The organism is Rhodococcus aerolatus (assembly GCF_054783215.1).
The window spans coordinates 1-56912 of sequence record NZ_BAAGQZ010000004.1 but is presented as its reverse complement, the minus strand read 5'-3'; the positions used below and the strand labels follow the sequence as shown (position 1 = coordinate 56912).

At 76.7% G+C, this 56912-nt stretch carries 55 protein-coding genes and 1 pseudogene (1 of these 56 running past the window's edge); 29 read left to right on the top strand and 27 right to left on the bottom strand.

The genetic code is table 11. The features are described from left to right. The 3 genes from ACYVOF_RS01880 to ACYVOF_RS01870 all read right to left on the bottom strand — a co-directional run. Window positions 1-975 carry the 5' portion of a cytochrome c oxidase assembly protein gene (locus ACYVOF_RS01880; RefSeq protein WP_460864085.1) on the bottom strand. The gene continues 27 nt to the left of window position 1, outside the view, so only the first 975 of its 1002 coding nucleotides appear in the window; its start codon is at window positions 973-975; the stop codon falls past the left edge of the window. A 69-nt stretch (window positions 976-1044) separates the two neighbouring features. Next, complete coding sequence (locus ACYVOF_RS01875) at window positions 1045-1407, bottom strand: nuclear transport factor 2 family protein (protein WP_460863759.1); 363 nt, start codon at window positions 1405-1407, stop codon at window positions 1045-1047. 7 nt (window positions 1408-1414) lie between these two features. Next, entirely contained in the window at window positions 1415-2221 is an 807-nt protein-coding gene (locus ACYVOF_RS01870; RefSeq protein ID WP_460863758.1) for a crotonase/enoyl-CoA hydratase family protein, read from the bottom strand. A gap of 96 nt (window positions 2222-2317) precedes the next feature. Between ACYVOF_RS01870 and ACYVOF_RS01865 the strand changes: the two genes are divergently transcribed. Further along, on the top strand, window positions 2318-4393 hold the full coding sequence (locus ACYVOF_RS01865) for an ABC transporter ATP-binding protein (protein WP_460863755.1): 2076 nt from the start codon (window positions 2318-2320) through the stop codon (window positions 4391-4393). Next, window positions 4390-5157 carry an energy-coupling factor transporter transmembrane component T family protein gene (locus tag ACYVOF_RS01860; protein ID WP_460863753.1) on the top strand — a complete coding sequence of 256 codons (768 nt, stop codon included), beginning with the start codon at window positions 4390-4392 and terminating at the stop codon, window positions 5155-5157. The genes ACYVOF_RS01865 and ACYVOF_RS01860 overlap by 4 nt, the downstream gene beginning before the upstream one ends. On the opposite strand, the gene ACYVOF_RS01855 is transcribed toward ACYVOF_RS01860, so the two are convergent. Genes ACYVOF_RS01855 through ACYVOF_RS01845 form a run of 3 tightly spaced genes read right to left on the bottom strand, consistent with a single transcriptional unit; the run spans window position 5154 to window position 8576 of the window. Further along, window positions 5154-5954, bottom strand: a complete 801-nt coding sequence (locus ACYVOF_RS01855; RefSeq protein WP_460863751.1) for an enoyl-CoA hydratase — start codon at window positions 5952-5954, stop codon at window positions 5154-5156. The two genes, ACYVOF_RS01860 and ACYVOF_RS01855, sit on opposite strands and share 4 nt — an antisense overlap. Further along, entirely contained in the window at window positions 5951-6961 is a 1011-nt protein-coding gene (locus ACYVOF_RS01850; protein ID WP_460863749.1) for a YihY/virulence factor BrkB family protein, read from the bottom strand. Before ACYVOF_RS01850 ends, ACYVOF_RS01855 begins: the two co-directional genes overlap by 4 nt. Window positions 6962-6983: 22 nt before the next feature. Beyond that, window positions 6984-8576, bottom strand: coding sequence for a GGDEF domain-containing protein (locus ACYVOF_RS01845; protein ID WP_460863747.1), 1593 nt, complete (start codon window positions 8574-8576; stop codon window positions 6984-6986). 98 nt (window positions 8577-8674) lie between these two features. Here ACYVOF_RS01845 and ACYVOF_RS01840 point away from each other — a divergent pair, with 98 nt between their 5' ends. The 3 genes from ACYVOF_RS01840 to ACYVOF_RS01830 are packed head-to-tail and all read left to right on the top strand — an operon-like array spanning window position 8675 to window position 11720. Further along, window positions 8675-9487, top strand: a complete 813-nt coding sequence (locus tag ACYVOF_RS01840) for an acyl-CoA thioesterase (RefSeq protein WP_460863746.1) — start codon at window positions 8675-8677, stop codon at window positions 9485-9487. After that, window positions 9484-10713 carry a glycoside hydrolase family 3 N-terminal domain-containing protein gene (locus tag ACYVOF_RS01835; RefSeq protein ID WP_460863744.1) on the top strand — a complete coding sequence of 410 codons (1230 nt, stop codon included), beginning with the start codon at window positions 9484-9486 and terminating at the stop codon, window positions 10711-10713. The genes ACYVOF_RS01840 and ACYVOF_RS01835 overlap by 4 nt, the downstream gene beginning before the upstream one ends. Window positions 10714-10760: 47 nt before the next feature. Beyond that, the gene (locus tag ACYVOF_RS01830; RefSeq protein WP_460863742.1) at window positions 10761-11720 is read left to right on the top strand and encodes an ROK family protein; all 960 of its coding nucleotides are present in this window, start codon (window positions 10761-10763) and stop codon (window positions 11718-11720) included. 22 nt (window positions 11721-11742) lie between these two features. Here ACYVOF_RS01830 and ACYVOF_RS01825 read toward each other — a convergent pair whose 3' ends face one another. Continuing rightward, window positions 11743-13443 (bottom strand): ABC transporter ATP-binding protein, encoded by a 1701-nt coding sequence (locus tag ACYVOF_RS01825; RefSeq protein WP_460864084.1) that lies wholly within the window; start codon window positions 13441-13443, stop codon window positions 11743-11745. Window positions 13444-13661: 218 nt separating this feature from the next. On the opposite strand from ACYVOF_RS01825, the gene ACYVOF_RS01820 reads away from it, so the two are divergent. Next, window positions 13662-14126: a MarR family winged helix-turn-helix transcriptional regulator gene (locus ACYVOF_RS01820; RefSeq protein ID WP_460863740.1), complete on the top strand. Its 465-nt coding sequence runs from the start codon at window positions 13662-13664 to the stop codon at window positions 14124-14126. 21 nt (window positions 14127-14147) lie between these two features. Here the strand turns inward: ACYVOF_RS01820 and ACYVOF_RS01815 are convergent, their stop codons facing one another. Then, window positions 14148-15635: an MFS transporter gene (locus ACYVOF_RS01815; protein WP_460863739.1), complete on the bottom strand. Its 1488-nt coding sequence runs from the start codon at window positions 15633-15635 to the stop codon at window positions 14148-14150. A 110-nt stretch (window positions 15636-15745) separates the two neighbouring features. On the opposite strand from ACYVOF_RS01815, the gene ACYVOF_RS01810 reads away from it, so the two are divergent. The 6 genes from ACYVOF_RS01810 to ACYVOF_RS01785 all read left to right on the top strand — a co-directional run bounded on the left by ACYVOF_RS01810 (window position 15746) and on the right by ACYVOF_RS01785 (window position 20724). Beyond that, window positions 15746-16369 carry a type II toxin-antitoxin system prevent-host-death family antitoxin gene (locus ACYVOF_RS01810; protein ID WP_460863737.1) on the top strand — a complete coding sequence of 208 codons (624 nt, stop codon included), beginning with the start codon at window positions 15746-15748 and terminating at the stop codon, window positions 16367-16369. Continuing rightward, window positions 16366-17469, top strand: coding sequence for a YihY/virulence factor BrkB family protein (locus ACYVOF_RS01805; RefSeq protein WP_460863735.1), 1104 nt, complete (start codon window positions 16366-16368; stop codon window positions 17467-17469). Before ACYVOF_RS01810 ends, ACYVOF_RS01805 begins: the two co-directional genes overlap by 4 nt. Next, window positions 17466-18545, top strand: coding sequence for an NADH:flavin oxidoreductase/NADH oxidase (locus ACYVOF_RS01800; RefSeq protein ID WP_460863733.1), 1080 nt, complete (start codon window positions 17466-17468; stop codon window positions 18543-18545). The genes ACYVOF_RS01805 and ACYVOF_RS01800 overlap by 4 nt, the downstream gene beginning before the upstream one ends. A gap of 173 nt (window positions 18546-18718) precedes the next feature. Then, window positions 18719-19657, top strand: a complete 939-nt coding sequence (locus ACYVOF_RS01795) for a lytic transglycosylase domain-containing protein (RefSeq protein ID WP_460863731.1) — start codon at window positions 18719-18721, stop codon at window positions 19655-19657. 46 nt (window positions 19658-19703) lie between these two features. After that, the gene (locus tag ACYVOF_RS01790) at window positions 19704-20066 is read left to right on the top strand and encodes a DUF6153 family protein (RefSeq protein ID WP_460863730.1); all 363 of its coding nucleotides are present in this window, start codon (window positions 19704-19706) and stop codon (window positions 20064-20066) included. 73 nt (window positions 20067-20139) lie between these two features. Then, window positions 20140-20724, top strand: coding sequence for a DUF305 domain-containing protein (locus ACYVOF_RS01785; RefSeq protein WP_460863728.1), 585 nt, complete (start codon window positions 20140-20142; stop codon window positions 20722-20724). Here the strand turns inward: ACYVOF_RS01785 and ACYVOF_RS01780 are convergent. Then, window positions 20709-21167, bottom strand: coding sequence for a DUF5313 family protein (locus tag ACYVOF_RS01780; protein ID WP_460864083.1), 459 nt, complete (start codon window positions 21165-21167; stop codon window positions 20709-20711). The two genes, ACYVOF_RS01785 and ACYVOF_RS01780, sit on opposite strands and share 16 nt — an antisense overlap. A 20-nt stretch (window positions 21168-21187) precedes the next feature. Next, window positions 21188-22678, bottom strand: coding sequence for a peptide MFS transporter (locus tag ACYVOF_RS01775; protein ID WP_460863726.1), 1491 nt, complete (start codon window positions 22676-22678; stop codon window positions 21188-21190). 78 nt (window positions 22679-22756) lie between these two features. On the opposite strand from ACYVOF_RS01775, the gene ACYVOF_RS01770 reads away from it, so the two are divergent. Beyond that, window positions 22757-23926, top strand: coding sequence for a hypothetical protein (locus ACYVOF_RS01770; RefSeq protein WP_460863724.1), 1170 nt, complete (start codon window positions 22757-22759; stop codon window positions 23924-23926). 25 nt (window positions 23927-23951) lie between these two features. Here ACYVOF_RS01770 and ACYVOF_RS01765 read toward each other — a convergent pair whose 3' ends face one another. After that, window positions 23952-24734 carry a DUF427 domain-containing protein gene (locus ACYVOF_RS01765; protein ID WP_460863722.1) on the bottom strand — a complete coding sequence of 261 codons (783 nt, stop codon included), beginning with the start codon at window positions 24732-24734 and terminating at the stop codon, window positions 23952-23954. Between the two features lie 18 nt (window positions 24735-24752). Between ACYVOF_RS01765 and ACYVOF_RS01760 the strand changes: the two genes are divergently transcribed. Next, the gene (locus ACYVOF_RS01760) at window positions 24753-25505 is read left to right on the top strand and encodes a TSUP family transporter (RefSeq protein WP_460863721.1); all 753 of its coding nucleotides are present in this window, start codon (window positions 24753-24755) and stop codon (window positions 25503-25505) included. Here the strand turns inward: ACYVOF_RS01760 and ACYVOF_RS01755 are convergent. The 3 genes from ACYVOF_RS01755 to ACYVOF_RS01745 form a co-directional block, all read right to left on the bottom strand. After that, window positions 25498-25965 (bottom strand): DUF3054 domain-containing protein, encoded by a 468-nt coding sequence (locus ACYVOF_RS01755; RefSeq protein ID WP_460863719.1) that lies wholly within the window; start codon window positions 25963-25965, stop codon window positions 25498-25500. The genes ACYVOF_RS01760 and ACYVOF_RS01755 overlap by 8 nt on opposite strands. A gap of 44 nt (window positions 25966-26009) precedes the next feature. Next, complete coding sequence (locus ACYVOF_RS01750) at window positions 26010-26564, bottom strand: YceI family protein (RefSeq protein WP_460863717.1); 555 nt, start codon at window positions 26562-26564, stop codon at window positions 26010-26012. A gap of 122 nt (window positions 26565-26686) precedes the next feature. After that, window positions 26687-26926 (bottom strand): LuxR C-terminal-related transcriptional regulator, encoded by a 240-nt coding sequence (locus ACYVOF_RS01745; protein WP_460863715.1) that lies wholly within the window; start codon window positions 26924-26926, stop codon window positions 26687-26689. Between ACYVOF_RS01745 and ACYVOF_RS01740 the strand changes: the two are divergent. Together ACYVOF_RS01740 and ACYVOF_RS01735 are read left to right on the top strand one after the other, a co-directional pair. Then, a pseudogene (locus tag ACYVOF_RS01740) lies at window positions 26823-28554 on the top strand (nSTAND1 domain-containing NTPase); the annotation flags it as partial. The gene ACYVOF_RS01745 and the pseudogene ACYVOF_RS01740 overlap by 104 nt on opposite strands. A 522-nt stretch (window positions 28555-29076) precedes the next feature. Beyond that, on the top strand, window positions 29077-31023 hold the full coding sequence (locus ACYVOF_RS01735; protein ID WP_460864082.1) for a hypothetical protein: 1947 nt from the start codon (window positions 29077-29079) through the stop codon (window positions 31021-31023). Window positions 31024-31026: 3 nt separating this feature from the next. Here ACYVOF_RS01735 and ACYVOF_RS01730 read toward each other — a convergent pair whose 3' ends face one another. From ACYVOF_RS01730 to ACYVOF_RS01710, 5 genes are all read right to left on the bottom strand, one after another. Next, a complete protein-coding gene (locus ACYVOF_RS01730; RefSeq protein WP_460863714.1) occupies window positions 31027-31608 on the bottom strand; it encodes a TerD family protein in 582 nt (193 codons plus the stop codon). An 89-nt stretch (window positions 31609-31697) separates the two neighbouring features. Further along, entirely contained in the window at window positions 31698-32237 is a 540-nt protein-coding gene (locus ACYVOF_RS01725) for a hypothetical protein (protein WP_460863712.1), read from the bottom strand. 88 nt (window positions 32238-32325) lie between these two features. After that, window positions 32326-33048: a dienelactone hydrolase family protein gene (locus ACYVOF_RS01720; RefSeq protein ID WP_460863710.1), complete on the bottom strand. Its 723-nt coding sequence runs from the start codon at window positions 33046-33048 to the stop codon at window positions 32326-32328. Continuing rightward, on the bottom strand, window positions 33048-34166 hold the full coding sequence (locus tag ACYVOF_RS01715) for a lysylphosphatidylglycerol synthase transmembrane domain-containing protein (protein ID WP_460863708.1): 1119 nt from the start codon (window positions 34164-34166) through the stop codon (window positions 33048-33050). Before ACYVOF_RS01715 ends, ACYVOF_RS01720 begins: the two co-directional genes overlap by 1 nt. 40 nt (window positions 34167-34206) lie before the next feature. Then, a complete protein-coding gene (locus ACYVOF_RS01710; protein WP_460863707.1) occupies window positions 34207-34407 on the bottom strand; it encodes a hypothetical protein in 201 nt (66 codons plus the stop codon). 110 nt (window positions 34408-34517) lie between these two features. Here ACYVOF_RS01710 and ACYVOF_RS01705 point away from each other — a divergent pair, with 110 nt between their 5' ends. Continuing rightward, entirely contained in the window at window positions 34518-35546 is a 1029-nt protein-coding gene (locus ACYVOF_RS01705) for an NAD-dependent epimerase/dehydratase family protein (protein WP_460863706.1), read from the top strand. A 4-nt stretch (window positions 35547-35550) separates the two neighbouring features. Here the strand turns inward: ACYVOF_RS01705 and ACYVOF_RS01700 are convergent, their stop codons facing one another. The 3 genes from ACYVOF_RS01700 to ACYVOF_RS01690 all read right to left on the bottom strand — a co-directional run bounded on the left by ACYVOF_RS01700 (window position 35551) and on the right by ACYVOF_RS01690 (window position 39203). Further along, window positions 35551-35976: a PPOX class F420-dependent oxidoreductase gene (locus tag ACYVOF_RS01700; RefSeq protein WP_460863704.1), complete on the bottom strand. Its 426-nt coding sequence runs from the start codon at window positions 35974-35976 to the stop codon at window positions 35551-35553. Window positions 35977-36005: 29 nt separating this feature from the next. Then, a complete protein-coding gene (locus ACYVOF_RS01695) occupies window positions 36006-37451 on the bottom strand; it encodes an HNH endonuclease signature motif containing protein (protein ID WP_460863702.1) in 1446 nt (481 codons plus the stop codon). Between the two features lie 258 nt (window positions 37452-37709). Continuing rightward, entirely contained in the window at window positions 37710-39203 is a 1494-nt protein-coding gene (locus tag ACYVOF_RS01690; RefSeq protein ID WP_460864081.1) for an adenylate/guanylate cyclase domain-containing protein, read from the bottom strand. A 53-nt stretch (window positions 39204-39256) separates the two neighbouring features. On the opposite strand from ACYVOF_RS01690, the gene ACYVOF_RS01685 reads away from it, so the two are divergent. Continuing rightward, entirely contained in the window at window positions 39257-40300 is a 1044-nt protein-coding gene (locus tag ACYVOF_RS01685) for an NAD-dependent epimerase/dehydratase family protein (RefSeq protein WP_460863701.1), read from the top strand. A 19-nt stretch (window positions 40301-40319) separates the two neighbouring features. Here ACYVOF_RS01685 and ACYVOF_RS01680 read toward each other — a convergent pair whose 3' ends face one another. Then, window positions 40320-41678 (bottom strand): hypothetical protein, encoded by a 1359-nt coding sequence (locus tag ACYVOF_RS01680; RefSeq protein ID WP_460863699.1) that lies wholly within the window; start codon window positions 41676-41678, stop codon window positions 40320-40322. Between the two features lie 134 nt (window positions 41679-41812). On the opposite strand from ACYVOF_RS01680, the gene ACYVOF_RS01675 reads away from it, so the two are divergent. The 7 genes from ACYVOF_RS01675 to ACYVOF_RS01645 all read left to right on the top strand — a co-directional run bounded on the left by ACYVOF_RS01675 (window position 41813) and on the right by ACYVOF_RS01645 (window position 48193). Next, window positions 41813-42475, top strand: a complete 663-nt coding sequence (locus ACYVOF_RS01675) for a glycosyltransferase family 2 protein (protein WP_460863697.1) — start codon at window positions 41813-41815, stop codon at window positions 42473-42475. Then, window positions 42472-43176 carry a TIGR04282 family arsenosugar biosynthesis glycosyltransferase gene (locus ACYVOF_RS01670; protein WP_460863695.1) on the top strand — a complete coding sequence of 235 codons (705 nt, stop codon included), beginning with the start codon at window positions 42472-42474 and terminating at the stop codon, window positions 43174-43176. The genes ACYVOF_RS01675 and ACYVOF_RS01670 overlap by 4 nt, the downstream gene beginning before the upstream one ends. After that, complete coding sequence (locus ACYVOF_RS01665; protein ID WP_460863694.1) at window positions 43173-43823, top strand: methyltransferase domain-containing protein; 651 nt, start codon at window positions 43173-43175, stop codon at window positions 43821-43823. The genes ACYVOF_RS01670 and ACYVOF_RS01665 overlap by 4 nt, the downstream gene beginning before the upstream one ends. A 169-nt stretch (window positions 43824-43992) precedes the next feature. Continuing rightward, complete coding sequence (locus ACYVOF_RS01660) at window positions 43993-44148, top strand: hypothetical protein (protein WP_460863692.1); 156 nt, start codon at window positions 43993-43995, stop codon at window positions 44146-44148. 268 nt (window positions 44149-44416) lie between these two features. Beyond that, window positions 44417-45598 (top strand): lytic transglycosylase domain-containing protein, encoded by a 1182-nt coding sequence (locus ACYVOF_RS01655; RefSeq protein ID WP_460863690.1) that lies wholly within the window; start codon window positions 44417-44419, stop codon window positions 45596-45598. An 82-nt stretch (window positions 45599-45680) separates the two neighbouring features. Then, complete coding sequence (locus ACYVOF_RS01650; RefSeq protein ID WP_460863689.1) at window positions 45681-46907, top strand: sensor domain-containing phosphodiesterase; 1227 nt, start codon at window positions 45681-45683, stop codon at window positions 46905-46907. A gap of 56 nt (window positions 46908-46963) precedes the next feature. Continuing rightward, window positions 46964-48193 carry an AI-2E family transporter gene (locus tag ACYVOF_RS01645; protein WP_460863687.1) on the top strand — a complete coding sequence of 410 codons (1230 nt, stop codon included), beginning with the start codon at window positions 46964-46966 and terminating at the stop codon, window positions 48191-48193. A 4-nt stretch (window positions 48194-48197) separates the two neighbouring features. Here the strand turns inward: ACYVOF_RS01645 and ACYVOF_RS01640 are convergent, their stop codons facing one another. Further along, complete coding sequence (locus ACYVOF_RS01640) at window positions 48198-48965, bottom strand: SDR family NAD(P)-dependent oxidoreductase (RefSeq protein ID WP_460863686.1); 768 nt, start codon at window positions 48963-48965, stop codon at window positions 48198-48200. A 36-nt stretch (window positions 48966-49001) separates the two neighbouring features. Here ACYVOF_RS01640 and macS point away from each other — a divergent pair, with 36 nt between their 5' ends. Together macS and ACYVOF_RS01630 are read left to right on the top strand one after the other, a co-directional pair. Further along, complete coding sequence (macS, locus tag ACYVOF_RS01635; protein ID WP_460863684.1) at window positions 49002-50198, top strand: MacS family sensor histidine kinase; 1197 nt, start codon at window positions 49002-49004, stop codon at window positions 50196-50198. Window positions 50199-50220: 22 nt separating this feature from the next. Then, complete coding sequence (locus tag ACYVOF_RS01630) at window positions 50221-50859, top strand: response regulator (protein WP_460864080.1); 639 nt, start codon at window positions 50221-50223, stop codon at window positions 50857-50859. A 10-nt stretch (window positions 50860-50869) separates the two neighbouring features. Here ACYVOF_RS01630 and ACYVOF_RS01625 read toward each other — a convergent pair whose 3' ends face one another. Together ACYVOF_RS01625 and ACYVOF_RS01620 are read right to left on the bottom strand one after the other, a co-directional pair. Beyond that, window positions 50870-51052, bottom strand: a complete 183-nt coding sequence (locus ACYVOF_RS01625; protein ID WP_460863682.1) for a hypothetical protein — start codon at window positions 51050-51052, stop codon at window positions 50870-50872. Between the two features lie 2 nt (window positions 51053-51054). Continuing rightward, the gene (locus ACYVOF_RS01620; RefSeq protein ID WP_460863681.1) at window positions 51055-53154 is read right to left on the bottom strand and encodes a prolyl oligopeptidase family serine peptidase; all 2100 of its coding nucleotides are present in this window, start codon (window positions 53152-53154) and stop codon (window positions 51055-51057) included. A 39-nt stretch (window positions 53155-53193) separates the two neighbouring features. On the opposite strand from ACYVOF_RS01620, the gene ACYVOF_RS01615 reads away from it, so the two are divergent. Together ACYVOF_RS01615 and ACYVOF_RS01610 are read left to right on the top strand one after the other, a co-directional pair. Further along, on the top strand, window positions 53194-54732 hold the full coding sequence (locus ACYVOF_RS01615) for a fatty acyl-CoA synthetase (RefSeq protein ID WP_460863679.1): 1539 nt from the start codon (window positions 53194-53196) through the stop codon (window positions 54730-54732). A gap of 61 nt (window positions 54733-54793) precedes the next feature. Continuing rightward, a complete protein-coding gene (locus ACYVOF_RS01610) occupies window positions 54794-56656 on the top strand; it encodes a DUF2339 domain-containing protein (protein WP_460863677.1) in 1863 nt (620 codons plus the stop codon). Window positions 56657-56684: 28 nt separating this feature from the next. On the opposite strand, the gene ACYVOF_RS01605 is transcribed toward ACYVOF_RS01610, so the two are convergent. After that, window positions 56685-56912 (bottom strand): hypothetical protein (locus ACYVOF_RS01605; protein WP_460863676.1); only part of this gene is annotated, 228 nt, incomplete at its 5' end.

The window sequence follows — 56912 nt, the reverse complement described above, 5'->3', positions numbered from 1 at the left end:
CAGCGCGGCCAGCCGGGCGTTGTACGCGGCCAGCGCGCGGTCCTCGTCGTCGTCGGCGTCCACGTCGATGCCGCCGTCACCGCCGGCCTCCCAGTCGCTGCCCATCAGCTGCTGGCTGCGGATGCCGTCGAGCCAGCGGCCCAGGCCCTGCTCGCCCGGTGCGGCCGCGGCCCACTGCCCGGCGACGACGAGCATGAGCACCATCATCAGGCCGTCCCCGGCGAACCACATCACCGAGCCCGCCGCACCCTGGTCGGCCAGCGCGGTGGGCCCCCAGCCCCCGGCCCGGGCCGCGGCGTAACCGGGGGCGATCGCCGTCGGGGTCAGCATGAGCACCACACCGACGAGGGTGTCCGCCCCCATCGACACGGCCAGCACGACGAACTTCAGCGGGTGCGAGAGGTGCTGGCGCAGCAGCGGGGAGCCGACCACGGACGCGAACGTCAGGTAGCCGACGACGAGGTAGAGCAGCGTCTCGAGGTCCATCACCAGGTCGCTGCCCAGCATCACCTGCTGGAAGCCCGTGAGGTGGGTCAGCACCAGGGTGGCGGTGTAGACGGGCACGGCGATCAGCGGGTTGGTGGCCACGGCGACGGCGCGGGAGCCGGTGACGGCCTCGACGCGGGCGCGGAGCCGGGGGCCGGCGACGTCGTGCAGCAGCTGCACCGGCCGCGCCCACAGCACGAGCACGGGCACGACCATGATGAGCAGCAGGTGCACGAGCATGTGCGCCCAGAACAGGGCCATCGCGTAGACGGCCAGGGCACTGTTCAGCGACACCACCAGCAGCACGACCGCGGCCACCCCCGCCGCGGTGCGCCGCACGGGCCAGTGCCCGCCGCCGGCGCGCAGCCGGCGGACCCCCACCAGGTAGGCCACCGCCGCCAGCGCCAGCAGCAGGTCCGCCACCGGGCTCGCCGTCCACTGACCGAGCAGCGAGCCCGCGGTCGGGGCCGGCACCGCACCCATGTCCATGTCCACCCGGCCAGTGTGCGCCGGGCACCCGGGCCCCGCCGCCCGCCCGCGGACCGCCGGGCTGTGACGTCAGCGACGCGGCGGGTCGACGACCTCCTCCGCCCAGACCTCGAGAAGCTCGGTGACGAGGCCGCCGTGGACGGTGGCGAACGAGGCGACGGCGTGCGACTCCCCGCCCCGGCCGTCGTGCACCCGGGCGCGGGCGACCACCCGCTCCCCGTCCACCACCAGCTCGGCCACGTCGGCGCGCCAGCGGCCGGGGTAGTCGCGGTTGAACGCCACCCACCCGGGCCCGTCGAAGACCTCGCCCGAGTGGGCGAAGCGGACGACCGCGTCGGACGCCAGGAGCCGGGCCAGCCCGTCCCAGTCAGCCGCGTCGAGGCGGTCCCAGAGCGCCGTGACGACCCGCGCCGGGGTCAGGTCCTGGTCCACGGGCCCGCTACTCGCCGGTGAAGCGGGGCTCGCGCTTGTCCAGCATCGCGGCGACGGCCTCGTGGTGGTCGGCGGTGTGGTGGGCCACGGCCTGCATGGCCGCGGAGAGCTCGAGCAGGCTCTCCAGCGACTGGTGCTGGCCCTCGCGCAGCAGCCGCTTGGTCATCCGCAGGGCGTGCGGCGGGTTGACGACCACCCGCGCGGCCAGCGCCCGCGCCGCGTCCAGCAGCGCCTCGGGCTCGACGACCTGCGAGACCAGGCCCCACTCCAGCGCCGTCGCGGCGTCGACCGGCTCGCCGGTGAAGGCCATCTCCGCGGCGCGCGCCTGCCCCACGGCCCGCGGCAGCAGCCACGCCCCGCCGTCGCCCGGGATGATGCCGACCTTGGCGAAGCTCTCCGCGAACACCGCCCGGCTCGAGGCGACCCGCAGGTCGCACATCAGGGCCAGGTCGCAGCCCGCGCCGATGGCGGGGCCGTTCACCGCGGCGATGGTGGGCACCTCGCACTGGTAGAGCGCGCGGGGGATGCGCTGGATGCCGTGCCGGTAGCCCTGCCGCAGCTCGGCCGGGGTGCCGCCGAACATGCCCACCCCGTCACGCATGTGCTTGACGTTGCCGCCGGAGGAGAACGCGCTGCCCGCGCCGGTGAGGATGACCGCCCGCACCTCCTGGTCGAGGTTGACCTCGGCCACCGCCGCGACGATGGCGTCGACGACGTCGGGCTCCGAGATCGGGTTCCGGGTGTCGGGCCGGTTCAGCGTCCACGTCTCGACGTGGCCGTCGCGGTCGCGGAGGAGGGCGTCGGTGCCGCTCACGGGCTGCTCCTGGGGTGGGGGGTGGTGGACGGGGGGTGCGCGGGGGCCAGTCAACACTCCCGGCCGCCCCCGCGGTCCGCTGGCAGACTGGGTGCGGTGAGCCGCGCCCGCACCGACCCCGCCGCCGCGCCGCGGGTGAGAGGGCCGCTGCGGCCCGTCGAGCTGGCCACCGCCGCCGTGATGGGGGCCGCCACCGTGGTGCTGGCCGTCCTCGGCTCCGTCGTCCCGATCGCCGCCGCGCTGCAGGTGCTCGCCGTGGTGCCGCTCGGCGTGGTGGCCCAGCGCCACCGGCCCCGCGCCCTGCTCACCGCCGCCGTCGCCGCGGGCAGCGTCGGCTTCCTCGTCGCGGGCACCGCGCCCCTGGTCTCGGTCGGGCTGGCCGCGCTGCTCGGCGGCATCGTCGGGGAGACCAAGCGCCGCGGCCGCGGTGCGGGCACGGCCGCGCTCGGCTTCGCCCTGGCCGGTCCCGGCGTGGCGCTGCTGACCATCGGGCTGCTGCTCGTCTTCTCGAACCTGCGCGAGCTGACCCTGCTGGCGCTGCGGAACACCGTCCGCGGGATGACGGGCACCCTCGGGCAGCTGCCCGGGCTGGGCGGCGGCGCCGACCGAGTGCAGGCCGTCACCGACACCCTCGTCGCGAACTGGTGGTGGCCGGTCGGGATCTCCGTCGCGTTCTCCACCGTGCTCACCGGGACGGTGGCGTGGTTCGTGCTCGGCCGCGTGCTCGACCGGCTCGACGCGCTGCCCGTCGAGGACCGCCTCGACGGCGCGCTGGCCGGCGACGGTGCCCCCGCCCCGCTGCCCGTCGCCCTCGAGCACGTCGCCTACCGCTACCCCGGCGCCGAGCGCGACGCGCTGCGCGGGGTGGACCTCGAGCTGTGGGGCCCGGAGCTGGTGGCCGTGGTGGGGGACAACGGCTCCGGCAAGTCCACCGTGGTCCGCGTCCTCGCCGGCCGCGCCCCCACCGGCGGGACCGTGCACCGCGCCGGCCCGCCGGGGCTGGGCCTTGTCGGCGGCACCGCGCTGGTCTCGCAGCGCCCGGAGAGCCAGGTGCTCGGCGTCCTCGTCCGCGACGACGTGGTGTGGGGCCTGCCCGCGGGCGCCGGGCCGCGCACCCCGGCCGAGGTGGAGGCGCTGCTCGCCGAGGTCGGCCTGGCCGGGTACGGCGCGCGCTCTACCACCACGCTCTCCGGCGGCGAGCTGCAGCGGCTGGCGGTGGCGGCCTCGCTGGCCCGCAGCCCCCGGCTGCTGCTCTCCGACGAGTCCACCGCGATGCTCGACCCCGCCGGCCGTGCGGCGCTGGTGGGCGTGCTGGAGCGGCTGCCCGCCCGCGGCGTCGCCGTCGTCCACGTCACCCACCGCCCCGAGGACACCACCCGGGCCGACCGGGTGGTCACCGTCGAGGCCGGCCGCGTCCGGTCCGTCACCGCTCCCGGGCCGGCCGCCGAGCCCCGGGACGACCCCGCCCCGCGCCGGGCGGCCCGCGGCGGGGCCCCGGTGCTCTCGCTGCGCGGGGTCGGCCACGTCTACGACGCCCGCACGCCCTGGGCGCACCGGGCCCTGACCGGGGTGGACCTCGACGTCGCCGCCGGCGAGGCCGTGCTCCTGGCGGGGGGCAACGGCTCCGGCAAGTCGACCCTGGCCTGGGTGCTGGCCGGGCTCACCCGGCCCACCGAGGGCGAGGCGCTGCTCGACGGCCGCCCCGTGGCCGACCAGGTCGGGTCGGTGGCCCTGGCCTTCCAGCACGCCCGGTTGCAGCTGCAGCGGCCCACGGTGGGCGAGGACGTCGCCGCCGCGGCGGGGGTCGCCAGCGCCGCCGACCGGGCCGTGGCCGGGGCGCTGGGCATGGTGGGGCTGCCCGCCTCGCTGGCCGCCCGGGGCACCGACGGCCTCAGCGGTGGGCAGCTGCGCCGGGTGGCCCTGGCCGGGTTGCTCGTCGGCCGCCCGCGGGTGGTGGTGCTCGACGAGCCGCTGGCCGGCCTCGACGCCCCGAGCCGGGCCGGGCTGGTCGAGCTGCTGGGCCGGCTGCGGGAGCGGTGGGGCACCACGCTGGTCGTCATCTCCCACGACCTCGGCGAGCTGGCGCAGATGTGCGACCGGACGGTCCACGTCGCGGGCGGACGGGTCGTCGGCGACGCGGCGGCTGCCCCGGTGGGCGCGGTGCTGCGGTGACCACGATCCTGCGGCAGGTCCCCCGCGACACCGTCGTCCACCGGCTGTGGGCCGGCACCAAGCTGCTCGGGGTGGCCGCCCTCGGGCTGACCCTGTCGCTGGTGACGAGCTGGGCGGCGATCGGGCTCGTGGGGGCGCTCGTCGCGCTGACCGCGGCGCTCGGCCGGGTCGGGCCCGGGGCCGTACCCCGCCCGCGGCGCTGGTTCTGGGTCGTCCTCGGCGTGGGTCTGCTGCTGGCGGTCCCCGCCGGCGGCAGCCCCGAGGTGGCCCTGGGCGGGGTGACCGTGGGCCTGGGGTCGTTCCTGGTCTCGCTGCGGCTGCTGGTGCTCACCGCGGTGCTGCTGCTCGCGGCGCTGCTGGTCGGCTGGACCACCCCGCTCGGCGACGTCGCGCCCGCGCTGGCCCGGCTGGGCGCGCCGCTGCGGCTGCTGCGGCTGCCCGTGGACGAGTGGGCCGCGGCCACTGCGCTGTGCCTGCGCTCGCTGCCGCTGCTCGCCGAGGAGGTCCGCGTGCTCGGCGCCGCCCGTCGGCTGCGCCGCGGCCCGGGCCGGCGCGGCCTCGCCCAGCTCAACGCCGAGCTGCCCGAGCTGCTCACCACCGCGATGGCCACGGCCATGCGCCGGGCGGGCGAGCTGGGCGAGGCCGTCACCGCCCGCGGCGGGTGGGGCCGGGTGTCGGCCGAGCCGGGCCGGCCCGGGTGGCGCGACGCGGTGGCGCTGGCGCTGGTGCTGGCGGTCTGCGCCGGGGTGTTCCGGCTCGGCTAGCGGCCCTGCCACACGGGCGGCCGCTTCTCCAGGAACGCGGTCATGCCCTCCTGCGCGTCGCAGGTGACGGCGTTGCGCGCCATCGTCTCCCGCATCTGCTCGTAGGCCTCGGCCTCGGAGAGGTCCACCTGCTGGTAGAACGCCGCCTTGCCCACCCGCAGGGTCAGCGGGCTCGCGGTGGCGACCCGGCGGGCCAGCGCCACGGCCGCGTCGTCGACCTCGGCGGCGGGGACGACGACGTTGACCAGGCCCCAGTCGGCGGCCGTGGCGGCGGTGATCACGTCGCCGGTGAGCAGCATCTGCATGGCCCGCTTGCGGCCGACCGCGCGGGTCACCGCCACCATCGGCGTCGAGCAGAACAGCCCGATGCGCACGCCGGGGGTGCCGAACACCGCCGAGTCGGCCGCCACCACCAGGTCGCACGTCGCGGCGAGCTGGCACCCGGCGGCCACGGCCATCCCGGTGACGGCGGCGACGACGGGCTGCGGCACCTCGTGCACCGCGGCCATGAGCTCGGTGCACACCGCGAACACGGTGCGCTCGTCCTCGAGGTCCGCCCCGACCATCTCGGCGAGGTCGTGCCCGGCGGAGAAGGCGGGCCCCTCGTGGCGCAGCACGATCGCGCGCACGTCCTCGCGCGCGCCCAGGTCGCGCAGCGCGGCGGTCAGCTCGCGCATCACCGCGGTGGAGAGCGCGTTGCGCTTCTCGGGCCGGCACAGCGTGAGCACGCCGACCCCGTCGTCCACCGTGCTCGAGACGCCGGGTGCGGTGCCGGTGGGGGTGACGGTGCTGGTCACGGGGCCTCCTGGGGGTGGTGCGGGGACGCTGCCGCCGTGTCTACACCCTCGGGCGCGGCGAAGGTGACGTCCACGGTCTCGAACCCCTTGGTCCGCTGGGCCTGCGCCTGGTTGCGGTAGGCGCGGCGGTCGCCCGGGGTGAGCACGACGTCGTCGGTGAACGGGGTCATCAGCGAGCGGGGGTGCAGCCGGTCGACCCGCACCGCGTTGACCTCGATGCACAGCACGATGGCCAGCGAGGCGACGTAGAGGAACGCGAGCAGGCCGAGGACCAGCGCGAAGACCCCGTTCGTCGCGCTGGACGTGGCCACGACCCGGCCGACGTAGAGCGCGCCGAAGGACTGCAGCAGCTGCCACACCACGGCGGCGGCGATCGCACCGGGGGCGACGTCGCGCACCGAGACCGCCCGCGTCGTGCCGATGCGGAACGCGAGCACGAACGCCGCCGCGTTGACCAGGACCGACGCCACCAGGGCCACGGTCCGCCCCGCCACCCCGAAGCCGCCGAGCCCGCCGCCGACGGCGGAGACGACCGTCGTCGCCAGCAGGGCCAGCCCGACGGTGCCCAGCAGCAGCAGGCTGCGCCCGCGGGCGAGGATCGGGTTGGGCCGGGAGTTGCGCGGCACCGCCCACGCGGTGTTCAGCGCGTTCTGGAAGGCCTGCGCCACGCCGAGCGCGCCGTAGGTGGCGCCCACGACACCGATGACGACCCCCGCGGTGCCGCCGCTGAGCCGGTCGGGCTCGCCGAGCTGGCTGCCGATGACGGGGATCTGGGACAGCGCGGAGGTGACCACCTGCTGCTGCACCTCGGGGTGACCGACGAGCACGACGGACAGCACGGTGGTGAGCAGGAGCAGCAGGGGGAACAGCGAGACGAAGGCGTAGTAGGCGATGAGGGCGGCGAGGTACCCGCCCTGGTCGTCGACGAACTTGTAGACCACCCCGAGCGGGAAGCTCAGCGCCGGGTGCCGCTGCTGCAGCCCGTCGAGCCGGTCCGCCACACCCACGTCGGTCCTCCCCCGCGCCTCGTCAGGACCCGGCGGCCGCCGCGTCCCGGTCCGATCGAACCGGGTCGCCGCCGCCGACGCGCGTCGGGCGGTGCCCGGCGCGCCGCCGCGCCCGCTTGGCGACGTACATCCGCTGGTCGGCCGCGGGCAGCAGCTGGTCCGCGCGCAGCCCCTCCAGGCGCAGCTCGCCGACCGCGGCGCCGACCCGCGCGCCGATGGCGTCGGCGGCGGCGTGGTCCGCGCCCCGGGCGAGGACGACGAACTCGTCGCCGCCGGTGCGGAAGACCTGGTCCTCGGCGCGGCACTGGGCGCGCAGCACCCCGGCCACGGCGACGAGGACCTCGTCGCCCGCCGCGTGGCCCCACCCGTCGTTGAGGGTCTTGAAGTCGTCGACGTCGATGACCAGCACGGCCACCGTGCTGCCCTGCGCCGCGGCGACCGCCTCGTCCAGGGCGCGGCGGTTGCCCACCCGGGTCAGCGGGTCCTCCCGGGCGGCGCGGCGCTCGGCCTCGTGCGCGGCGGTGACCCGGCGCAGCGCCAGTGCGTCCTGCACGGCCACCGCGCCGCGGCGGTGCTCGGCGACCAGGCTGCGGGCCTGGGCGACGGTCACGGCGAGCGCGTTGACCGCGACCGCGTCACCGCCGGCCGCGCTCACCTCCAGCAGGGCGTGGCGCAGGGTGAGCTCCCCGGCGGGGGACAGGACCCCGCGGGGCCGCGCGAGCAGGGCGGCGCCCTCGGCCAGGGCCCGCGCGGGGTCGCCGAGCGCGGCCAGGGAGCGCACGAGCACGGCGGGCAGGTGCCCCAGCCCGGTCACCGCGACCCGGCCCCGCCCGCCGTCGAGCGCGGCGCGGGCGGACCGCACCGCGCCGGCCGGGTCCTCCCGCCACCCGCTGAGCACGAGGGCGACCTCCGCCGTGGCGGCTCCCCACCGGCGCCGGGCCTCGGGGCTCCACCCGGGTGCGTCGCGGGCGGCGGCGACCAGCTCCGCCGCCGTGCGGGCGTGGTCCGCGGCCCGGCCGCGCAGCTCGGCGGGGTCCGCCCCGCCCGGGTCACCGCCGACCAGCTCGACCTGCTCGGCCTGCTGCAGCAGCGCGGTCACCCGGACCAGCTCGACCAGGGTGGCCTGCTCGGGGACCAGGGCCGCGGTGGGGGCGGCCGCCAGGTGGGCCAGCGCCATCTCGGGCAGGTTCAGCTCGGTGCACGTCCAGCCGAAGCCGAAGCCGCACCACCCGCGCACCGCGGGGTCGGTGGTGCGCGCCAGCGCGGCCTCGGCGCCGACGAGGTCGTCGATGCCCGACGCCTCCACCGCCAGCCGCGGCGCCAGCCCCACCCGCATCAGCCGCAGCAGGCACTCCGCGCCCCCGTCGGCCAGCTCGGCCGCCGCCGGCAGCGCCTCGGTGCAGGTCACGAGGGTGAGGTCCGGCCGCCCCGCGTTGGCCAGCGCCACCGAGCGGGCGTAGGCCGACCACGCCCGGGTCGCGGGGTCGAGGTCGCCCACCCGCGCGGTCGCGGTGAGCACCGGCCCGACCCGGCCCGCGAGCGCGTCGCTCACCCACCGCCGGACCGGGGGCGACACGGCCTCGGTGGTCCCGCGGGGTCGTGCCGGCGTGCTCACCGCGGCCGAGGGTAGTGACGGTGGGCGGTCCTGGCTGTCGATCATCCGCAGCACACGGTGGCTCGGGGCGCCCCCGCGCCGTTGCTAGCCTCCAGCGCGTGGCCCCGATCCAGGAGATCCTCGAGGTCGAGCAGCTCGAGGAGGACATCTTCCGGGGCAGCTCGCCGAACACGACGCTGCAGCGCACCTTCGGCGGGCAGGTCGCGGGCCAGGCCCTCGTCGCCGCGGCTCGCACCGTGTCCGGGGAGTTCGTCGTCAACTCCCTGCACGGGTACTTCCTGCGGCCCGGCCGCCCGGACATGCCCACCGTCTACCTGGTCGACCGGGTCCGCGAGGGCCGCTCCTTCGTCACCCGCCGGGTGACCGGGGTGCAGGCGGGCAAGCCCATCTTCTCCATGTCCGCGTCCTTCCACGACGGGGACACCGGGCCCGAGCACCAGGACGCGATGCCGCAGGTCATCGGGCCCGAGGAGCTGCCCGACGCGCTGGACGACCCCACCTCCGAGGACTGGCACCGCCGCGAGTGGCCCAAGTGGGACCTGCGCAAGGTCCCCGCCGAGCAGCTGGTGCGCCGCGAGAACGCCGCCGCCCAGCAGCAGGTGTGGTTCCGCTACCGCGACCCGCTGCCCGCGGACCCGGTCTTCCACGTCTGCGCGCTGGCCTACATGTCGGACATGACCCTGCTGGGCTCGGCGTTCGTGCCGCACCCCGGCATCCAGGCGCAGACCGCGTCGCTGGACCACGCCCTGTGGTTCCTGCGGCCGTTCCGCGCCGACGAGTGGCTGCTCTACGACCAGACGTCGCCCTCGGCGGGGCTGGGTCGCGCGCTGACCCAGGGCCGCATCTTCGACCGCGGGGGGAACATGGTGGCCGCGGTCGTCCAGGAAGGCCTGGTCCGGTTCCCGCGGTGACCGGGGGACGCCCGGCGCTGGTCGGGCTGCTGGCCGTGGTCGCGCTCGCCGCCGCGGCGTGCGGGTCGGGCAGCACCGCGTCCGCCCCGACCACGGGCAGCACCCCGCCCGCCGCGAGCAGCACCGCCCCGGCGGTGCCCACCCCCGGGCCGACCGCGGCCCCTGCCCCGCCCAGCACTCCCGCCGCGCCGGCGGTGTCCGCGTGCGTCGCCCGCACGCTCGACGCCCTGACCCCGGAGCAGCGCGCGGCCCAGCTGGTCATGGTCGGGGTGCCCGCGACCGACCCCGCCTCGGGTGCCGACCTCGTCGCCTCGACCGGGGTGGGCGGGGTGTTCCTGCAGGGCCGCTCGACCGCCCCGGTCGAGACCGTCGCGGCGGAGGTCGCGGCGCTGCAGCAGGCGTCCCCGGCCGTGCCGCTGCTCGTCTCCGCCGACGTCGAGGGCGGGCAGGTGCAGACCCTCTCGGGCCTGGGGATCGGGCAGGTCCCCACCGCGGTGGTGCAGGGCGCCAGCCCCGCCACGCTGGGCTCGGTCACCCGGCGCTGGGCCGACGCGGTCCGCCGGGCCGGGGTCACCCTCGACCTCGCCCCCGTCGCCGACGTGGTCCCGCCCGGCACGGCTGCGGACAACCCGCCCATCGGGGTGTTCGACCGGCAGTACGGCTCGGACCCCGCCACCGTCGCCGACGCCGTGGCCACGGTGGTCACCGCCGCCCAGGACGTCGGCCTGCTCACCACGGCCAAGCACTTCCCCGGCCTCGGCCGGGTCGCGGTGAACACCGACACCGCCACCGGGGCCACCGACCCCGGGGACCTGCGCACCGACGGGTCGCTGGAGCCCTTCCGCGCCGCCGTCCGGGCCGGGACCGCCGCCGTCATGGTCTCCTCCGCGTCCTACCCCCGGCTCGACCCCGACGACCTGGCGCTGTTCTCCCGCGCGATCGTCACCGACCTGCTGCGCGGCCCGACCGCGGCCGGCGGGCTCGGCTTCGACGGGCTCGTCCTCACCGACGACGTCGGGGCCGCCGTCGCCGTGGCGGACGTGCCGCCGGCGCAGCGGGCCACCCGGTTCCTCGCCGCGGGCGGGGACGTGGTGCTCACCGTCGCCACCTCCGACGTGGCGCCGGTGGTGGCCGCGCTCGCCGCCCCCGAGCTGGCCGAGCGGGTGGCCGTGTCCGTGCGGCGGGTGCTGGCGGCGAAGGAACGGGCCCGGCTGCTGCGCTGCTGAGGCCCGCTCCCGTGGACTCCAGGGGCCGGGAGGGGTAGGCAGTGGCGGTGACGAAGCAGGGACCGCTGGTGGCCGGGGTCGACGTCGGGGGCACCAACGTCGAGGTCGGCCTCGTCTCTGACGACCACGAGGTGCACGGCCGGGCGAAGACCGACACCCCCGCCGAGGGTCCCGAGGCGGTGATGGATGCGATCGCCGAGCTCGTCGGCTCGCTCGACGAGACGCCCGCGGCCGTCGGCGTCGGCATCCCCGGCGTGGTCCACGACGGGCAGGTGCTCACCGTGCCCAACCTCGGCGGCTGGACCGCCGACGTCGACCTCGTCGGCGGGCTGCGCGAGCGGCTCGACGGCGTCCCGGTGGCGCTGGGCAACGACGCCGACGTCGGCCTGCTGGGCGAGTGGGTCGCCGGGGCGGCCCGCGGCTGCGACGACGTGCTCGGGCTGTGGACGGGCACGGGCATCGGCGGCGCGCTGGTGCTCGGCGGCCGGCCCGCCAACGGCTCGCGGGGGGCGGCCGGGGAGCTCGGGCACGTCGTCGTGCAGCCCGGGGGCGCGCTGTGCGGGTGCGGCCGGCGCGGCTGCGTCGAGGCCTACGCCGGGCGCCGCTCCATGGCCCGGGTGGTCGGGGCGATGGTCGAGGCGGGGCGCACCACCTCGCTGCACCAGATCCGCGACGACGAGGGCAAGGACGCGCTGACGTCCAAGGTGTGGGCCCGGGCGCTGGAGGACGGCGACGAGCTGGCCACCGAGCTGTTCGACGACGCGGTGGCCAAGCTCGGGGTGGCGCTCGGGTCGGTGTGCAACCTGCTCGACGTGGAGCGCGTGGTCGTCGGGGGCGGCATGGCCGAGAAGCTGGGCCAGGACCTGGCCGACCGGCTGCAGGCCGCGGCCGAGCCCTGGTTGCTGCAGCCCAACCCGGACCTGGCGTTCGTGGTCGCCGAGCTGGGGGATGACGCCGGGGTGGTCGGTGCGGCCTCGCTCGGCCACGCCGTGCTGCTCACGAGCTGAGCGGCACCCTGCGGCGAACCCCTCAGGCGGCCAGCAGGTCCGGGTCGTCGTCCCCGTCGGACCCGGCCACCAGCGCGGCGTAGCGGCCGCCGAGGGCGACGAGCTCGTCGTGCGTGCCGCGCTCCACGACGCGGCCGTGGTCGAGCACCACCACCTGGTCGGCGTCGCGGACGGTGGAGAGCCGGTGCGCGATGGCGATCGTGGTGCGCCCGCCGGCGAGCCGGTCCAGCGCGGCCTGCACGGCGCGCTCGGTGCGGGTGTCCAGCGCCGAGGTCGCCTCGTCGAGCACCAGCACCGCTGGGTCGCGCAGCACCGCACGGGCGATGGCCAGGCGCTGCTTCTCCCCGCCGGAGAACCGGTAGCCGCGCTCGCCGACCATCGTGTCGTAGCCCTGGGGCAGCGAGGAGATGAGCTCGTGGACCTGGGCGTCGCGCGCGGCGGACTCGAGCTCGGCGTCGGTGGCGTCGGGCTTGGCGAAGCGCAGGTTCTCCGCGACCGTGGTGTGCAGCAGGGTGGTCTCCTGCGACACCACGGCGACGATGCTCGCGCGCTGGGCCAGCGTCATGTCCCGCAGGTCGACCCCGTCGACGGTGACGGCCCCGGAGTCCACGTCGTAGAGGCGGCTGGCCAGGTAGCCCAGCGTGGTCTTGCCCGAGCCGGTGGCCCCGACGACGGCCAGGGTGGTCCCGGCGGGCACGGTGAGGTCGACGTCGCGCAGCGTCGGCACGCCCGGCTCGTAGCCGAACGACACGTGCTCCAGGCGCACCTCGCCGCGGACGTCCGCGCGCGAGATCGGCGCCGGTGCAGCGGGTTCGACCAGGTCGACCGGGGTGTCGAGCACCTCGAAGACGCGGGTGAACAGGGCCAGCGAGCTCTGCACCTCGACCCCGAGGCGCAGCAGCGAGAGCATGGGGAACAGCAGCCGCGTCTGCAGGGTGGTGAACGCGACGAGCGTGCCGATGGTGAGCGAGCCCCCCGCGGGTGAGCCGGCCCCGGCGAGGCCGCCGATGAGGTAGGCCAGCGCGGGCATCCCGGCGAAGGCGATCTGCACGGTGGCCATCCGCCACCGCCCGGCCATGGCCGAGCGGACCTCGAGGTCGGCCACCTCGGTGGACGTGCCGTCGAAGCGGGCGGAGAGGTCGACCCCGCGGCCCATGGTGCGGCTCAGCACGATCCCGCTGATGGACAGCGTCTCCTCGACCAGCGAGCTCATGCCGGACAGGCGCCGCTGGCGCTCGGCGGTGATGCGGCGGCGCATAGCGCCCACGGTGCGGGCGAGCCACACGAAGAAGGGCACGACGACGAGGGTGACCAGCGCCAGGCGCCAGTCCAGCACCAGCATGGCGACGAACGTGGCGAGCACGGTGGTGAACGAGCTGACCAGGCTGGTGACCGTGGAGGTGACCACGGACTGCACGCCGCCGATGTCGTTGCCGATGCGCGACTGCACGTCCCCGGTGCGCGTGCGGGTGAAGTAGGCCAGCGACATGCGCTGCAGGTGGGTGTAGACGCTGGTGCGCAGCCGGTGCATGACGCGCTGGCCGACGGTGTTGGAGATGAGCGTCTGGTAGACGTCGAGGCCCGAGCTGAGCACGGCCGCGCCGACCATGCCGAGCACGATGAGGACGAGCAGGCGCAGGTCGCGCTCGGGCAGCGCGACGTCGACCGCCTCGCGGATGAGCAGCGGCTGGGCGAGGCCGAGCAGCGCGGACAGGCCGATCATCAGCCCGACGAGGGCGAGGCGCAGCCGGTGGGGGCGGAACAGGGCGAGGATGCGCCGCCCGTCGGGGGGCGGTGTGCCGGGAGCCGGCGCGGCGGTGGCTGTGGTGGGTTCCGGTCGCACGGGCCACCTCCTTCCTGCGGCCGGACCGCGGCCGCGGTGGGCAGGCTACCACGTGCTGAGTGTTGCTCACAATGATGTGGACTCGCTACAGTGGGACCGTGCCCGAGACCGCGACGCCCGGCGAGGACCCCTCGACCGGGGAGCTGCTGACCCGGGTCGCCCGCTGGCTGCACGGGCGCTCGCGGGCGCGGCTGGCCCCGCTGGGGCTGACCCCGGCCGCGGTGCGCGCCCTCGGCGTGGTGGGCCGTCACGAGCCGGTGCGCATGGCCGACCTCGCGGCCGCGCTGCGCGTGGTGCCGCGCTCGGCCACGACCACGGTGGACCTGCTGGCCGAGGCCGGCCTCGTGGAGCGCGTGCCCGACCCGGCGGACCGCCGCGCCGTTCGGGTGCGCCTCACCGGTGCGGGCCGCTCGCAGCAGGCCGCGCTGCGCGACGAGCGCCGCCGCGCCGCCGAGGAGCTGCTGGCCGTGCTGCCGGAGGCGGACCGGGCCCAGCTGCACGCCCTGCTGGTGCGGGTGGACGCGGCCGCGGGGGCCGCCTGGGCGGAGCAGCCCGCCCGCTGACAGGGGCAGGGCTGCCCGGCCTCAGGAGAGGCGGACCGAGCCGCCCGACCACTCCAGGCCGCGGGCCTGCGCGTCCTCCGCCTCCTGCTCGGCCGGGTCGGGCCGGCGCAGCCCCCGGGGCAGGCCCAGCAGGGCGAGCAGGGCGGCGACCGCGCACACCACGGCGCCGAGGGTGAACGCGAGGGTGAAGACGGACTCGGCCGGCAGCCCGGTCGAGGGGAGCACCCCGCCGGCGAGCAGCGTGACGACGACCGCGCTGGCCACCGAGCTGCCCACCGAGCGGGCGATGGAGTTGACGCTGTTGGCCACCCCCGTCTCGGCGGGCTCCACCTCGGCGACGAGCAGCGCGGGCAGCGCCGCGTAGGCCACGGTGACGCCGACGTTGACCACGACCGCGCCGCCGATGACGAGCGCGGTGGTGCTGTGCGCGACCGCGAGCGCCACGTAGCCCACGGCGCCGAGGACGGACGCGAGCAGCAGCGTCAGCCGGCCGCCGACGCGGCGAACCATCCGGCCGGCGAGCGGCGCGACGACGACGCCGACGAGCGCGCCGGGCAGCAGGTAGACCACGCTGGCCTGCAGCACGCTGGCGGTGAAGCCGTAGCCCGCCACGGCCCGGGGCACCTGCACCAGCGTGGAGACCCCGAGGAACGAGACGAACAGCGCCATCCCGATGCACAGCGCGGCGAGGTTGGTCACGACGACGGGCCGGTGGGTGAGCACGCGGCGGGTGACCAGCGGTGCGGCCACGCGGCCCTCGAGCCGGACCCACCCGGCGAACAGGACCGCGGCGGCGACGAACGCGCCGACGGTGCGCGGCGAGGCCCAGCCCCAGGTGTGGCCCTGGGAGAGCGGCAGCAGCAGCAGGACGAGGCTCGCGCCGAGGACCAGGCCGCCGAGCCAGTCGACGCGCCCGCCCGCCCCGGGTCGGCGGGGCACGACCACCAGGGTCAGCACGAGGGCGGCGAGGACGACGCCGAGGGCGAGCCAGAAGATGCGGTGGTAGTCGGCGCCGCCGTCGGTCAGCAGGCCGGTGAGGACGAGGCCGAAGCCGCCGCCCACGCCGAGCGTGCCGGAGACGACGGCCATGCCGCTGGTGAGCTTCTCGGCGGGCAGCTCGTCGCGCAGCACGGCCATGCCCAGCGGGAAGAGCGCGAACGACGCGCCCTGCAGCACGCGGCCGGCGATGAGCAGGGGCAGCGACGAGGTGGCCGCGGCCAGCAGGGCGCCCGCGGCGACGACGACGAGCACCCCGACGAGCACCGGGCGCTTGCCGTGGACGTCGCCGAGCCTGCCCAGCACCGGGGTCATCACGGCGGCGGCGAGCAGGTTGGCCGTGACCACCCAGCCGACGGCCGCGGTGCCGGCGCCGAGCTGGGCGCCGATGTCGGCCAGCACGGGCACCACGAGGGTCTGCAGGACCGCGACCACCATGACCACGAAGCTCAGCGCGGGCAGCAGCACGCGGGAGGCCCGGGCCGGGCGCGCCGCGGGGGCAGGGGTCGTCACAGCTGTAGATCGTCGCACCCGGTCGTTTCATTCCGCACGCAAGTTCTCCCGCCGGGCCGGGAGCTCGGGTGTCGTCCGGCGAGCGGCCGTACGGCTTGTACATTTTGTGCATGACAGCGGCGGACGACACCCCGTCCGGGACGGTCGAGGGTGACCCCCCGGCCACCGTGCCGGTCACTGTGCCGGTCACCGAGGCCCGGGCGCGGATCGCCGAGGTCGTGGGCCGGGCCGAGCACGGCGGGCGGCGCACGGTGCTCACCCGGCACGGCCGGGCCGCGGCCGCGGTGGTCCCCGTCGCCGACCTCGAGCGGCTGCGCGCGCTCGACGCCGCCCGGCACCGGGACCGGCTGCTCGACGACGCGCACGCCGTCACCGTCGCCGTGACCCTGCCGTGCGACCCGGCCACGGCGTGGCGCAGCCTCGTCGACCCCACCCTGCTCGGCCGGTGGTGGCCGGGCGCGGTGCTCGTCGACGAGGTGGGCCTGCCCGTCGGCGGGGTCGAGCCCGCGGCGGCCGAGGTGACCGCCGTCGCGGCCCCCCGCCTGCTCGAGCTGGCCTGGACCGACCCCGGCCCTGCTGCCGCCTCCGTCGTCCGGCTCGAGCTGGTCGGCGAGCAGGCCCCCACCACGGCCGTCCTCACCCACCGCGGGCTCGTCGACGTGGCCGCCACGGCGCAGCACCGCACCGGGTGGGAGCGCCGGCTCGACGCGTGGCGCGCCCTGCTCGCGGCGTGAGCTCCCGCAGCCCCGGCCCGGGGGAGGACAGTGCAGGGGTGGGGGACGGCCAGGAGGTGCACACCGGCGCGCTGGAGCGGGTCACCGGCCGGTTCGCGGCCGTGGCCGAGGGCGTCCGCGGGTCGACCCGTCTGACCCCCGCACCGGCCGACCCCGACCCGACCGTCCGCAAGGCCGTCCGGCGGATGCTGGTCAAGGCGTGGGACGACAGCCTGTTCGGCGAGTCCGCCCAGGCCGCCTTCTGGCAGACCCTCTCGCTGCCGCCGCTGCTGCTCGGGCTGCTGGGCAGCCTCGGCTACGTCGGGGAGTGGTTCGGCCCCGACACCGTGGTCACCGTGCAGCGCCGCATCACCGAGGTGGCCGGCAACGTGTTCAGCCCCAACGCCGTCGAGCAGATCATCTCGCCCACGGTGTCGGACATCCTCACCACCGGCCGCGGCGAGCTGGTCTCCGTCGGCTTCCTCATCTCGCTGTGGGCGGGCTCGTCGGCCGTGTCGTCCTTCGTGGACTCGGTGACCAAGGCCCACGACCAGTACGGGGTGCGCAACCTCGTCTGGCAGCGGCTGCTGGCCGTGCTCATCTACGTCGTCGGCCTCGTGGTCGGGGTCTTCGCGCTGCCGGTGCTGGCGCTGGGCCCGGACCTGCTGCGCCGGCTGGTGCCCGACGCGCTCGACGGCGTCAGCACCGGGGTGCTGCGGTGGGTGGCGTTCCCGTCCCTGGCGCTGCTGCTCGTGCTCGCGCTGAGCCTGCTGTTCAAGGTCGCGCTGCCCAACCGGCTGCCGTGGCGCCGCGGCCTGCCGGGGGCCGTGCTTGGCGTGGCGGTGTTCCTCGTCGCCACCCTGGGCCTGCGGGTCTACATCGGCTGGGTCACCAGCACCGGCTACACCTACGGGGCCCTGGCGGCGCCGATCGCCTTCCTGCTGGCCACGTTCTTCTTCGGCATGGGCATCGTGCTGGGGGCCCAGCTGAACAACGCGATCCAGGAGCTGTGGCCGGCCCCGGTGACGGTGCGGATGTGGCGCGCGCCGCAGCACGGGCCGGCCGAGCACGAGCCGGGGCGGGAACAACGGGAGGGCCCGGCCGCGCTGCAGCAGCCATGAGCCGTCTGTTCGAGCCGCTGACCCTGCGCGGTACCACCTTCCGCAACCGTGCCTGGCTGGCCCCGATGTGCCAGTACTCCTGCGGCGCCCGCGACGGCGTGCCCACCGACTGGCACCTGTCCCACCTCGGGGCGCGGGCGGCCGGCGGGTTCGGCCTGGTGCTGACCGAGGCCGCGGCCGTCAGCCCCGAGGGCCGCATCTCCCCCGAGGACGCCGGCATCTGGGACGACGCCCAGCGCGACGCCTGGGCGCGCATCGTCTCCCACGTCCGCGACCTGGGCGCCGTCCCCGGCATCCAGCTCGCCCACGCCGGGCGCAAGGCGTCGACGTACTCGCCGTTCGCCGACGGGGAGGGCACCGTGCCCGCGGCAGAGGGTGGCTGGACGGCCGTGGCCCCGTCCGCGGTGGCCTTCGACGGCTACGACACCCCCCACGAGCTGACCACCGACGAGATCGCCGGGGTGGTCGCGGACTTCCGGGCCGCCGCGGCGCGCGCCGACGCCGCCGGCTTCGAGGTCGTCGAGGTCCACGCCGCGCACGGCTACCTGCTGCACGAGTTCGTCTCCCCGCTGTCCAACCACCGCACCGACGGCTACGGGGGCTCGTTCGAGGGCCGCACCCGGGTCGTGGTCGAGGTCGTCGACGCGATCCGCGAGGTCTGGCCCGAGGAGAAGCCGCTGTTCGTCCGCTACTCCGCGACGGACTGGACCGAGGGCGGCTGGGACACCGGCGAGACCGCGCGGCTCGCGGCGCTGCTCGCCGAGCACGGCGTCGACCTGGCCGACGTCTCCAGCGGGGGCAACGTGCTCGCCGACATCCCCGCCGGCCCCGGCTACCAGGTGCCCCACGCCCGCCAGGTGCGGGAGGAGGGGAAGGTGCCCGTCGGCGCCGTCGGGCTCATCACCGACCCGCTGCAGGCGGAGACGCTGCTCGTCGACGGGGCCGCCGACGCGGTGCTGCTGGCCCGGGCCGCCATCCGGGAGCCGTCCTGGCCGCTGCGCGCCGCCCACGAGCTGCACGTCGCCCCCGAGGACGCCCCCTACCCGCCCCAGTACGCGCGCGGCGCCTGGCGCTGACCCGCGACCTGGCCGTGACCTGCACGCCTGCGGGCGCCCGTTCCGTGTCACGGCCAGGTCACGGGTAGGGTCGCCCGAGATCAGCGTGGGTGGGCTCAGTCGCACCCGGTGTCGGGTGTCGACGAGGAGGTCCACGAGTGGGGCAGGGGAGCGCGCGAGCGCGGCTGCGTGTCGTGCTGACGCCGACGACCTGGCTGGCCCGGTCCGTGCTGGCCGTGGGCGGGTGCCTCGCCCTGGCGGCGACGGCGACCGGGGCCAGCGCGTCCGACCTCGGCGTCGGGGTGGCCCCGGTGGCCGCACCCGCCTCCCAGGTGGCCGACGTGCAGGCCCTGACCTCGCGGCGCGACGTCGCCGGCGGCGGCAAGTACGCGGGCGTGCCCGCCCCGGCCCCGGTGCCCGCGGCGGCGCCGGAGGAGGGCCCGCTGGGCATCCCCGGGATCCCCTACGCGGCCTACCGCGGCGCCGAGGCCCGCATGGCCACCGAGCAGCCCGGCTGCGGCATCAGCTGGACCCTGCTGGCCGGCATCGGCTACGTCGAGTCGACCCACGTGCACAACGGCCGCACCGACGCGAAGGGGACCGTGCTCGAGAAGGTCCTCGGCCCGGTGCTCGACGGCAGCGGTCCCGGCGACGGCGTCGTCCCCGACACCGACCACGGCGTGCTCGACGGCGACCCGGTCTACGACCGCGCCGTCGGACCCACCCAGTTCCTGCCGGCCACGTGGGCGCACTACGGCGCCGACGGCAACGGCGACGGCATCGCCGACCCGCAGAACGTGTTCGACTCCGCGCTGGGCACCGCGCACTACCTGTGCTCGGGCGGGATGAACCTGCGCGACGCCGGCCAGGTGCAGACGGCGGTGTACCGCTACAACCACTCCTACGAGTACGTCGCCAAGGTCACGATGTGGGCCACCGCCTACCTCACCGGCCGCTCCCCGTCCGCCGGGACCACCAGCAGCAGCAGCTCGAGCAACAGCTCCGGCTACAGCTCGAGCGGCTCCTCCAGCTCGGGGTCCGGCAGCAGCTCCGGGTACAGCAGCAGCTCGAGCGGCGGCTCCGGGTACTCCAGCTCCGGCTCGAGCGGCTACTCCAGCTCCTACGGCGGCTGACCCGACGCCTCCGGCCGGCCGGCGCACCCGGCCGTACCGTGGAGCCGTGAGGACGAGGCGGTCGGTCGCGCGGGCCGTGCTCGTCGTCACGGCGCTGCTCGGCCTGCTGGGCATGCACGGCCTGCCCGCCCACGCGGCCGTCCCCGCCGCGGCCCCCGCCCACGCGCACGCGGCCGCTCCGCAGAATCTCGACCCCCACGCCGCCGCACCGGACCGTGCGTGCGCCGACCACACCGCCTGCGTCGCCACCATGCGCGCCGCCACGGCCCTGGCACCCCCGGCCGCGGGCCCGACCTCACCCGTGCCGGTGGCGGCCCCCCTCGTCGTGACCCCGGTGGGGGCTGATGTCGCCTCCCGTGCCCCGCCCGACCGGGTGGACCTCGTCGCGCTGGGGATCAGCCGGACGTGAGCACCACGCGCCCGGCACCGCCGGGCGCGCGCTGCGCCGTCCCCGATCCCGCACGACACCCCAGGAGACCCCTGTGCCCACCACCACCCGCACGACCCGCACCACCCGTTCCGTCCTGGCCGCGGCCGCCCTCGCGGTCGGCCTGCTGCTGCCCGCCTGCAGCAGCCCGGAGGCCCCGCACGCGGGCGCCGACGTCGCGTTCGCGACGCAGATGGTCCCGCACCACACCCAGGCCGTGGCCATGGCCGACCTGGCGCTCGCGCCCGCGCCCGCCGGTGCGAGCGACCCCCGGGTCCGAGACCTGGCGCAGCGCATCCGCGCCGCGCAGGACCCCGAGGTCGCCACCATGACCGGCTGGCTGGCCGAGTGGGGTGCCCCCGCCCCGGACACCTCGGGTGGCACGGCCGGCACGGCCGGCATGCCGGGGATGATGAGCGACGCCGAGATGACCTCGCTGGCCACGTCGACCGGCCCCGAGTTCGACCGCACCTGGGTCGAGCTGATGCTGGCCCACCACCGGGGCGCCGTCGTCATGGCCCAGGTGGAGCAGCGCGACGGGACGGACCCCGAGGCGAAGGCCCTGGCCGGGTCGATCGCCGAGGGTCAGTCCGCGGAGATCGAGGAGATGACCGGCCTGCTGGCTCAGCTGCCGGGCTGACGAGGACGGCGGGGGTCGGGCCGCCGGTCGTCGGGCGTGCGTCCGGGCACGGCCCGGCCCCCACCCTCGCTGTAGCGGGTCTTGAGCTTGGCCCGGCGCTTCTCGATGCGCACCAGGTCGGCGAGCTCCTTGGCGTCGCGGCGGGTCTCGTCGGCCTGCTCGGCGAGCTCGGCGGGCAGGCCGTGGCGCTGCAGCCGGTGCACCCGCGTCTCCTGCAGGTACGAGGCGGAGACGTACATCGCCCCGATGAGCACCAGCAGGGGCAGCGAGGCGCGCAGCAGCCACGGCCCGGGCAGCAGGAGCAGCAGCAGGCTCGGCGTCCACTGGATCAGGGTGCGGGTGAAGTGCCTGCGCTCCCAGCCGTCCCCGGTGAGGTCCCGGCGCACCCAGTCGCGGTGGCGCAGGGGCAGCCGGGCACCGAAGGCCCAGGCCACCCAGCGCAGCGGGGACGGTCGACGAGCGCTCAGCGCACACCCTCCATCAGTCGCAGGATCGGCCGGGACGCGGCCAGCAGCACCAGCCCGACCACGACGGCAACGCCGCCGAGGATCCCGAAGTACGGCACCTGGGCGTCGTCGCTGTAGTACCCGGCCAGTGTCCCGGACATCGCCGTCCCCAGCGCGACGGAGAGGAAGAACAGCGCCACCATCTGGGTGCGGAACACCTCGGGCGCCAGCTTGGTCGACAGCGACAGCCCCACCGGGGAGAGCAGCAGCTCGGCGACGGTGAACACCAGCAGGATGCCCGTCAGTCCCAGCACCGGCGCGCTGTTGGGCACCGTCGAGGCCATGGGGATGAACAGCAGGAAGGCGACGCCCATGATGATGGTGCCCAGCGCGAACTTCACCGGGGTGGACGGCTGGCGCGGGCCCAGCCGCGTCCACAGCCCGGCGAACGCCCCGGCGAGCAGGATGATGAACACCGGGTTGATCGACTGCACCCAGCTCACGGGCATGGTGAAGCCGAACAGGTCGCGGTCGAGCTGCTTGTCCGAGTAGACCGTCACCACGGTGAACTGCTGCTGGTACAGCGACCAGAACGCGGCGCTCGCGACGAACATCGGGATGAACGCCAGCACCCGGCGCCGCTCGACGCGCGTGATGCGGCGGCTGGTCAGGATGACGGTGAAGTACACCAGCGTGGCCAGCACGGTCAGCACCACGACCACGTCGGAGAGCCGGGCCGCGGTGAGCAGCCCGGTCACCGAGGCGAGGACGACCACGACGACCACCGCGAGCACGCCCCCGGCCACCACCGGCACCAGCCGGCGCGGCAGCGGGTTCGGCACGTGGTTGGCCTCCGGCGGCAGGCCCGAGCGGCCGCGCCAGTACTGCGCCAGGCCGAAGGCCATGCCGACGGCGGCGAGACCGAAGCCGTAGTGGAACCCGAGGCGCTGCTGCAGCACCCCGGTGAGCAGCGGCCCGACGAGGGCGCCCAGGTTGATGCCCAGGTAGAAGATCGAGAACCCGGCGTCGCGGCGGGTGTCCCCCTCGGCGTACAGCGTGCCCACGAGCGCGGTGGCGTTGGCCTTGACCCCACCGCTGCCCAGGGCGATGAGGACCAGGCCCACCCCGACGCCGAGCAGGCCGGGCAGCAGCGACAGCGCCACGTGCCCGGCGACCACGACGACGGCCGAGAGGAACAGGGTGCGCTCCGAGCCGAGCACCCGGTCGGCCAGCCAGCCCCCGGCGATGGTGGAGAGGTACACCAGACCGCCGTAGGCGCCGACGATGCTGGTCGCGCTGGCCTCGCTGAGCCCCAGCCCGCCCTCGGCCGCGCTGAAGTAGAGGTAGAGCAGGACGATGCCCTGCATGCCGTAGAAGCTGAACCGCTCCCACAGCTCGACCCCGAAGAGGTTCGCCAGCACCCGCGGCTGGCCGAGGAAGGACCGGCCGGAGCCGTCCTGCCCCGCGTCGCCGCGGGTCGTCCCGGTCGTGCTCGTCGTGTCCGCCACGGCCGCCCATCCTGCTCCCGCGCGGCCCCCGCCACCACCGGTTCCCGGTGCTCCCGCCCGACCCGGCACGATGCGTCGGTGACCCGCACCGCTGCGCCCGCGGTCCGGGCGGGCACCGGGTGGTCACCGGCCCGGGTCCGGGCGCTCGTCGGTGTGCTCGTCGTGCTGCAGCTGGCCCGCTCGGTGACCCGCGGGCCGACCCCGTTCGCGCGGTCCTACTACTCGGTCGACTACCGGGCCGGCTTCGTGCGCCGGGGGCTGGCCGGGCAGGTGCTGCACCTGCTCGCCGGCCCCGGGCAGACGGCGGTGACCTGGGCCGCGGTGGTCGTCGCCCTGGTGCCCACGCTGGCCGTGCTCGCCCTGCTCGAGGCCCTGGTCCGCCGGCGCACCGCCGCCGCGGCCGCCACCGCCGTGCTGCTGGCGGCGAGCCCGTTCGTGCTCGACCAGCTGTGGCTGCACCGCCGGCCCGACCAGCTCGGCCTCGCGGTGCTCGTGGCCACCGGGTTCGCCACCGCCCGCGGCCGCGCCCGGCCGGTGGTGCTGGCCGCGTGCGGGGTGGGCTGGGCCGTCGTCGCCCTCGTCCACGAGGGCGCCGTCCTGTACTCCGGCACCGCCGCAGTGGGCCTGGTCGTGGTCGCGGCCCCGGACGCCGCCGCCCGCTGGCGGGGCGCGCTGCTGGTCGGCGGGCCCGGCCTGGTGGCCGTGGTGGCGGCGACCGTGCTGGGGGCGGCCACCCCGGCGCAGGCGGCCGCGCTGCAGGCGACGGCCCGACCCGAGACCCGGGGCGACTCGGTGCTGTTCTACCTCGGCGACGGGGTGGGGGACTCGCTGCGGCGGGTGGTCGGTTTCGACCACGGCGCGCAGGCGGCGGTGCTCGTGGTCGGGGCGGTCCTCGTCGCCGTCCACCTGGGCTGGCTGCGGGCCACCGGGGTGGCCGACGTGCTCGCCGAGGCCCGGCGCCGGCTGCCCCGCGGGTGGCTCGCCGTGGTCGTGGTGGTGCCCGGGTCAGCGCTGCTGCTCACCTTCGCCACCGGCACCGACTGGGCGCGCTGGGTGTGCGCGTTCGGGGCGGCCTGGCTGGTGAGCAGCGCCTCCCGGGTGCTCGCCCGGCCCGACCCGCAGCCCGGGGCGCCCGTGGGGCTGCCGGTGGGGCTCGTCGTCCTGGCGCTCTACCTGGCGGCGCTGAGCCCGCTGCGCGAGCAGCTCACCGTCCACGAGGCGCTGACGCTGTGGCTGCCCGCGCTGTGACCGCCCCGGGGACGGACCCCGCCGGTCAGCCGGGGGTGACCTCGGTGGTGACGCCCTCGCCGTCGAGGCACCACAGCCCGGCGACGCCGTGGGCCTCGTCGTACGGCTCGGGGTAGCTCCAGGCGAGGTCGGTGACGCCCGCGCCGGAGGCGTAGGACGCCGTGCCCTTGTACGGGCAGTAGGTGGTGGTGCCCGTCGGGGTCAGGTCCACCCGCAGGTCGTCGGCGGGCAGGTAGAACCGGGCCGGGTACCCCGTCTCCAGCAGCACCGTGGGCCGGTCCGACTCGGCCAGCACGGTGTCCCCGGCCCGGACCACCACGTGGCGGCTGGAGCGGCGGACGTCGACGCGGTGGAACGGGTCGCGCGGGCCGGCGTGCAGCTGTTCGTCCTCCTCCCACCACGAGTCGACGGCGTCGAAGCGGACCGCGCTGAGGTCGGCCAGCACCGCCACCTCGGGGTTGGGCTCGGGGTAGGACCACACGGCGTCGCGGACGAGGTGCCCGCCCACCCGGAGGTGGTGGTAGACGGCGTCGCCCTTGAACGGGCAGTGGGTGCTGGTGTCGCTGGGCTCGAGCAGGGCCGGGTCGAGCGCGGCGGTGGGCACGTAGTGCACGGGGGGGATCCGCGTCTCGTGCAGCAGCACCGCGGCGCAGGTGTCGAGCACGGTGACGTCGTCGAGCACGGCCCGGATGCGGCCGTGCACCGGGTGGACGTACACGGCGTGGGCGGGCAGGAACGACCACAGGTCGCCGTTGAGGTGCCCCTGCGGGGGGCGGGCGAGCGGGCCGGTGCCGGAGGTGAGAGCCACGACGACGAGAGTAGGCCCGTGCTCGCCGACGCCCTGCTGCTCGTCGGTGCCGGCGTCCTGGCGGGCCTGCTCGGCTCGATCGCCGGGCTGGCGTCCCTGGCGTCCTACCCGGCGCTGCTGGCGGTGGGGCTCTCCCCGGTGGCCGCGAACGTCACCAACACCGTCGCCCTGGTCTTCACCGGCCTGGGGGCGGGGGCCAGCTCGCGCACCGAGCTCGTCGGGCAGGGGGCGCGGGTGCGGTCGGGGATGGTGCTGACCGGGGTCGGCGGCGCGCTGGGGGCGGTGCTGCTGCTCGCCGCCCCGCCGGGGGTGTTCGAGGCGGTGGTGCCGTGGCTCATCGGGCTGGCCTCGGTGACGCTGCTGGCGCAGCCGCGGATCCGGGCGTGGGCGCTGCGCACCGGGCGGGCCGGGGGCGGGGGCCGCGGCACCCCGGTGCTGGTGGCGACCTTCGCGGTGTCGGTCTACGGCGGCTACTTCGGGGCCGCGGCGGGGGTGCTGCTGCTGGCGCTGCTGCTGCTGGCCGACGGGGGCGAGCTGCTGCGGGCCAACGCGCTGAAGAACCTGCTGCTGCTCGCGGCGAACGCGGTCGCCGCGGTGGGGTTCGCGGTGTTCGGGCCCGTGGTGTGGTCGGCCGCGCTGCCGCTGGCGGTGGGGTGCCTGCTGGGCGGCCTGGCCGGGCCCTGGGTGGGGCGGCGGGTGCCGACGGGGGCGCTGCGGGTGGCGATCGCGCTGGCCGGGCTGGGCCTGGCCCTGCGGCTCGGCCTCAGCTGACGGCGTCGTGGTCGGCGCGACGGCGGGCCACCCGGGTGGCGACCGCGCGCCAGCCGAGCAGGAACACCGCCAGCACCATGGTGGTGACGACGACGAACGACAGCGGGGCGCCCGCACCGGTGAGCACCCGGATGCCCATGGCGAGCACGACGGTCACCGCCAGCACTCCGACCCCGGTGGGCCAGACGAGCAGCGGGCGGCGCCAGCCGCGGACGGCGGCCCAGCCGACGGCGCCGGCGAGCCAGAACGGCCACGCCACCGCGAGGGTGCCCAGCAGCGCCGAGCCCTCCTGGTGGCTGGTGCGGCCGATGACGACGAACGCCAGCACGGCGACGGCGTCGGCCAGCAGGGCTGCCGCGACGGTGCGCGCGGGGGCGGCCGGGGGTGCGGGCCGGTCGGCCTCGTCACCGGCGGGGGCAGGGGCGGGCACCGCGGTGGAGCCGGGGTCGGGCGTGGTCACGCCGACCACGGTACGACCGTCCCGCGGTGCCCGCCCCGGTCCGCTCAGGCCGCGGGGCCGACGAGCTCGATCTCCAGGGTGACCTGGACCTTGTCGCCCACGACGACGCCGCCGCCCTCGAGCGGCATCTCGATGTCGATGCCGAAGTCCTTGCGGCTGATGGAGGTGGTGGCCTCGAAGCCGGCGACCGGGCCGTGGCCCATGCCGGGGTTGACCCCGTTGAACTCGGTCTCGAGCTCGACCTCACGGGTGACGCCGTGCAGGGTCAGCTCGCCGCGCAGGGTGAGGTCCGAGCCGGAGCCCTCGACACCGGTGGAGCGGAAGGTCATCGTCGGGTAGGTCTCGACCTCGAGGAAGTCGGCGCTGCGGACGTGGGCGTCGCGCTGGGCGTTCTTGGTGTTGAACGAGTCGACGACGATCTCGGCGGTGACGGTGGGGGTGCCGTCCTCGGCCACGACGACCTGGCCGGAGAACTGGTCGAAGCCGCCGCGGACCTTGGAGACCATGAGGTGGCGCACCTGGAAGCCGACGGTGGAGTGGGTGGGGTCGATGGCCCAGGTGCCTGCGGTGAGGCCGGTGAGCGTGGTGGCGGTGGTCATGGCGAGCTCCAAGAGGTCCGGGACGACAAGGTTGAGGGCTCAACCTCTGGCCGGCTCAACCTCGCCACCCCTCTCGGTGTTCCCGGCGCAGCACGGGACGGGGTGACCTCCGTCACCCCCGCCTAGAACGCGTCGAGGTCGACGTGCCCGTCCTGCACCGCCCGTGCCAGCAGCGCCGCCTTGGTCGGCGCCGGCCGGCCCGCCGCGGCGAACTTCGCGCGGACCCGGGTCAGGTGGGTGTTCACCGTGCCCACCGAGATGTGGAGCCGCCGCCCGACCGCCTCCTTCGTCTCGAGGTGCAGCCAGGCCACGAGGACCTCCACCTCCCGCTCGGAGAGGTGCACCCGCGCGCGGGAGGTCACAGCGGGAGCGACGGGGGTCGGCACCGCCGTCGACAAGGCCGCCGCGGAACGGACGGAGTCGGGCGCGGAGCACCGGCACGCCATTCCGGTGACGGGTCGGTGCTCGGGGGCGAGTCGGGTGCGCACGGTCGTCGTCTCCTGCTCTCGGGTGGGGCTCGGCGGGTGTCAGTCGAGCAGGGGACACCGGCTCGACGTGGCGGTTCACGGCGGGTCAGTACAAGTCCGTACACGGATCAGTACGCGTGGGACGGGGCCGCAGACCATTCCCGGACCGGGGGCGGACGCCATTCGGCCGCCGTACTGTCCGCCTGTGACCCCGCCCACCGGCACCGTGCCGGACCCCGCCGCGGTGGGGTCCCGCGACGAGCTCGGCGCCGCCCTGACCGCACTGCGGAACCGCGCGGCGCTGACCGTCCGGGGCGCGTCCGCGGCGTCGGGGGTGCTCCACGGGACCCTCGCGGGGTGGTTCGCCGGCAACCACGTCCCCACCCCTGCCAGCCGGGAGGGGTACGAGCGGCTGCTGGCCGCGTGCGGCGTCGCCGACCCCGCCGCGCGAGCGGCGTGGTGGGAGGCAGCCGACCGGGCGCGTCGAGGGGCCCGGCGGGGTGACGACGCCCCGCCGTACAAGGGGCTCGAGCCGTACCAGGCCGAGGACGCCGCGCTGTTCCGCGGCCGGGACCGCGCCGTCGCCGTCGCCGTCGCGGCCGTGCTGGCGGCCGTCGCGGACGGCTCGGGTGTGGTGGCGGTGGTGGGTCCGTCGGGTGCGGGCAAGTCCTCGCTGGTCCGCGCAGGACTGGTGCCCGCCCTCACCGCACCGGGTCGGCCGCTCTCGGGTCGCCGGGTCGTGGTGGTGACCCCGGGCCGGGGTGGGGACGCGCTCGCCACCGCCCTTCACGAGCTCGATCCCCCGACGTTGCTCGTCGTCGACCAGCTCGAGGAGCTCGTCGCCCGGCCCGCCGACGAGGCGGGTCCGCTGCTGGAGCGGCTGTGCGCGCGGGCGCGCGGACGCACCGACGAGCTCGCCGTCGTGCTCGTGCTCCGGGCCGACTTCTTCGCCCGGGCGGCCGAGGAGCCCGCGCTCCTGCCGGTGCTCGCCGACCACCAGGTCGTGGTCGGCGCCATGGACTCCGCCGAGCTGCGCGACGCGGTGGTCGAGCCGGCCCGGCGCCGGGGCCGGGAGGTGGACCCCGCGCTGGTCGAGGAGCTGCTGACCGACCTGGGGCCGTCGCGGCCCGGTGCGCTGCCGCTGCTCTCCCACGCCCTGCGCCACCTGGGACGCCGCCGGGGGGCGGCTCACCGTCTCCGACTACCGCGCGACGGGTTCCCTGGCCGGGGCCGTCGCCCAGTCGGCGGAGCACGTCTTCGGCGAGCTCGACGAGGCCGACCGGGCGACGGTCCGCTGGGTCTTCCTGCGGCTGGTGTCCGTCGACGGGGAGGTGGTGACCCGACGCGTCGCGACCCCCGCCGAGCTGGCCGACACGACGGGCGCGGCCCAGCGCGTCGTCGCGCGCTTCGCGGCGGCGCGGCTGCTGACCCTGGGTGACGACTCCGTCGAGGTCAGCCACGAGGCGCTCCTCCTCGCGTGGCCGCGGCTGCGCACCTGGGTCCGGGAGTACGCCGACCAGGCCCACACCCACCGCCGGCTGGCCGACGCCGCCGCCCTGTGGGAGGCCGCGGACCGGTCACCGGAGTACCTGCTGCGCGGCGGGCGCCAGGCCGCGGTGCAGGAGTGGGCCGCCGACCCCGAGCGGGCCGAGCTGCTCAACGCCGCCGAGCGGGCCCTCGTCGAGGCCGGCGCCCGTGTCCACGAGGCTGAGACCGCGGCCGCGCGGGCGCGCTCGCGCCGGCTCGTGCGGCTGACGTCGGCCGCGGTGGCGTTCGGGGTGCTGGCTCTCGTGCTCGCCCTCGTGGCGGGCCTGGCCGTGCGCCGGGCGGACCAGCAGCAGGCCGCGGCGGAGCAGGCGCGCGACGCCGCGATCGCGATCCAGCTCGCCGGGGAGTCGAGCGCGCTGCGCGACCGCGACCCCAGCCTGGCCGCGCAGCTCGCCCTCGCCGCCTACCGGACCGACCCGTCCGCGCCCGCCCGCTCGGCGCTGCTCGACACGACCGCCGGGGTCACCCCGGGCCGGGCCACGGGCACGCAGGGGTCGATGGCGGTCGCGAGCACCCCGGACGGGGACGTGCTCGCGGTCGCCCGGGCGGACGGGACGGTGGAGCTGGACCGGGTCTCGGGCACGACGACGACCACGGTCGGCCGACTCGACGCCGCGACGGGCGACCCCGCGCTCTACGCCGCCGCCATCGACCCCACCGGGACGCGGCTCGCGGTCGCGGGCAAGTCCGGCCTGGTCCGGCTCGTCGACATCAGCGACCCGACCGCGCCCAGGCTGCTCGGAGCGGGGGCGTCCGGGGCCACGGGCACCGTGCGTCGGCTCCGGTGGGCCCCCACCGGGTCCCAGCTCGTGGCCGCGTCCGCCGACGGTCTGCTGCACCGCTGGTCGGTCGCCGCCGACGGCACTGCGAGCGCGCTGCCCCCGGTCACCGAGACCGGGCCGCTCTACACCGCCGCGTTCGACACCACGGGTGCCCTGCTGGCGACCGGTGCGTCCGACGGCACCGCCAAGCTGTGGGACGTCGCCGACCCCGCCGCGACGCCGGTGCTGCTGGCCACCGTGCCCGGGTCCGCCGCGTCCAACTTCGTCCTCAGCCTGGCCTTCAGCCCCGACGACCGGACCCTCGCCATCGGGGCGAAGGACAAGGTCGTCCGGCTCGTCGACGTCGGCGACCCGCGGGCGCCGGTCGTGTCGCCGCGGACCCTGGACGGGCTGACGAGCTACGTCAACGACGTGGGCTTCTCCGCCGACGGTGCCGAGGTCGTGGCCGGCGGGTCGGACAACCGGACCCTCCTGTGGGACGTCGCGTCCGGGCGGACCCGCACGGTGCTGACCGGTCCCACCGTCGTCACGCAGGCGTGGTTCCTGCCCGGGGGCTCGGTCGTGGCCACCGCCTCGGGCGACGGCACGGCCCGGCTCTGGCCGCTCGCGCAGGCCCCGCTGGCCGGGGCGGCCGACTCCGTCTTCTTCACCGACGTCAGCGCCGACGGCCGCGTGCTCGTGGTCGGGCCGAACGGGTCCGACCAGCGGGTGCTGCTGTGGGACCTCGCCGCGCCCGGCGGGCCACGTCGGCTGGGGGCCGACCTGCTGCCCCCCGCCGGTGAGCGGCTCGACAGCAGCCCGTCGGTGCGACCCGACGGGCGGGTGGTGGCCAGCGGCACGTCCGGGGGCTCGGTCGCGCTCTGGGACGTCTCGGACCCCGCCCGCCCCGTCGTCCTGGGGACGCCGGCCGCCACCGGCCTGGGCCTCGTGCAGAGCACGTCGTTCAGCGCCGACGGGCGCACCCTGACCGCCTCGCTCGACCCGGGGGTGGTCGTGCGCTGGGACGTCAGCGACCCCGCCGCCCCGCGGGAGCTCGGCCGCCTCGTCGTCGGCAACGTCGTCCTCGGTGCGGCGCAGAGCCCGGACGGCCGCACGCTCGCCGCCGCGGCGGGGGACGACACGGTGCGGCTGTGGGACCTGACGGGTGGGGGGGAGCCCCGGCCGCTGGCCCCGCTGGGCGGGTTCACCAACACCGTGGCGTCGGTGTCGTTCAGCGCCGACTCGACGCGGCTCGTGGCCGGCAGCTACGACCGCACGGTGGGCGTCTTCGACCTCCGCGACCCGGCCGGCGCCCGTGAGGTCGGCCGCGCCCGCGGGCCGGCCGGCGGGGTGGTCGCCACCGCCTTGACCGGGGACGGGAGCCGCGTCGCCGCCGCCAGCCGCGACGGGTCGGTCTGGCTGTGGCAGGTCGACGCCGCGGGGAGCCCGACCTTGGACGCGACGCTGACCCGGACGGGCGGCAAGCCCTACACGGTGCTCTTCACACCGGCTGGTGGACGGCTGCTCGCCTTCGGGGGCGACGACTCCACCGCGGGACGGGTGTGGACGACGGACCCGGACGCCGCGGCGGCGCAGGTGTGCGCCGAGGTCGGCGACCCGATCACCGAGGAGGAGTGGCGCACCTACGCCGTCGGCGTGCCGTTCTCCCCGCCCTGCCGGTGACCGTCAGACGTTGACGCCGTAGTCCAGCGCGATGCCGCGCAGGCCCGAGGCGTAACCCTGGCCCACCGCGCGGAACTTCCACTCCGCCCCGCGCCGGTACAGCTCGCCGAAGATCATCGCCGTCTCGGTCGAGGCGTCCTCGGTCAGGTCGTAGCGCGCCAGCTCGGAGTCGTTGACTTGGTTGACGATCCGGATGAACGCGTTGCCCACCTGCCCGAAGCTCTGGCGGCGGTTGTCCGCGTCGTAGATGGTCACCGGGATGACGACGCGGTCGACCTCGGCCGGCAGCTTCGCGAGGTCGACGATGATGGACTCGTCGTCGCCCTCACCCTCACCGGTGAGGTTGTCCCCGGTGTGGGTGATGGCGCCGTCGGGCGAGCTCAGGTTGTTGAAGAAGACGAAGTGGTTGTCCGACAGCACCTTCCCGTTCGTGCCGCACGCCAGCGCCGAGGCGTCGAGGTCGAAGTCGTCCCCGGTGGTGGCGCGGACGTCCCAGCCCAGCCCGACCAGCACGGAGGACAGACCGACGTCCCCGGCCTCCTTGGTCAACGAGACGTTGCCGCCCTTGCCCAGGCTGACGACCATCCGGAACCTCCTCGTGCCGTGCGACGGCCGCGTGCCGCCCCTGCTCCACCGTGCCCGCGGGCGACCCGGCGCGCAAACCTGGACCCTCCTCAGCCCGGCCGCTGCCACCACGCCTCGAGCTCCTGCTGCTCCAGCACGGCGCCCGCCCGGGTGATGAGCAGCTCGGCGTCGCCGAGCCGGTAGGTGACCTCGCCGCTGCGGGCGGTCCAGCTGGCGCCGTCCCGCTCGGCAGGCAGCACCACGGACGCGCCGTCGGAGGCCCGGGTGGCGCGGTAGGTGGCGCCGTCCCCGCCGTCGGGTCCGCAGATGCTGACCCGGGCCAGCGGGCCGGAGGCGACCACGAGCGGCTCGGCCCGCCCGCAGTCCGACGCCGGGGCGGGAGTCGTGGGCGCAGGGGTGGCCGGTTCTGGGGTCTGCGGGGCCGGGCCGGGTGCCGTCACCGGGACCGCGTCCGCGGCGAGCACCGGGGCGGGCGCGGCCGCCGGCCCCGGTGCCGGCGCGAGCACGGGGGCGCTGAGCAGCCCCCGCAGCACGACGACGCCGAGCACCGCCGCGACGAGCGCGGCAGCGCCCAGGACGAGCGGCCGGCGGCTGCGGGTGGGGGCGTCTCGTCGGCGGTGTCGGGGCACGGGTCGTCACGCTAGGCGGCGTGCCCCGGCCGGGGCCGTCCTCCGACCGGGGTTGTCCACAGGGCCGTGGGGCCCTGACCAGCGCGGATCAGGCGCGGACGTGCTCGTCGAGGAAGCGGAAGATGCGCTGCCACGCCGGCGTCGCCACCGACTCGACGTAGGCGGTGCCGGGGATCGGCAGGATGCCGAACACCCGGTGGTTGCCGGTGAGGAAGGAGTGCTTCGCGCCCGGGTAGGACACCACGTCGTTGACCACGCCGGCGGCGTCGAGCTCGCGGCGCAGCGGGGTGGCGACCTTGCCCGCGAGGACGTCGTCGTCGCCGAACGAGCCGATGACGGGCGGGCACGCGGCCAGGTCCGCGTTCTCCCCGGTGACGAGGCCGTAGTTGTCGGAGACCGCGCGCAGCCCGTCGGGGCCCAGGGTGCCCAGCAGGAGGGCGAAGGCGCCGCCCATGCAGAAGCCGATGGTGGCGGTGCGGGCGCCGTCGACCTCGTCGCGGCCCTGCAGCCAGGCCAGGACCGAGTGCAGGTCGTCGGTGACGGGCCCGGGCGTGCCGGCCTGCACCTCGCGCAGGCTGCGGACCAGGCAGCCGATCCTCGTGCCCGCCGAGAAGACGTCGGGCACCACGGCCACCCAGCCGCGCGCGGCGAAGGTGTCGGCCACGTCGGCGATCTCCTGGGTCCAGCCGAACACCTCGTGGACGACGAGCACGCCCGGCCACCCACCCTCGGGGGCGTCCCCGCTGGGCACGGCGAGGGTCGCGCGCATGGTGCGGCCGTCGGGCAGCGGGACGACATGGTCGGTCTGCATCAGTCTCCTCGGTCGGGGCGGTGCTCACGGCTGGACACCGCGGGCCGGGGGACGTCGGGCAGCGGGTTGCCCGCGGTGTCGACGTCGTCGGGGTGGTCGTGGTTGTGGGCGCGGAACATGACCGCGAAGGTGACCCAGCCGACGGCGGCGACGAGGACGAAGCTGATCAGCCGGTAGACGATGACCGCGGGCAGCGCCTCGGCCGCCGTCAGGCCGCCCGCGACCAGGGCCGCGGTCAGCGCGCCGTCGACGACGCCGAGCCCGCCCGGCAGCAGCGGGACCGTGCCCACCGCCTTGCCCGCGGCGTAGGCGATGGCCAGCCCGGCGATGCTGGGGTGCGCGCCGGTGGCGTAGCAGGCGAACCCGAGGCAGGCGACGTCGGCGATCCAGTTCCACCCCGCCCAGCCGAACGCGGCGGCCCCGTCGCGCTTGCCCAGCTGGACCGACTCGAGCTGGGCCAGGATCTCCCGCCAGCGGTCCAGCCCCTCCTCGGCGGGGTGGCCGCGCAGCGCGTTGACCCAGCGCAGCACCACCCGGCCCAGGGTGACCAGCCGCTCGGGGTTGGCCGCGACCCAGCGGACGCCGAGCACCAGGACGGCGACCGCGAGGACGGCGGAGGCGAGGGCGGCGGGGTTGGCCGTTCCCCCGACGACGAGGGCGGCCGCGGCGGTGAGCACGGCGAGGCCGCCGGTGGAGAGCACCCCCGCCATGGCGAGCTGCCAGGACGCGACGACCGGGCTGGCGCCCCACCGCCGCGACTGGCGGTAGGTGAAGGTGGTGGCGAACAGCGGGCCGCCGGGCAGGGTGACGCTCAGCGCGTTGGCGGCGTAGGTGACGGCGACCGAGGAGATCTGCCGGACGCGCACGCCCGCGGCCCCGAGCAGGCGGCGCTGCATGCGGGCGAACGCGGAGAGGGAGGCGGCCGCGGCGAGGATGCAGGCGGCGATCCACAGCCAGTTGACCGAGCCGAGGCGGCGGACGGCGCCGGTGATGGAGGGGGCCAGCAGGACGACCTCGACGGACAGGACGACCACGACGGCCGCGGCGACGACCCAGCGCCACACCTGCGCGCGGGAACGCCGACGGACCCCCGAGGGGGCGTCGTGTGAGGTCGACACCCGTGCAGGGTAGCGATCGCCCCTGCTCGGGGTCCGCGCCTCACCAGGTGGTGGGCGTGATGGGCGGCGCGTCGGGGGCGGCCTCGACGACCGTGAGGGTCCAGGGGCCGTGCAGGACGTGCAGCGCGGGCGGGGCCGGGACGGCCGCGCCACGGCGGGGCATCGGCGGCACCGGGCGGCGGCGCGCGGGCGACCGGCGGGCGAGCGGACGGGTGCGGGGGCGGGGTGCGGTGGTGGTCACGGCTCCACCGTGGAAGCCGGCTCTGTGGCGGTGCTGGCAGCGCGGTGGCAGGTCGCTGGGGGCGGTGCGCCGTCCGGCCGGGGGGCGCGGGCTGCGGTTGGATGCGGACCATGCCTCCCCGCGCCCGTGCCCGTGCCCGTGCCGAGACCCTGCTGACCGTCGCCGTCACCGGCCCCACCGGCGAGATCGGCGCCTCGGTGGTCGACGCCCTGGAGCGTGACGAGCGGGTCGGCCGGGTGCTGGGGATGGCGCGCCGGCCGTTCGACCCGGGCTCGCGTGGGTGGGAGAAGACGGAGTACCGCCAGGGCGACATGCTCGACCGCGAGGCCGTGGACTCCCTCGTCGCGGACGCGGACGTCGTCGTGCACCTCGCGTACCTGATCATGGGGTCGCGGGAGGAGAGCCGGCGCACGAACCTGGCCGGCACCCGCAACGTCTTCGAGGCGACGGTGGCGGCCTCGCGGCCCGGGCGGCTCGTCTACACCTCGTCGGTCGCCGCCTACGGCTACCACTCCGACAACCCGGTGCCGCTCACCGAGGACGTGCCCGCCCGCGGATCGGCCGAGCACTACTACTCGGAGCAGAAGGCGGAGTGCGAGGCTCTGCTGCACGAGGTGACCGACGCGACCGACCTCGCGGTGTACGTGCTGCGGCCGTGCATCGTCTCCGGGCCGGGGGCGCCCGCGCTGGCCCGGTACATGCCGTGGCAGCAGGTGACCGACGCGCTGCCGTCCGTGCTGCGCGGGCTGGTCGGGGCCGTGCCGGGGCCGAAGGGCGTCATCCCCGACCCCGGGACGCCGGTGCAGCTGGTGCACCACGACGACGTCGCGTCGGCCGTGGCGCTGGCGGCGACGTCGGAGGCGCCGGCGGGTGACTACAACATCGCCGGGGACGGCACCGTGACGATGTCCGACATCGCGAAGGCCGTGGGCGCGCTGTCGGTCCGGGTGCCGCAGGTGACGGCGACGGTGGCGTCGCGGGTGCTGGCCACGCTGCCGTGGGTGCCGGCGGCGGCGGAGTGGATCCACATCTTCCGGGCCCCGGTCACGATGGACACGTCGAAGGCGAAGCGCGACCTCGGGTGGACCCCGGAGCACACCGCGCAGGAGACGCTGGACGGGATGGCCGCCGCGTTGTAGCCGCTCAGGCCGTCATGTCGAGGCTGGCGATGACCTTCGTGGGGCGGATGCGCACGACGAGCTCGCCGGGGACGCCGTTGCGGCGGCCGAACTCCTCGGCCCTCTCGGCCCCCATGTACCGCGCGCCGAGGGCGGTGGCGGTGCGCAGCAGCTCGTCCGGGTCCTCGGAGAGCTCGACGGTGCCCTGGACCTGGACGAAGCCGTAGGGCGGCTCCTCGAGGTCCACGCACAGCGCGACGCGGGGGTCGCGGGCCAGGGCCCGACCCTTGGCGGTGTCGGCGCCGGTGTTGAGCACCAGCGTGTCCTCCTCGACGAGGAACCAGATCGGCGCAACCAGGGGCCGGCCGTCCTGCGCGGTCCACGCGAGCTTGCCGGTGCGGGTGCCGTGGGCGAGGAAGTCGCGCACGGCGGGGTCGGTCAGCGAGGCCATGGGCCCACGCTAGCCAGGCCGCGCCGGTCCTAGAAGGGCGGCGGGTCATCGTCGGGTGGTGGGGGTGGTGGTGTCGGGGGTGGGTGGTCGTGGTCGTGCCACTGCCGGCGGGTGCGGTGGTTGTGCTGCAGGTCGTGGTGCTGGGTGAGGGCGTGGTCGAGGTCGTTCTCGAGCCCCCGCCTGTGACGGGTCCGGGGTGGTGTGCAGTCGGGTCGGTCTGCGGCGGGAATGGGGGGGCCGTGCTCGCCGGGGGTCGGGGGGAGTCCGTCGGGTCGGGTGGTGGTGGATTGTCCGGTGGGGCTGGTCCAGTGCTGGGTGCCGTCGGGGTCCATGGCCACGGTCCAGACGCCGGCGGTCTTGGCGCGGTGGTGGTGGCGGCACAGGCATCCCACGTTCACCACGGTGGTCCACCCACCGGCCCTGGGGTTGTCGTGGTTGTAGGGGATGACGTGGTCGAGGTCGCACCCGGTGGCCGGGACGGTGCAGCCGGGGAACCGGCAGTGCCCGTCCCGGTCGCGCACCAACGCGGCCAGGGCGGGTGAGGGGGTGTAGCGCAGCACCGACGGGTCGATGTCCGGGTCCGGGTGGTCCACGCACACCACCGGGCCGGTGGCCGCGGTCCGGCGCAGCGCGGCCGGGACCGCTGAGCTGCTGGTGCCGTCGGCTGGGCCGCTGATGACCATGCCGGCGGGTTGGGCCCGTCCGAGGTGGACGGGGGTGCCGTCGAGGGTGAGCAGGGCCCGCCAGGTGGCGTCGGTGGCCAACCGGCGGACGGTGTCGGGGTCGATGACCCCCAGCCGGCGCAGGATCCCGGGCAGGTCCGCGGCCCCGGCCAACGTCTCGGCGGCGACGATGACGTGGATCTCCGCCCGGGGGCGGGGCGGGGCCGGGTGGGACAGGTCGAGGCTGTCTCCGGTGAGCAGGCAGGCGTCGTGTCCGCAGGTGCACCGCAGCCGGCGGTCCCCGGCCATGACGGCGACGAGGGCGTCGGCCCGGCGCTGGGCCACCGTGCGCGGGTCCCGGGCACAGGGCCCGGCGGCGAGCTCGTCGAGCCGGGCATCGACCGCCCGCCCGTCCTGCGCCCCGAGCAGCCCGTGGACCCCGGCCATGCCGTCGGTCTCCGGGTACACCCGCACCTCGCGGTCCCCCACGGCCCGCCGCGCCCGGGCCCGCAGTAGGTCCGGGTCGACGGCGGCCAGCACCCGGTCACACGCGGCCCCGGCCGCCCCCGCGGTCAGGGCCCTACCCTGCACCCGGTCCAGCACCTGGGCCTCGACCCGGGCCCGCACCGCCGCATCGACCCCGGTGAGGTGGGTGAGCCGGTCCAACAGGGTGCGGCACACCACCCAGGTCAGGTCCCCAGCGGCCAACGCACGCCCGAGCGCGGGGACGTCGTCGCGCAGCTGCTCCCCGTGGAACACCACCAGCCGCGCCGCGTGCGTCGAGACCCCCAGCGCTTCCCCGACCTCCAGCACGGCGAACTCCGGCGGCGTCCGGGTCCGACCCGCGCCGCCGGTCCGCCACCAACCCCGCCGCCAACCGCAGCTTCGCCGCCGTCGCGGCCGACTCGGCCCGACCCGCAGCGCGCAGCGCCGCCACAGCAGCCGCCTCGGAAGTCAGGGTGTCGAACACGTGTGCGATTCTACGAGTGGGGACCGACAAGAACCACGACCAGAACCACCCTGTGGACAACCGCGGGCCAGCGCTCGGAGGACGGCGGCGCGGCCGCGGACCTACGCCGGCTCGGCCGTCCGGGTGACTGTGGTGCGCCCGCGCAGCCGGGTGCGGCCCTTGACCTTCCAGTGGTCGGCCTCCTCCGGGTCGGCCCGCTCCACCGTGCGGGCCGACGCCAGCACCCGGCCGCGGCGGGTCTTGGCCAGCTCGGTGAGGCGGGCCGCCTCGTTCACCGGGTCGCCGATCACGGTGTACTCGAAGCGTTGTGCCGCACCGATGTTCCCGGCCACCGCCTCGCCGGAGGAGATGCCGATGCCGAAGTCGAAGTCGATGAGGTCGCGCAGGGTGAGCCTCAGGTGCCGGGCCGCGGTCAGCGCGGCCCCGGCGGCGTCGTCGTGGTCGATGGGGGCGCCGAACACGGCCAGCGCGGCGTCACCCTCGAACTTGTTGACGAAGCCGTGGTGCTGGTCGACGACGTCGACGACGACGCGGAAGAACTCGTTCAGCGTCAGCACCACCTCGTCGGGCGGGCGCTCCGCGGCCAGCGCCGTCGACCCGACGAGGTCGATGAACAGCACCGCCACCTCGCGGACCTCGCCGCCGAGCCGGGTGCCGTGCTCCAGGGCGCGGCGCGCCACGTCCTGGCCCACGTGCTTGCCGAACAGGTCCCGCAGCCGCTCGCGCTCGGCGACGCCGCGGACCATGTCGTTGAACCCGACCTGCAGCTCCCCGATCTCGCTGCCGTCGTAGACGTCGACCGTGACGTTGACCCGACCCTCGCGCACCTCGGCCAGCGCCCGGCCCACCTGCTGCACCGGGTCGGTGATCGCCCGCACCGCGAGCGCGACCGCCCCGAGACCGACCACCAGGCCGAAGCCGCCGAGCACCGTGACCGGCACGGCCACCGACACCTGGTTGCCCTCGAGCACCCCGCTGAGCTGGGCGACGCCGACGAGGACCACCCCGACCAGGGGCACCCCGCTGCCCGCGGCCCAGGTGAGCAGCACCCGGGTGCGCACGCCCGGGGCGGTGGAGCGCACCGGCACCGCGGACTCCAGCGCCGCGGCGGTGACCGGCCGCAGCACCCGCTCCGCCACGAGGTACCCCAGGCTGCAGCTCGCGGCGGCCCCCATGGCGACGGTGAACGCCACCGCCCCGGCGAGCGTGGGCGAGCCGGGCGCGACGAGGGCGACGAACACCGCCCCGCCCACCGTCCACAGGGCACCGACGATGAGCAGCTGGCGGTTCGGCAGCCGCAGCGCGGCGTCGTGCTCGGCCTCGGTCGGCGGCCCGCCCCGGCGCCGCCACAGCACGACCGGCCCGACGGAGCGCAGGAACAGCACCGCGCCCACCACGGCGGCCAGCAGGACGTAGGCCCCGAAGACGACGACGGTCCGGGTGCGGTGCTCGCCGAACCCGGCCGAGGCGGTGACGGGGAAGGCGAAGCCCAGGATGACGAACACGATCGCGGCACCGACGGCGTTCGCGGCGACGTTGCCGGCGGCGTAGGACGACCAGGGGCTGCGCACCACCCGTCGCCACAGCTCCGTCACCCGGTGCACCCGGATCACCCTAGGCGGGGCGTCGACCGGGGGTCCGCTCTACCGTGTGCGGCGTGCGAGTCCTCCTCACCGGCGCGGCCGGCTTCATCGGCGGCCACGTCCGCGACGCCCTCACCGCGGCCGGGCACGAGGTGACGGGGGTCGACATCATGCTGGCCGCGGCGCACGGCGAGGGGGCCGCCCTGCCCGCGGACGTCACGCACGCCGACGTCCGCGACCTCGACGCCATGACCGCCCTGGCCCGCGACGCCGACGTCGTCTGCCACCAGGCCGCGATGGTCGGCGCGGGGGTCGACGCCGCGGACGCCCCCGCCTACGCCGGGCACAACGACCTCGGCACCGCGGTCGTCCTGGCCGCCATGGCCGACGCGGGCTGCTCCCGGCTGGTGCTGGCCAGCTCGATGGTGGTCTACGGCGAGGGCCGCTACCGCTGCGACGACCACGGCGACGTCGTGCCCCGCCCGCGCACCACCGCCGACCTCGACGCGGGCCGGTTCGACGGCACCTGCCCGGTGTGCGGGGAGCCGGTGCGCTGGGCCCTGGTCGACGAGGGCGCCCCCGTCAAGCCCCGCAGCACCTACGCGGCGTCGAAGCTGGCGCAGGAGAACTACGCCCTGGCCTGGTCGCTGGCCACGGGCGGCGCGGTGACGGCGCTGCGCTACCACAACGTCTACGGCGAGCACATGCCCCGCGACACCCCGTACTCCGGCGTCGCGGCCATCTTCCGGTCCTCGCTCGCCGCCGGGCAGCCGCCGCGGGTGTTCGAGGACGGCGGCCAGGTCCGCGACTTCGTCCACGTCTCCGACATCGCCCGGGCCAACCTGGCCGCCGTCGAGGCCGACCGGCCCGGCTTCGAGCCGTTCAACGTCTGCTCCGGGCACCCGGTGACCATCGGCGAGGTCGCAACCACCCTGGCCGCGGCCGCCGGCGGCCCCGCGCCGGTGACCACCGGGCAGTACCGCTCCGGCGACGTGCGCCACGTGGTCGCCAGCCCGGAGCGCGCCACCGCCGAGCTCGGCTTCACCGCCGAGGTCACGCCGACCGCGGGCATCGCCGCCTTCGCGAGCGCCCCGCTGCGGGGCGACTAGTCCGGCCCGGCCGACCGGCTCACCAGTTGGTGAGCACCAGGTGGACGATCACCATCGGCAGCACGCCCTGCACGAACAGCCAGAACCGGTGGTGGCGCAGCGGCAGCGCGGCGCACGCGGCCAGCAGCCAGATCGCGAACGGCAGCCAGATCCGCTCGGTCTCGGCCTTGCTCAGCGCCGAGAGGTCGGCGACGGCGATCATGAGCGCGCCGGAGCCGACGAGGGCGACCAGCCCGGGCCGCACCCGCAGCTGGGAGGGCCGCAGCGTGCGCTGCAGGCCGGCCACGGTGGCGAAGCCGACCGCGCACAGCAGCGACGCGAGGTTGGCCCAGCCCCAGTAGGAGAACGGCCGCTCGGAGGCGATGCCCTGGTAGTAGCGCTCCACGACCAGGTGGTAGCCGTCGAGCCACCAGAACCCGGAGAGGGTGAACGCGGCGACGACGGCCAGCGCGGCGAGCACGGCGGGCACCAGCGGGCGCCACGTCCGCGCCACGACGAGCACCGCCACCGCGGGCACCCCCATGATCACCAGCCCGTAGGACAGGTAGATCCCGAAGCCGAGCAGCAGGCCGGCCCCGGCCGCCGCCAGCCACGGCACCCGCACCCGGCCGGTCGCGGCCAGCGCCAGCAGCGCGACGCCCCACGCCGTGACCCCGAGGAAGACGGCGTCGGCGGAGACGGTGATCCACAGCACGGCGGGGGCGAAGGCGAGGAACGGCGCGGCCCGCCGCGCGGTCTGCTCGTCGACCAGGGCGCGCAGCGCCACCACCACGGCCACCGCCCCGAGGGTGCCGACGACGGTGCAGAACCAGCCGGCCATGACGGGCCCGCCGAGGCCGATCCGGTCGATCCAGACGAACAGCAGCGTCGCGCCGGGCGGGTGGCCGGAGACGTGGGTGGGCAGCGAGCCCGGCACGCCCTCGAGGATCCGGGCGTCGAACCCGCGCAGGAACGCCCCGACGTCGGTGACCTGCGACACGAACGGCACGTACTCGTTGCCGTCGGTCTGCCGGTCGGCGAAGCCGTACCGCCACCCGTCGACGAGGTTCACCGACATCGACCAGGTGAGCCCCAGCGCCCACGTCGCGGCGAGCAGACCGCGCCACGGCAGCCGCTGCGCCAGCCCGGGCGCGTACGCGGCGACCAGCAGCACCAGCACCGCCGAGGTGAACGACGACGGGCTCCAGTGGGGCTGCCACCAGGCGTAGAGCGGGGCCGCGGAGGCGTTGAGCTCGGCGCGCTGCTGCTCGCTGAGCAGGTACGGGACGCGGATCGCGGCCAGCAGCAGCGCGGCGGCGAGCACCACGGCGACAACGTCGCCCCGGACCCGGCGGCGGGCGGGACGGGTGCGGGTGGCCGCGGGCCGGTCGTCGAGCACGTCCCCGACGATAGGCGTCACCGCGACGGGCCCCCCGGACGCGACCGTGTGGCGGGGTCGTGCCCGCCTCCAGCACACTCGGGCCCGTGACCCCCCACCCGAACCCCGCAGGGGTCCCGGAGCGAACACCCCACATGTCCTCCGTCCCCGCCCGCGTCAGCGTGGTGCTGCCCTGCCTCGACGAGGCCGGCTCGCTGCCGGGGGTGCTCGCGGCGGTGCCCGCGGGCTACGAGGTGGTCGTGGTCGACAACGGCTCCACCGACGACACCGCCGCCGTGGCCCGCCGCCTCGGCGCCACGGTGGTCCACGAGGCCGTGCCCGGTTACGGCTCGGCCGTGCACGCCGGCGTCGTCGCCGCCCGCACCGAGGTGGTGTGCGTGCTCGACGGGGACGGCTCGATGGACCCGGCCGAGCTGCCCGCCCTCGTCGGCGACCTCGACGCGGGCGCCGACCTCGCCGTCGGCCGCCGCCGCCCCGTCGCCGGGGCGGGCTGGCCGGTGCACGCCCGGCTGGGCAACGCGCTGATCGCCGCGCGGCTGCGCCGGGCCCACCGCCTGGCCGTCCACGACATCGGCGCCGTGCGCGCGGTCCGCCGCCAGGCCCTGCTCGACCTCGACGTCACCGACCGGCGCTCCGGCTACCCGCTCGAGCTGCTCGTCAAGGCGGCCGCGGCCGGCTGGACGGTCGTCGAGCGCGACGTCACCTACGCCCCCCGCACCGCGGGCCGCTCCAAGGTCTCCGGGTCGGTGCGCGGCACCTACCGCGCGGTGCGCGACTTCGGCCGGGCGCTCGCGTGAGCGCCGCGCCCGTGCTGCCCGTCACCCTGCTCGTCGTCGCCAAGGCCCCGGTGCCGGGCCAGGTGAAGACCCGGCTCACCAGCGAGCTCAGCGCCGCTGACGCGGCCGGCATCGCCGCGGCGTCGCTGCTCGACACCCTCGACGCGGTGCTCGCGACCCCCGTCGCCCACCGCGTCGTGGCCCTGACGGGCCGGCTCGAGGACGCGGTGCGCGCCGACGAGGTGCGCGCCCGCCTGGACCGCTGCACCGTCGTGCCCCAGCGGGGCGAGGGCCTGGGCGAGCGACTGGCCGCGGCCCACGCCGACGCCGCCGCCGCCACCGACCCCGCCGCGGCCGTGCTGCAGGTGGGGATGGACACGCCGCAGGCGGGCACCGGCATGCTCGAGCAGGCGTGCCGCGCGCTGCTCGAGCCGGGCACCGACGCCGTGCTCGGCGCGGCCGAGGACGGCGGCTGGTGGGCCCTCGGGGTCCGGGGCCCGGAGCTGGCCGTCGGGCTGGTGGACGTGCCCATGTCGCACCCGGAGACGGGTGCGGAGACGCGGGCGTCGCTGCTGCGGGCCGGTGCCCGGGTGGCCGACCTGCCGGTGCTGCGCGACGTCGACACCCCGGCCGACCTGGCCCCGGTGGCCGCGCTGGCCCCGGGTGGCCGGTTCGCGGCGGCCGTGGCCGCCCTGCCCGTCGGGGTGGGGGTGCGCTCGTGACCGCGACCATCGGGATCGGCTTCGACGACGTCTTCGAGCGCGCGCTCGCCGGCCTGCCCTGCTGGGTCAGCGACCGTCAGGGCCGCCGCCACGACCTGCCCGTGCGCCGCTGGCTGGGCGGCGAGCACTCCTCGCCCACCGACCGCGCGCGCGACCTGGCCCTGCTGGCCCGCTGCTCGGGCGCGACGCTGGACCTGGGCTGCGGGCCCGGCCGCCTCGTCGCGGAGCTGCACGCCCGCGGCGAGGTCGCCCTCGGCATCGACTCCTCCGCCGTCGCGGTGGCCCACACCCTGGCCCGGGGCGGTCGCGCCGTGCAGGGCGACGTCCACGGCCCGGCCCTGCGGGACGGCAGCTGGGACCGGGTGCTGCTGGCCGACGGCAACATCGGCATCGGCGGTGACCCGGTGCGCCTGCTGCGCCGTGCCGCGACCCTGCTCGCCCCCGGCGGTCGGGTCGTGGCCGAGCTGGCCCAGCACACCTGGACCGGGGACGTGCGGATCGAGACCGAGCACGCCGTCGGCGAGTGGTTCCCCTGGGCGCAGGTGGGTCCGGACACGGTGGGCCGGGTCGCCCACGAGTCGGGCCTGGCCGTCGTCGACCTGGCCGAGGTGGCCGGCGTCGTCGTGGCCACCCTCGAGCACGGCTGACCTGCCCCGACGTGGTGGCTCAGGTCACCGGTCGAGAAGCAAGTCGATCATCGACACCGGACCGTGACCCGGCGTAGGGTCGAGTCGTGCTCGAGGGTCGCGACCGCGGCCGGCGGGCACAGGCCAGACACCGACCCCACGACCTTCGTGGCTGTACTAAGGAACCCTCGTGACGCGCACCGGCTCGACCCTGCACTCCTCCCACCGCACCCTGACGTTCTCGCTCAGCGCTCCCGGCGGCACCGCCCCGGCTGCCGGCGCGGGCATCGTCGGCGCTCTCCTCGGTGCGGTCTCCTCCCGCCGTGCGCGGCGCGTCCGCGGCTGACCCCCGCACGCGCGCGAGCAGCGCGCTGACCACCACGACGGCCCCGGGCTCAGCCCGGGGCCGTCGTGCTGCGCCGGGGTCCGGACGTCCCCGGGACCAGTGCGGGGGGACCTGGTGTGATCTTCGCTACCGGCGGGTACGGTCGCGCCCGTGACCGCAGTGGCCGGGGTCACAGGTGGTGCCGAGGCAGGGGGCGTACGTGGGGTCGAAGGGTCGTGGTCGGTCGCGCCGGAGGGCGCTGCGCCGCCCCGTCGTGGTCGGGTTCGGGATGCTCGTCGTGTCGGCGCTGGCGTCGGGCACGCAGTCCGTCGCCGAGCCCGGGCAGGCCCCGTCGACCCCGGCGCCGTCCCCGGTGACCGCGAGCGCCCCGGACGACTCGGCGGTGGCCTACGCGGCCCAGGCCAAGGGGCTGCAGCGCCCGGTCGCGGCCGTGCCCGCCGCGCTCGCCGCGTCGGGCGCCACCGGGTCGGTCGCCGGGCTGCCGGGCGCGGTGGTCCCCCCGGGCGCGCTGCTCGAGCTGCCGTCGGGGCCGTTGGGCATCCCGGGTGCGGTGCTCGTGGCCTACCGGAAGGTCGCCGACGAGCTCGCTGCCTCCACCCCCGGCTGCCACATGACGTGGAACCTGCTCGCCGGCATCGGGCGCATCGAGTCCGGGCACGCCTCCGGCGGCCGGGTCGACGCGGCCGGCACCACCCTGGGCCCGATCCTCGGCCCGGTGCTCGACGGCGCCAACCCCGGTGACGGGGTCGTCCGCGACACCGACGGCGGCCGGCTGGACGGCAACACCACCTACGACCGGGCCGTCGGGCCCATGCAGTTCATCCCCGGCACGTGGGCGGTCTACGGCGCCGACGGCAACGGCGACGGCGTCGTCGACCCGAACAACGTCTACGACGCCGCCCTGGGGGCCGGCCGCTACCTGTGCTCGGGCGGGCTCGACGTCGCCGACCCGGCGCAGGCCCGCACCGCGGTGTACCGCTACAACAACTCCGACGCCTACGTGAGCAACGTGCTGGCCTGGTCGGCCGCCTACGCCCGCGGGGTCGAGCCGACCGCGTCCGAGCTCGGGCCGGTGCCCGCCCCCGCGACGGCCGCGCCGAGCACCCCCGCCGCGCCGAGCGCCACCCCCGCCGCGCCGACCACGCCGGCGGTCCCGACGACGACCCCGGCCGCGCCGACGAGCACCACCCCGCCGCCGGCCACGACCACGACGACCCCGCCGCCGGCCACGACCACGACGACCCCCGCGCCGACCACCACCCCCGCGGCCACGTCCCGCTGGCTGGCCGGCCCGCTCGGGCTGCCGGTGTGCGGGGCGGACACGGTCATGCCGGTCGACCCGGCCGCCCCCGACGGGGCCACCCGGGCCGTGCCCGCGAACCCCGGCCTGTGCCTGGTGCCCGACCTGGCCCGGCTCGCCCCCGGCTACCGGGAACTGCCGCCCGCCTGAGCGAGCGGCCCCGGTCGGTGGCGCGCGACCGAACACGGGGCGTTACCGTCGTGACCCACGGTGGAGCGGGAGGAGGCCGCGGGTGAGGCGCAGCGAGGGCAGCAGGCAGGACGAGTCCGCCCGCAGCTACCTCACGGTGGCGCGCACCCGCTCCGCCCTGCACACCACGCTCGCGCTGGCCGCGGACCTCCTCGGCTTCCCCATCGGCCAGGTCAACATCCTCGACCAGGACACCCAGCACACGTTGACCAGCGTCGGCCCGCGCGAGTACGAGGACGTCGCCCGCTCCGAGGCGCTGTGCCGGCTGGTCCTCGACAGCGGGCGGGCCGTCACCCTGGACGACCTGACCGCGGGCGCGGTGACCCACGACGAGTTCGGCTGCTACGTGGGCGTGCCGCTGACCGGCCGGGAGGGCGTCGTCGTCGGCACCTTGTGCCTGATGGACACCGCCCCCCGGCACGTCACCCCGGACGAGGTGGCCCGGCTGGCCCAGTTCGGCCTGGTCGTGGAGGAGCAGCTGGACCTGCTGCGACGGACGGGCACCGCCGGGGGCCAGCTGGCCGCGACGACGTCGCGCGACCTGGCCGCCGCGATCGACGCCGGCCAGGTGGTCCCGTGGTTCCAGCCGGTGGTGGACCTGGCCACCGACGCCGTGACCGGGTACGAGGCCCTCGCCCGGTGGCACCACCCCCGGCTCGGCGTGCTGCCCCCGGCCCGCTTCGTGCCCCACGCCGAGGACAGCGACCTCGTCGTCGACCTGGACCTCGCCGTGTTCGGGGCCGCCCTCGACGAGGCCGTGCGCTGGTGGGAGGCCGAGCCCGGGGTGGGCCTGAGCGTGAACGTCTCCGCCCACCACCTCGCCAACCCCCGCTCGCTGGCCCGCTACGTCGCGGAGGCGCGGCGCCGGTCGGCGCCCCCGGGGCGGGTCACCCTCGAGCTCACCGAGAGCATCGCGCTGCCCCCGGGGGTCGACGGGCCCGCGGCGGTCCGGCAGCTGCGCGAGGCGGGCTTCCGGGTGGTGCTCGACGACTTCGGCACGGCGTGGTCCTCGTTGGAGCAGCTGCTCGCGCTGCCGGTCGACGGCGTCAAGCTCGACCGGGCCGTGACCGCGTCGGTCACCACCCGCGAGGGCGCGGTGGTGGTCGGGGCCGTCGCGCGGCTGGCCGGCGACCTCGACCTGGACACGGTGGTCGAGGGCGTCGAGACACGGGAGCAGGCCCGCCGCTGCCGCGAGCTGGGGTGCCGCTCGGCGCAGGGCTACCTGTACTCCGCGGCCGTGCCCGCCGCCGAGCTGCCGCACCGGCGGTAGCGGGGCCCGGCTCCGGCCGTCCGGCCCCGCACCCCCCGCGTGGCTACGCTCCTGCTGTGACGACCGCCGACCGCTCCGACCCGCGTGCCTCGAGCGCGGCCGCGGTCAGCTGGCCGGTGCGGGTGGCCGCGTCCTGGGCGTGGCGGCTGCTGCTGGTGGCCGCGCTCGTGCTCGGGCTGTTCCAGCTCGTCGGGCTGCTGTTCGTCGTCGTGGTCCCCATCGGCCTGGCCCTGCTCGCCTCGGCCCTGCTCACCCCGGGGGTCGGCTGGCTGCAGCGCCACCGCGTGCCCCGCGGCCTGGCCACCGGCCTGGTGATGGTCGGCGGGCTGCTGCTCGTGGCCGGGGTGCTCGGCTTCGTCGTCCGGGCCTTCGCCAACGGCCTGCCCGAGCTGGAGAACCAGGTCACGGCCAGCATCGAGTCGATCCGGGACTACCTCATCAACGGCCCGCTCGGGCTGAGCCCCGACCAGCTCACCCAGGCCAGCGACTCCCTGGTCCAGGCCATCCGCAGCAACCAGGAGGCGCTCACCAGCAGCGCGTTCGCCACCGCGGCCAGCGTCAGCGAGGGGGTCTCCGCGGCGCTGCTGGCCCTGTTCACGCTGATCTTCTTCCTGCACGACGGCCGCGGCATCTGGAGCTTCCTCATCCGCGTCGTCCCCCGTGACGTGCGCGACGACATCGACGTGGCGGGTCAGCGCGGCTTCGCCTCCCTCGTCGGCTACGTCCGCGCCACCGTCGCCGTGGCCGCGGTCGACGCGGTCGGCATCGGGATCGGCCTCGCCGTGCTGGGGGTGCCGCTGGCGCTGCCGCTCGCGGCGCTGGTGTTCCTCGGCGCGTTCGTGCCCATCGTCGGCGCCGTCGTCACCGGCCTGGTCGCCGTGCTGGTGGCCCTGGTCGCCAACGGGTTCGTCGTCGCCCTCATCGTGCTCGGCGTGGTGCTGGTGGTCATGCAGGTGGAGAGCCACGTGCTGCAGCCGTTCCTCATGGGCCGCGCCGTCAAGCTGCACCCGCTGGCGGTGGTCGTCTCCATCGCGACCGGGCTGGTCCTCGGCGGCATCGTCGGCGCGCTGCTCATCGTGCCCGCGGTGGCCTTCCTCAACGCGGCCGTGCGGTCGCTGCAGCACCCCGACGACCCGCCCGACCCGCCCGTCGTCGACGTCACCGACGTCGACCACGCCACCCCCGGCCACACCGGCGAGGCCGCCGAGCCGCCCGCCTCGCCCGGCGACCTCAGCGAGGCCGGGGTCGAGGCCGCGGAGCGCGAGCGCGAGCAGGCCCGCCGCTAGCCGGTCACCAGGGGACGACCCGGCGGTCCTCCCACAGCCGTCCCGTCTCTGCCGGGGCACCCTCGTCGTCCGTCGCCGCGCGGGTGGCCAGCCACACCGCGGTGTCGGCGCCCTGCTCGACGGTGCGCGGCGCCTGCGGCCCGCCCATGTCCGTGGCGCAGTGCCCCGGGCACACCGCGTCGACGAGCAGGCCCCGCGCGCCGTGCCCGGTCTCGTGGGCGAGGTTGCGGACCAGGGCGTTCACCCCGGCCTTGGCCACGCGGTAGGGGGCCAGCCCGCCCGCCGTGCCGGGCCCGGACATCCGCCCCAGGCAGGCGCTGTAGTGCACCACCCGCCCGCGCCGCCGCGCCGCCATGCCGGGCCCGACGAGCCGGGTGAGCAGGAACGGGGCGTCGAGGTCGACGGCCAGGACGCGCCGCCACTCCTGCGGCGACGTGCGCAGCGTCTTGGTGGTCCGCTCGGCCATGACCGCCGCGGCGTGCACGAGGACGTCGACCTCGCCGAGCGCCTCGAGCCGCGGGCCGAGCGCGGCCACCGCGTCGGGGTCGGCGAGGTCGCAGGCCAGGGCGACCGCGTCGAGCCCGTCGTCGACCATGCCGGCCACCGCGGCCTCGAGCGCGGCGGGGTCGCGGGCCAGGCAGGCCACCGTCGCCCCCAGCCCGGCCAGGTCGCGCGCCACCCGGTGGCCCAGGCCCCGGCTGGCCCCGGTGACGAGGGCCAGGCCGGGGGCGGTGGTGGTGCCTGCGGGGGACGGGCTGCTCGGGTCGGTCACGTCCCGATCGTGCCCCGGTGCGGCACCATGGGCCCGGTGACCGCGTCGTCGGCTGGTGTCCTCACCCGGGCGGCGCGCGCCGTCGCCGGTCGGGGCGAGGCGGACGACCCCACGGCCCCGCTGTGGCGGGGCGCGGTGGTGTTCCGGGTGCTCACCCTCGGCTTCGCCCTGGGCGTGCAGCTCGCGTTCTCCGACGGCTACGCCCGGCCCGCGCTGAGCTGGGTGCTGGTGGGGGTGATGACGGGGTGGACCGTGCTCACCGGGGTCGGGTTCACCGCCGGGTGGGGCCGCACCCCCGCCGTGGTGGCGGCCGACGTGGCCGTGTCCGCGGTGCTGCTGGCGGGCAACCGGCTCGTGCTCAGCACCGCCGCGCTCGACGCCGGCCGACCCCTGGTGACCACGGTGTGGGTGGCCGGGGCGGTGGTCGCGGTGGCCGTGCTCGCCGGGCCCTGGTGGGGGTTCGGGGTGGCGGCCGTGGTCTCGGCGGAGAGCGGGCTGGTGCGCGGCTACGTCGACACCGACCTGGCCCGCGACACCACGATCCTGCTGTGCGTCGGGGTGGTGCTGGGGGTGTCGGCGGTGGCCGCCCGGCGCTCGCGCCGGGCCCTGGAGCGGGCGCTGCGCACCAGCGCCGCCGCCGCCGAGCGGGAGCGCCTCGGCCGCGAGGTGCACGACAGCGTGCTGCAGGCGTTGAGCTTCATCAGCAGGCAGGGCAGCGCGATGGGCGGCGGTGCCGCCGACCTCGCCCGGCTGGCGGGGGAGCAGGAGGTCGCGCTGCGCGCCCTGGTCTCCGCCGGGCCGGCCGACGCCGACGCCGCGGGCGGCGCCGAGGTCGACCTGCGGCCGCTGCTGCAGGCCCAGGCCAGCGCGTCGGCCTCGGTGTCGGTGCCGTCGACGGCCGTGCCCCTGCCCGGGCACGTCGCGACCGAGCTCGCGGCGGTGGCCCGCACCGCGCTGACGAACACCGCGGTGCACGCCGGGGCCGGGGCGCACGCCTACGTCCTGCTCGAGGACCTCGGCGACCACGTCGTGCTCAGCGTGCGCGACGACGGCGTCGGCATCCCCGAGGGTCGTCTCGCCACGGCCGAGGGGGAGGGCAGGATGGGGGTCGCACGCTCGATCCGGGGCCGGGTGGCCGAGCTGGGCGGGGAGGCCCTGCTCGACACGGCGCCGGGGCTGGGCACGGAGTGGGAGGTCCGGGTGCCGCGAGGGACGGGGGGACGGCGTGGCTGAGCAGGACGGCCCGGTGCGGGTGATGGTGGTCGACGACCACCCGATGTGGCGCGACGGGGTGGCCCGCGACCTCGCCGCCCGCGGGTTCGACGTGGTCGCCACCGCGGACGGGGTCGCGGCCGCCGAGCGGATCGCCCGCGCCGTCACCCCCGACGTGGTGCTGATGGACCTGCAGCTCGGCGACGGCTCCGGCGTCGACGCCACGCGGGCAGTGCTGGCCCGCTCCCCGGCGACCCGCGTGCTGGTGCTCTCCGCGTCCGGCGAGCAGTCCGACGTGCTCGAGGCGGTCAAGGCGGGGGCGTCGGGCTACCTGGTGAAGAGCGCCTCGGCCGAGGAGCTGGAGCGGGCGGTGCGGGCCACCGCGGCCGGGCAGGCGGTGTTCACCCCGGGCCTGGCCGGGCTCGTGCTGGGGGAGTACCGCCGCATGTCGGCCACCCCCGCGCCGGCCCGGGGCGAGCCCGAGCTGCCGACGCTGACCGAGCGCGAGACCGAGGTGCTGCGCCACGTGGCCAAGGGGATGAGCGCCAAGCAGGTCGCGGCCAAGCTCGTCATCAGCCACCGCACCGTGGAGAACCACGTGCAGTCGACGCTGCGCAAGCTGCAGCTGGCCAACCGGGTCGAGCTGACCCGCTACGCCATCGAGCACGGGCTGGACGGCTGAGCGCGGACGGTCAGGACAGGTCGCGCAGGCTCATCACCGCACCCACCAGGGCGGCGGGCAGCGAGACGGCGTAGACGGTCCAGCGCAGCCACTCCGGGCCGTGGTAAGTGGCGACCGTGCTGCTCACCAGGGCGGCCGCGACGAGCACGACGCCGTAGAACGCCGTGCGCTGCGGGTGCTCGCCGCGGGCCACCCTCAGCCCCGCCCCGGGTCCAGCACCGACCACAGGAACCGGTGGGCCAGCGCGTTCGTGAACGCGAGCTGCGCGTTGTCCGCCGCGCCCCCGTGGCCGCCCTCGATGTTCTCGAAGTAGGACACGTCCGCGCCCTGGGACTCCAGCCGCGCCACGAACTTCCGGGCGTGGCCCGGGTGCACCCGGTCGTCGCGGGTCGAGGTGGTCACCAGCAGCGGCGGGTACGCCGTGCCGGGCCGGGCGTTCTGGTACGGGGAGTACTCGGCGATGTGCGCCCACTGCTCCGGGTCGTCCGGGTCGCCGTACTCGGCCATCCACGACGCCCCCGCCAGCAGCAGGTGGTAGCGGCGCATGTCCAGCAGCGGCACCTGGCACACCACGGCGCCCACCAGCTCCGGGTACTTCGTGGCCACGATGCCCGTGAGCAGGCCGCCGTTGCTGCCGCCCTGCACCCCGAGCCGGTCGGGCGTGCTCACCCCGCGCGCCACGAGGTCACGGGCCACGGCGGCGACGTCCTCGTGCACCCTGTGCCGTCCGGCCCCGAGGACCTGGGTGTGCCAGCCCGGGCCCAGCTCGCCGCCCCCGCGCAGGTTGGCCACCACGTAGGTGCCGCCGCGCTCCAGCCACGCTCGGCCCCGCACGGCGCTGTAGGCGGGCAGCAGGGAGACCTCGAACCCGCCGTAGCCGTACAGGAGCGTAGGGCCGGGGCCGGGGCCCGGCTCGGACCCGGGCCGGCCGACCACGACGTAGGGCACCTGCGTGCCGTCGAGCGAGGTGGCGTGGTGCTGGGTGACCTCGAGCCCGGTCGCGTCGAACAGGGCCGGTGCGCTCGCCAGCACCACCGGGCGTTCACCCCCGGCCACCCCGCGCTGCAGGGTCGGCGGGGTGAGGTAGCCGCTGGCGGAGAGGAGGTACTCGTCCCCGCTCCCCCCGTCGGCGGCGGGCAGCGGGTCGGTGCCGACGACCTCGAGCGAGACCAGCTCGGGCAGTCCCTCGACGGGGGTGACGGTGAACCCGTCCGGGCCCGGGGTGGCCACGTGCACGCTGGGGCGGACGTCGTCCAGCACCACGAGCAGCAGGTGGTGCTCGGTCCAGGTGTGCTGGTGCAGGGCGGTGCGGTCGCCCGGGGTGAACACGGTGTGGAACGTCCGGTCGCCGGCGAGGAACGTCTCGAGGTGGGTCGCCAGCAGGGCGCCCGCCGGGTGGGTGGTGCCCCCGACCTCCCAGTCGGTGGTGAGCCGGACGGTGAGCCACTCCCGGTGCACGGCGGTGTCGGCGTCGGTGGGGACGTCCAGGCGGACCGGGGTGCCGCCCGCCTCGGGACCGGTGTCGGTGAGGATCGACAGCTCGGAGTTGTAGAAGTCGGTGGCGCGGGCGACGAAGGTCCGCTCGAAGCCGGGGGTGCGGTCGTGCCAGCCCGAGACCGCCACGTCGGTGGCCTCCCCGGCGAACACCACCGGGGCGTCGGCGACCGGCGTGCCGCGCCGCCAGCGCCGGACGGTGCGCGGGTAGCCCGACGTGGTCAGCGAGCCCTCGCCGAGGTCGGTGCCGACGAGGACCGTGTCGGCGTCGACCCAGCCGACGTCGGACTTGGCCTCGGGGAGGACGAAGCCGTCGGCCACCCAGGCGCGGTCGGTGATCGAGTACTCCCGGACGACGGCGGCGTCGGACCCGCCGCGCGACAGGGTGACCAGCGCCCGGTCCTGCTCGGGCCGCAGCACCACCGCCCCGCCCCACACCCAGCTCTCGTCCTCCGCGGCGGCCACCGCGTCGAGGTCGAGCAGCACGTCCCACCCGGTGCCCGAGGTGCCGGCGGCCGCGAACGACTCCCGGGTGGTCCGGCGCCACACCCCGCGCGGGTGCGCGGCGTCGCGCCACACGTTGTAGAGGTGCTCGCCGCGGGGCCGGGGCCACGGGATGCGGGCGTCGGTGTCGAGGACCTCGAGCAGGCTCGCCCGCAGCTCGGCGAAGCCGTCGTCGGTGGTGAACCGGGCCTCGGTGCGGGCGTTGCGCTCCCGCACCCAGTCCAGCGCCGCCTCCCCGGTGACGTCCTCCAGCCACAGGTACGGGTCCGCCTCGTCGTCCACGACCCGATCGTCCACCCCGGCCGAGCGGCCCGCCCGGCTGGCTAGGCTGTGACCGTGCTCACGCCCAGTGCCGACCCCCGCTCCAGCACCGTCGACGGCGTCCTGCGGCGCAGCGCCGGCCGCAGCCCCGACGCGGTGGCGCTGACCTTCGCCGACCGCCGCTGGACCTACGCCGCGCTCGACGACGCGGTGAGCCGCGCGGCTGCGCACCTGCTCTCCCTGGGCCTCGACGCGGGTGACCGGGTGGCCACCGTGGGCGCCAACTCCGACGCCTACCTGCTGGCCTACCTCGGCTGCGCCCGCGCCGGGCTGGTCCACGTCCCGGTGAACTACGCGCTCACCGGCGACGAGCTGGCCTACCTGCTCTCCCACTCCGGGGCGCGGGTGGCGCTGGTCGACCCGGACCTGCGGGCCGGGGTCGAGGCGGTCCGCGCGGGCACCGCGGTGGAGCAGGTGCTGGCCCTGCACGGCGAGGCGGGCGCGGTGCTCGAGGCGTGGTCGGCCGGGGAGCTGCCCGCGCTCGACGTGGCCGTCGCCGACACCGACCTGGTGCAGCTGCTCTACACCTCGGGCACCACGTCGAAGCCCAAGGGCGCCATGATGACCCACCGGGCGCTGGTCCACGAGTACGTCTCCACCGTGGTCGCGCTGGACTGCCGTGCCGACGACGACCCGCTGCACTGCATGCCGCTCTACCACTCCGCCGGGATGCACGTGTTCCTCATGCCCTACCTCGCGGTGGGGGCGACGAACGCGCTGCTGCCGCGCCCGGACGTGCCGGAGGTGATGCGGCGCATCGAGGCCGACCGGGTGGGGGCGCTGTTCCTCGCCCCGACGGTGTGGGTGCCGCTGGCCAACCACCCGGACCTGGCCACCCGCGACCTGTCCAGCCTGCGCAAGGCCTTCTACGGGGCGTCGATCATGCCGGGGCCGGTGCTGGCGCGGTTGCAGCAGCGGCTGCCCGGGCTGGCGTTCTACAACTGCTTCGGCCAGTCCGAGATCGGCCCGCTCGCCACCGTGCTGGGCCCCGCCGAGCACGCCGAGCGGCCCGAGAGCTGCGGCCGCGCCGTGCTGTTCGTTGAGACCCGGGTGGTGGCGGTGGACGACCCGGCGCTCGACGTGGCGCCCGACGAGCCCGGGGAGCTGCTGTACCGCTCGCCGCAGCTGTGCACCGGGTACTGGGACGACCCGGGCGCCACCGCCGGGGCGTTCGTCGACGGGTGGTTCCACTCCGGGGACCTGGTGCGCCGCGACGCCGTCGGATTCATCACCGTGGTCGACCGCATCAAGGACGCCATCAACACCGGCGGGGTCATGGTCGCCTCCCGCGAGGTCGAGGACGCGCTGTACACCCACCCCGGGGTCGCCGAGGTCGCGGTCATCGGGACCCCGGACGAGCGGTGGATCGAGGCGGTGACCGCGGTCGTCGTGCTGCGCCCGGACGCCGACGTCGACGAGGCTGCGCTGGTCGCGCACGTCAAGGGGCGGCTGGCCCCGTTCAAGGTGCCCAAGGCGGTGCACCTGGTCGACGAGCTGCCCCGCAACCAGAGCGGGAAGCTGCTCAAGCGGGTGCTGCGCGACCAGCTGACCTGACGCGGGATCCGGGTAGCGCTACTCACGACGGCCGGGGGTCGCGCCGAGCAGGCTGGTCGCCATGACCAGCACCCAGCCCCGCAGCGTCGCCGAGCTGTCCGCCGAGGTCCTCGCCCTCGGCGCCCGCCTGCACCAGGTGGGCCTCGAGCTGCGCGCCGCCACCCCCGCCCCGCCCCACCCGGCGCCGGCCCGTCCCGCGGCGCCCCGGCCCGTCCCCCCGCCGGCGCAGCAGCACCCCGTCCCGCCGCGGCCGCCCCGGCGCCTACCGCCGCAGCCGCCCCAGCCCCTCCCGCCGCAGCCGCGCCCGCCCCGGCTGAGCCCGCCGAGCGCCGGTGTGTGGCGGCCCGGAACCCCGCCGACAGCGCGACACACCGGCGCTCGGCCGCCCGCCCCGCCGCGGCCGCCGTGGTGGCAGCGCGAGGGTGCGGCCAGCCGCGTGCTGGCCGTCGCCGGCTCGGTGGTGACCCTGCTCGGCGTCGTCCTGCTGCTCGTCCTGGCCGTGCAGCGCGGCTACCTCGGCCCCGTGCCCCGCGTCGTCGGCGGCGCGGGGCTGGCCGGGGTGCTCGTCGGCCTCGGCGCGCGGGTCCGCGGCCGCGCCGGTGGCCGGGTCGGCGCCGTCGCGCTGGCCGGGACCGGTCTCGCCGGGCTGCACCTCGACGTCGTCGCGGCCACGGCCGGGTACGGCTGGCTGCCCGCGGCGGCCGGCCTCGCCCTCAGCCTGGCCGTCGCGGCGGGTGGGGTGGCGCTGGCCGACCGGTGGGCGGCCGAGCCTCTGGCCCTGCTCGCCGTGGGCGGGGCGGCCGTGCTCGGCCCCGTCGTCGCCGGCCGGGTCGACCTGCTCACCGTCGGGTTCCTCCTCGTGCTGCAGGCCGCCGTGCTGCCGTCGGTGCTGCGCCGCGGCTGGCGGGTGCTCCCGGTGCTCGCCGCCGTGGGGCCGCTGCTCGCCGCGCTCGTCACCGCGCTGCGCGCCCAGGCCGGGGACCTGCCGCTCACCCAGGCGGTGGCGGCCGCGGTCGCCGTCTCCCTCGTCGGGCTGGCGGCCGCGGTGGCCACCCAGCGCGTCCGGCCCGCCGACCCGCTCGCCACCCCGGCGCTCGTCGGGTCCGCCGTGCCCGTGCTCGCCGTCGCGCTGGTCACCGAGCGGTTCACCGGCGCGCTGCTCGCCGCCGGGCTGACCGCGGTGCTGCTGCTCGTCCTGGCCACGGTGCGGTGGCTGACCGGCCCGGCCCGGCTCGTCGTCGGGAGCACCGCGGCGCTGGCCGCGCTGCAGGCGTCGCTGCTCGCGGTGGACGGTGCGAGCCGGCCCGCCCTGCTGCTGGGGGAGGCCCTGGTGCTCCTCGGTGCGGCGCACCGGCTGCGCTCGCCCGGCCTGCTGCGGGTCGGCGCCGGGTTCGCCGGGGCCGGCGCCCTCGCCGCGCTGCAGGTGCTGCCCCCCGCGGCCCTGGTCCGCGCGGGCGGACCGCTCGGGGTGGCGTCCTTGGCGGCCGGCCTGCTGCTCACCGTGACGGCGGTGGCGCTGGCCGCGGAGGTCCGCCACTCCCGGCTGGTGCGCGACCTGCGCCCGGTGTGGGTCGTCACCGGGGTGGCCGCGCTGCTCGGGCTCACCGGGGCGCTCGTCTCCGCCGCCGTCCTGGTGCTCGGCCGCGACGGGTTCGTCCTCGGCCACACCGCCGCCACGGTGAGCTGGACCGCGACCGCCCTCGGCCTGCTCGCGGTGGGTCTTCGCCGCGGCCCGGGCGCGACCACCGCCCGGGTGGCGGGCCTGGTGCTGGCCGCGGCGGCGGTGGCCAAGCTGCTGCTGTTCGACCTCGCCGCCCTGGACGGCCTCTACCGGGTGGTGGCGTTCCTGGTCGTCGGGCTGCTGCTGCTCACCGCGGGTACCCGTTACGCCCGGATGCTCGGCGAGGCGGAGCCCCGCGGGTGATGGTCGCGGAGCCCCGCGGCCGCCAGGTCTAGCGGTGGCGGTACATGAACGACGGCTTGTCCGGGCTGGCCCGGTGCCGACCCGCGGCGGCGTCGGCCCCGGCCGGTCCGGCGTCGTCGGCGGGCGGGGGCTCCGGCGCAGGAGGGGCTGGGGTCGGGGGAGCGTCCGCCACCGGGCGCTCCCGCTCCGCCGGCCGGGGACGCTCGACGTGCTCGGGGGCCACCCACAGCGCGGCGCCGTCGCGGGCCCCGACCCC

Bases quoted from the DNA above. Each gene is read 5' to 3' on its own strand.
- ACYVOF_RS01675 (WP_460863697.1), top strand. From the start codon at position 41,813: ATGTCCTCCGTCCCCGCCCGCGTCAGCGTGGTGCTGCCCTGCCTCGAC.
- ACYVOF_RS01825 (WP_460864084.1), bottom strand. From the start codon at position 13,443: ATGATCGGCCTGTCCGCGCTGCTCGGCCTCGCCCAGCCGCTGCTCATC.
- ACYVOF_RS01735 (WP_460864082.1), top strand. From the start codon at position 29,077: ATGGCGGTCGCGAGCACCCCGGACGGGGACGTGCTCGCGGTCGCCCGG.
- ACYVOF_RS01750 (WP_460863717.1), bottom strand. From the start codon at position 26,564: ATGACCACCGCCACCACGCTCACCGGCCTCACCGCAGGCACCTGGGCC.
- ACYVOF_RS01700 (WP_460863704.1), bottom strand. From the start codon at position 35,976: ATGGCCTCGCTGACCGACCCCGCCGTGCGCGACTTCCTCGCCCACGGC.
- ACYVOF_RS01810 (WP_460863737.1), top strand. From the start codon at position 15,746: ATGACAGCGGCGGACGACACCCCGTCCGGGACGGTCGAGGGTGACCCC.
- ACYVOF_RS01800 (WP_460863733.1), top strand. From the start codon at position 17,466: ATGAGCCGTCTGTTCGAGCCGCTGACCCTGCGCGGTACCACCTTCCGC.
- ACYVOF_RS01655 (WP_460863690.1), top strand. From the start codon at position 44,417: ATGCTCGTCGTGTCGGCGCTGGCGTCGGGCACGCAGTCCGTCGCCGAG.
- ACYVOF_RS01630 (WP_460864080.1), top strand. From the start codon at position 50,221: ATGGTGGTCGACGACCACCCGATGTGGCGCGACGGGGTGGCCCGCGAC.
- ACYVOF_RS01730 (WP_460863714.1), bottom strand. From the start codon at position 31,608: ATGGTCGTCAGCCTGGGCAAGGGCGGCAACGTCTCGTTGACCAAGGAG.
- ACYVOF_RS01720 (WP_460863710.1), bottom strand. From the start codon at position 33,048: ATGCAGACCGACCATGTCGTCCCGCTGCCCGACGGCCGCACCATGCGC.
- ACYVOF_RS01705 (WP_460863706.1), top strand. From the start codon at position 34,518: ATGCCTCCCCGCGCCCGTGCCCGTGCCCGTGCCGAGACCCTGCTGACC.
- ACYVOF_RS01610 (WP_460863677.1), top strand. From the start codon at position 54,794: ATGACCAGCACCCAGCCCCGCAGCGTCGCCGAGCTGTCCGCCGAGGTC.